Here is a 57,671-nt window from a genome sequence, read left to right as displayed (position 1 = left end):
GCGAAGTTCATGCGGGGTCTGTTCAAGCCGGCCCCGGCCAAGCGGTCCCTGGTCGGCGGCTCACCCGAGATCCACATCTCGACGGCCAACGGCGGCCCCGCGATCCTGGCGGTCGTCGACGGCCGGGTCGTCGGGATCATCTGCCTGGAGATCGGCGCGGACGGCATCGTCGCGTTCCGCAGCCAGGTCAACCCCGACAAGCTGGAACGCGCGACCGGGGTGTGGGCGACCGCCGAGCACGGGGAACCCCTGTTCCACGCCTTCTGACGAACGCCGTGGCGAGGGCCTTCCCACGCCCTCAACCGAAGCAGGTCACACCCTCCAGCGAGGGTGTGACCTGCTTCACATTCCCCTCCTGTCAGGAAAACGCGGGCTGCCCGGTTCAAGGGGCGTGACAGAGCAACGGCAAGCGTCCACCCCGCGCAGACAGGAGCAGGAAATGCAGCACCGCATCATCGTCCTCGGAGCCGGCTACACCGGAGCCACCGCCGCCGGGCGCCTCGCCAAGCAGCTGCACCGAGAAGACGTCGCCATCACCCTCGTCAACGCCGAGCCCGACTTCGTCGAACGCGTCCGGCTGCACCAGCTCGCGACGGGCCAGGAACTCAAGCCCCGCCCCTTCGACGACATGTTCGCGGGCACCGGCGTCGAGGTGAAGCTCGCCAAGGTCGCCGGTATCGACGCCGACCGCAGGACCGTCACCGTCACCGGCGTCGACACGCACGGCGCCGGGGAACAGGAACGTGGGCAGGAGGGGGAGCAGGAACTGGCGTACGACACCCTCGTCTACGCCCTCGGCAGCGGCTGGAACCCCCAGGGCGTCCCCGGCACCGCCGAGCACGCCCACGAGATCTCCGGCCGCCCCGGTGCGCTCCGGCTGCGCGAGCGGCTGGCCCGGCTGGACGCGGGAGCGCCCGTGGTGATCGTCGGCGGCGGACTCACCGGTCTGGAGGCCGCGACCGAGATCGCCGAGACCCGCCCGGACCTGGACGTCGCCCTCGTCGCCCGCGGTGGCTTCGGCGACTGGCTCTCCGACAAGGGCCGAGGACATCTGCGGAAGGTCTTCGCCGGGCTCGGCATCACCGTGCACGAGCACACCGCCGTCACCGCCGTCGAGGCCGACCGTGTCCTGACCGACGGCGCGCCCGTCCCGGCCGCGGTCACCGTGTGGGCCACGGGCTTCGCCGTCCACCCGATCGCCGAGGCCAGCACGCTGGAGGTCTCCGGCGCGGGTCAGATCGTCGTCGACGGAACCCTGCGCTCGGTCTCGCACCCCGAGGTGTACGCCATCGGCGACGCGGCCTTCGTGAGGGGCCCCGGCGACAAACCGCTGCGGATGTCGTGCGCCTCCGGCGTCCCCACCGCGTGGCAGGCCGCCGACGCCATCGCGGCCCGCCTGACCGGCCGGCAGCTCCCGAAGATTCCGATCCACTATGTCCAGCAGTGCATCTCGCTCGGCCGCAAGGAGGGCCTGATCCAGTTCGTCACGGCGGACGACCAGGCCGTGCCCAAGGCCCTCACCGGCCGCATCGCCGCGCTCTACAAGGAACTCATCTGCAAGGGCGCGGCCTGGGCCGTCGCCCACCCGACCGTGGGCAAGCCGACCCGCCGCCACCGGACGGTACGGCCGGTGGGACGGGCGGTGGGACGGGCGGACCAGGCGGGTCAGACGGACGCGGGTATCCCGGCGGGGCTGGCGGACCCGGCGGTCAAGGCCGCGACGACTTGAGCGGCAGTACGACACGGCGCTCGCTGCGCGGTCGGCCGGAGGCGGGGCGGGGCGGGGCCGACAGCATGGTCCCGCCCCGCCCCGGCACCGCGACCGAAGTCGGCCCACCGCACGGCGGTCGGCGACGGCATCACTCCCCCACGGCCTCCGTCCCGTCCGCAGGGGGCAGGGAGTCGAGGAAGCCGAGGACCGGTGTCAGCCACTCCTCCGGCCGGTCGACCATGACGACGTGGTCGCTGTCGATCTCCGTGTAGCGCGCGCCCGGGATCCCGGCCGCCAGGGCGCGGGAGTGCTCGGGCGGGACCATGCTGTCGGCGGTCGTCGCGACGACCAGCGTGGGGACGGCGACCTCGGCCAGGTCACCGGTGGTGTCGAGGGAGGGGATCAGGTCGATGTGCGGGTGGAGCGCGGCGGGCACCTCGGCCCGCCAGTCGGGGACGAGGCCGAGCAAGTGGTCGTCGGGGCGGGCGAATCCGGCGGTCAGTACGAGCGCGGTCACCCGCTCGGGATGGCGTACGGCGGCGCGCACCGCGACCAGCGTGCCGAGCGAGAAGCCGAGCACCGCGAACCGCCCGACACCGCGTCGTACGGCGGAGTCGACGACCGAGTCCGCGAGTTCGTCGAGGTCGAGCGGGGCGTCGGCGACCGGCGTCTCCCCCGAGCCGGGGTAGTCCGGGGCGACGACGGTGTGGGCGGCGGAGAGGGCGGGCAAGACCGGCGCGAAGTTGCCTTCGATGCTGCCGGTGGCGCCATGGGCGAGCAGCAGACCCGGGCCGGTTCCGGTGACGGTGGTGGCGAGGGCGGGGAATGAATCACGCATGCCTCGTACGTTGACCCATCACATCGGTGTGAAGGTCAAATCCAAGGCGTGGTGAGGAGAGTCGGTGCTGATAGGCGAACTGTCGCGGCGGACCGGGGTGGCGGCCAGGCTGCTGCGGTACTACGACGAGCAGGGGCTGTTGTGCCCCGACCGCGACCGCGGCGGATACCGCGTGTACGCGCCGGACGCCCCGTATGTCGTCGCGCGTATCCGGGGCATGCTGGCGGCCGGGCTGCCCACCGAGGCCATCCGCGAGATGCTGCCGTGTGCCGCGGACGCGGTGATTCGTCGCCCGTCGCCGATGTCACAGTGCGATGGGGCCGAGGTCGGCGGCGGTCTGGGCCAGTGCGCGGAGGGCGGGGCTGTCGGTGGCGGTGCGCCAGGTGAGCGCCCATTCCAGGGTGGGGGCGTCGTCGAGGGGCAGGAAGACGATGCCTGGGGGCTTGTTGTAGCGGGCGGCGACCTCGCCCAGCGGATGGACACAGCGGCCGGCGGCGACCAGGGAGAGGATCTCGTGGAAGGTCCGTGCGGCGGGCCCTCGGGGGATGCGCCGGCCGAGCGGGGTGCGGGTGGGGACCATGGCGGCGACCCAGTACTCGGGGGCATCGGGGCCGAGGTCGACGACATGGTTGTCGGCGAGGTCCTCCAGGGACGCGGTGCCGCGTCGGGCGAGCGGATGGTCCTCGGACACGGCCAGTACGCGGCCTCCGGTGAGCACGGTGGGACCGACGGTGAGGTCCGGTTCGGCGACGGGCAGCCACAGCACGTGCGCGTCGTGCTCTCCGGCGCGCAGGGCGGTGAACGCGTCGTTGCCGTTGATCTCGCCGAACTGGACGTCGCTGCCGGGGTGGCGGGCGCGGAACGCGTCCACGAGCGGGCGCAGTTCGTGTCCGGCGTGACCGAAGACGCCGAGCCGAAGGGTCCGGTCCGCACCCGGTCCGGCGGCCTGGGCACGGGCGAGTCCCGCGTGGAGGAGGTCGAGGGCCTGTTGGAGGTCCTCCCGCAGGCGCCGGCCGACCGGGGTCAGGGCCACGCGTCGGCTGGTGCGCTCGAACAGGGCCACGCCCAGGCGGCGTTCCTGTCTGCGGATGGCCTGGCTGACGCGGGCCTGCGACACGTGAAGCCGTTCGGCGGTGCGGCCGAAGTGCAGTTCCTCGGCCAGGGTCAGGAAGATCTCGATGTCTCGTAGCTCCATACATAACCCCCGTGTTATGGACAGCCCCACGGACTCTCCATTGATCCGCCGCTGACCTGCGCCGATGCTGAAGACATCACACATCCGGCCAGGCAGGGAGACCCGATGAGCGGTAAGTACGGCGTCGTCGACCGCTTCGAGATCGAGGAGTTGCGCGCCGAGGTGACCGACGCCGTGATGATGCGTGACTTCGACCGCGTGGCCTCGCTGTTCACGCCCGACGCAGTCATGCGATGGCCGCACGTCGACAAGGAGTTCGTCGGCCGCGATCAGATCCGCGCGGGGATCGAGTGGGGGCAGGGGCTGTGGGAGTTCTTCGTCCAGCACGTCCACGGCGGCGTCGTACGGCTCGACGGGGGCACGGCGGTCGGGCGCGCGTACATCCAGGAGTTCGGCCGGATGCGCGACGGCAGCTCGCACCTGAACCACGCCCTGTACCACGACCGCTATCAACGCACCTCCGACGGCTGGAAGTTCAGCGAACGCGTCTACGAGGTCAGGTACCTCGACTCCACCCCGCTCACGGGCTCACCGCCCGAACACTCGGCATCGACCGAAGGAGAACTGTCATGATCCTGATCACCGGAGCCAACGGCGTCGTGGGACGAAAGGTGATGAGTCAGCTGTTGCAGGAGAACACCGCCGTCGCCGCCGTCACGCGCGGCCCCGGCTCGGCCGCGCTCCCGGACGGCGTCCGGGCCGTCAGCGGCGATCTGTTCGGCCCCCGGTGGATCGAGGCGGCGCTGGAGGGAGTGGAGGCTCTGCAGATCAGCCCGCGCGCGACGGGTCCGGGACTCGGCGAACTCCTGCGGCTCGCCGTCAAGCAGGGCGTGCGGCGTGTGGTGCTGTTGTCGGCCACCACCGTGGAGCATCCGGCGGGGGAAGCCCGTTTCGCCGAGCGGTTCCGGCACGCCGAGGAGCTCGTCAGCGGTTCCGGTCTGGACTGGACGGTCCTGCGTCTGGCCGACTTCGCGGCCAACGCGCTGGCCTGGGCGCCCCAGATCCGCTCCGGTGACGTGGTGCGCGGCGCGTACGGCCGAGCCGCCACCTCGCCCCTGCACGAAGCCGACATCGCGGCGGTCTCCGTGCGCGCGCTCCTCGGCGATGTTCCCCCCGGGGGCGATCCACATGCTGACCGGGCCGCAGTCGCTGGACCAGGTCGAGAAGGTGCGTCTCATCGGCGTCGCCCTCGGCCGGGCGCTGTCCTTCCAGGAGCTCCCGCCGGAGCGCGTACGCCAGGGCATGCTCGCGCAAGGGCTGCCCGAGGAGGTCCCCGACCGTCTGCTCGGCTCGCTGGCCGACTACGCCCGACGCGCGGGCCCCACCACCGGCACCGTGGAAGACCTGCTCGGCCGCCCCGCCCGCACCTTCGCCGACTGGGCACACGACAACGCGCCCGCGTTCAGCGGCTGACACAACGTCAGTTTCCGCTCCACCGAACTCATTTCACACAGGACGGGCAGGCCCGGTCATGAACCTCACCCTTTGGATCGCCACCGGACTGCTGACGGCGGTCGCCCTGGCCGGCGGGATCAGCAAGACTTTCGTCCCCAGGGCGAGACTGGCCGCGCAGCACGGCGGGGAATGGACGCGGGACGCGAGCCCCGGTTTCGTCAAGACCCTCGGGGTCCTCGAACTCCTCGCCGCGGTCGGCCTGATCCTGCCGGCCGTGCTCGACATCGCACCGGTCGTGGTGCCGGTGACGGCCGTCTGCTGGATCGCCCTGATGGTCGGCGCCATGATCACTCACGGCCGCCTCGGGCAGTCCGGGCTGGTGCTTCTGAACACGGTCTATCTCGCGATCGCCGCCTTCATCGCGTGGGGACGCTTCGGCCCTTGGTCCTTCGGCGGCTGAGGCAGGCCGCCGGTCGCCCGCACCGGCCGTCGTACCGGATCACCGGCCGTCGTACCGCGTCAGCGGTCGGCGTCATCCATGGCCGCCCGCCGCGCGCGCGATCTCGTCGAATTTCGCGCCCATCGCCGCGGCCAGCGCGTTCGCGCCCGAGAGCGGGCGGACCATCACCATGAAGTCGTCGATCTTGCCGTCCTCGTCGAAGTGGAGGAAGTCGCAGCCCGTGAGCTGCTTTCCGTTCACGGTGGCGGTGAAGACGAGGGCGTGGTCGCGGCCGTCGGGGTTGGCGATCTCCCGGATGTAGGTGAAGTCCTCGAAGACCTCCGACACGGCGTTCAGGATCGCGGCGGTGATCGCCTTGCCCGCGTACGGCTTGAAGACGACGGGGCTGGTGAAGACGACGTTCTCGGCCAGCAGGGCGGCGACCGCTTCCATGTCGCCCGCTTCGACGGCCTTGCGGAAGGGATGCACGGGACCACCTCACATAGACAATTAATTGAGTAAGTGCGTCGAAGACTAGGGGTGGGGGCGCGAAGAGTCCATACTCTGGACGCATGGCGCTACGCAACGCGGTGATGGCCGCTCTCCTGGAGGGCGAGGCGTCCGGGTACGACCTCGCGAAGGGGTTCGACGCCTCGGTCGCCAACTTCTGGATGGCCACTCCCCAGCAGCTCTACCGGGAGCTGGAGCGCATGGAGGGGGACGGGCTCATCACGGCCCGTGTCGTGGAGCAGGAGCGCCGCCCCAACAAGCGGTTGTTCTCCCTCACCGAGGCCGGACTGGAGGCGGTGCGCGGCTACACCGCCGAGTCGCCGTCCAGGCCGACGGCGATCAGGGACGAGCTGATGGTCAAGGTCCAGTGCGTCGACGCCGGCGACGCCGAGGCCGTACGGGCCTCGATCACCGAACGCATGGAGTGGTCCACCGCCAAACTGGCCCGCTACGAGCGTCTGCGGAACCGCCTGTTGGACGGGCGCACCGAGGACGAGTTCTTCGCGACCGCCGAGCGGATCGGCCCTTTCCTCACCCTGCTGCGGGGGATGGCCCTGGAGCAGGAGAACCTCCGCTGGGGCGCACTGGCCCTGACCCGCCTGGAACAGCGCGCCTCGGCCTCCACCGGCGGATGAGGCGCCGGGAACGAGGCGTCAGGGATGTGACGTGGAGATGGCGGTCGGGGTAGTGGTCGAGGCCGGGGTCGCGGGAGGGGCCGTCGTGCCCCTTACCTCAAGTGTCGGCGGGGCGAGCACGGTCTCGCCCGGACGCGAGGGATCCGTCATCCGGTCGAGGAGGTACTGCGCGGCGCGGCGGCCGACGTCGTGGCTGGCGTTGTCGACCGTGGTGAGCCACAGGTGGCGCAGGCGCGAGAGGTAGGTGTTGTCGTACCCGACGAGGGAGAGGTCCCGTGGCACCTGGAGACCGGACGCCTCGGCGGCGGACAGGGCGCCCACGCACGCGATGTCGTTGAAGGCGAAGACGGCGCTCGGCCGCCGCTCGGCGCTCAGCAGCCGCACCATCGCGCGGTAGCCGCCCTCCTCCGTCAGGTCGCCCTGTTCCACGGTCGCGCCGTCGGTCAGCCCGTGTTCGCGCATGACGGTCTCGAAGCTGCGTCGGCGCAGTTCGCCGACGACACCCTGTCCGGCGATATGGGCGATGCGCCGGTGGCCGAGTCCGATGAGGTGCTCGGTGGCGAGTCGGGCACCGCGCTCGTCGTCGTTGGCGACGATGTCCACGCGGGGCAGCGCGGGTTCACGGGCGCCCGCGACGACGGTGGGGATCAGCGCCGCCGCCGCGCGCAGCGCCTCGGACGGCGGGAGCGTGCCCACCGCGATCAGACCGTCGACCCGCAGCTCCGTGAAGGTGCGGGTGAGGTCGTCGCCGAGGCGGCGGTTGAGGTGGCCGTCGGCCAGCAGCATGTGCAGACCGCTGTCGTGGAGGCGGGAGTTGAGACCGTCGAGGAGTTCCACGAACCAGGGGTTGCGCATGTCGTGGAGGAGCACTCCGACCGAGCGGGTGCGGCGCTCGCTGAGACTGCGGGCGGCGGCGTTCGGCCGGTAGCCGAGTTCCTCGACGGCGGTCAGCACGGCCTGTCTCTTCTCCGGGCGCACATGCTCGGCGCCGCGCAGCACCAGGGAGACCAGCGATTTCGACACGCCTGCCCGTTCGGCCACGTCACGGATGGTCGGGGGTCTCATGGCTGGACCGTTCCACAGGACGTAGTCGCTGTCAAAGGTCTTGACAGCAGGAAAAACGGGTTCCATGGTGGCTGGGACAGTTGTGGACCGGTCCAAAGAAGGGCAGTCATGGTGAGTACGCTCGGCGTCGCCGTCGTGGGTTTCGGCTGGATGGGACGGGTGCACACCCAGGCGTACGCCCGCGTCCCGCACCACTTCCCGCAGCTGGGCGTGCGGCCCCGGCTGGTCACCGTCGCCGAGGAGGTGCCGGGCCGGGCCGAGGAGGCCGCCGCGCAGTTCGGGTTCGCCTCGACGACCCGGGACTGGCGGGAGGTGGTGTCCGACCCCCGGATCCAGGCGGTCAGCATCACCGCGCCGAACTTCCTGCACCGGGAGATCGGCGTCGCGATGGCCGAGGCGGGCAAGCACATCTGGATCGAGAAGCCGGTCGGCCTGACGGCCGAGGACGCCGGCGCGGTGGCGGGCGCGGTGGCCAAGGCCGGCGTCCAGGGCGCGGTCGGCTTCAACTACCGCAACGCGCCCGCCGTCGAGACGGCCCGCGCGCTCATCGCCTCCGGCGAGCTGGGCACGGTCACGCATGTCCGCGTCCGGCTGTTCAGCGACTACGCCGCCCACCCGGACGGCGCCCTGACCTGGCGGTACGAGAAGGAGCGCGGCGGCAGCGGGGTGCTCGGCGACCTGGCCTCGCACGGCGCGGACCTCGCCCGGCATCTGCTGGGCGACATCACCTCCCTGACCGCCGACACCGCGACCTTCATCCCGGAGCGGGCCCGCCCCACCGGCGCCACCACCGGCCACACCCTGGCCACCGGCGGCGAACTCGGCCCGGTCGAGAACGAGGACTACGTCAACTGCCTGCTGCGCTTCGCCTCGGGCGCGCGCGGTGTGCTGGAGGCCTGCCGGGTCTCGGTCGGTGAGCAGAACAACTACGGCTTCGAGATCCACGGCACCAAGGGCGCGGTCTTCTGGGACTTCCGCCGTATGAACGAGCTCGGCGTCAGCCGTGGCACGAGCTACCAGGACCAGCCCGTCAGCACCGTCTACGTCGGCCCCGGCGCCGGCGAGTACGGCGCGTTCCAGCCGGGCGCGGCCACCAGCATGGGCTACGACGACCTCAAGGTCATCGAGGCGTACCGCTTCCTGCGCTCGGTCGCCGAGGGCAAGCCGTACGGGGCCACGCTGGACGACGCCGTGCACAGCGCGGCCGTACTGGACGCCATGACACGGTCCGTCGAGAGCGGAACATGGGTGACCCTGGAATGAGCGCGCTCCGGGTCGGGGTGATCGGGACGGGCAACATGGGCGCCGACCATGTTGCCACCTGGCACCGCAATGTCTCCGGTGCCTAGGTCACCCGGGTCGCGGACATCGACGGGGAGCGTGCGGCCCAGGTCACGGGCACCGTGCCCGGCGCCCGTGCCACCGACGACGCCTACGCGCTGATCACGGACCCGGCGGTGGACGCCGTCGTCGTCGCCTCGCACGACACCACCCACGCCGACCTGCCCGTGGCCGCCGTACGGGCCGGGAAGCCGGTGCTGTGCGAGACGCCGGTGCTGTGCGAGACGCCGCTGGCGCCGACCTTCTGGCCTGCGCCCGGCCGGCGTTGGAGGGCGGCAAGCACAGGCTCGTGGAGAAGCCGATCGGTCTCGACGCCGCCCAGGCGGCCGAGATCGTAGAGGTCACCGCCGGGGAAACGGTCTCGCACTCCGTGCGCCCAGTGCACCGCGAGCGCCGTCTTCCCGACGCCCGGCATCCCGGAGAGAGCCGAGACCATCATGGTCCCGCCGCCTTCGGCCGTGGCTTCCCCCAGCAGGGAGTCCAGGACCGCCAGTTGTTCTCGTCGGCCGGTGAAGTGGGTGACGTCCGGAGGTAGATGGCGTGGCGTGGCCGGCGGGGCGGAGCCATGGGTGTGCAGATGCACGCCGCCGTGGAAGTCGCGTCCCTGCACCACCGCGCGTGCCGTCCCCGACATCTGATTGCTGGTGCTGTCCTCGCGATGCACGCCGAGTCCTCTCCCCTGGATGAGGCGACCACGACCAGTTTCGACGCTTCGCGGGAGTCCGTCAGCCTGCTGACAGATTCTTCTTGATTGCATGCCTTTCCACCGGCTCACGGGGCCAACCGGCCCGCGACGGACGCGGTGTCTCAGCTGCCGGAGCGCCCCTCCCGGGAACGGGCCGGCCGGTCGGTGTGACGCCCGATCTGGCGGTGCTCGCGGCCCTGCGGGCTCGGTGGCCGCGGCGCCCTCGGGCAGCGGGGGGCCGCTCGCCCTGGCCTGCCGGATCCTCCCCAGGGCGATGGCGGCGGTCAAGTCGAGGAGCAGCGGCGCCCTTGACGCCGGTGTGGCCCATGTCGGGCATGCCCGGCGACGCCGGTGGACACCTCACGGCCGAGGAGCAGATGGGCTGAGGACCAGTTGGGCCGTGCCCCACCCGATCGGCTCGGTTCCGCTCCTCCCCGGAGGGATGCGTGAGGCCACCGATCGGGTGGGGGCGTCGGCCGTCAGGGCTTCGTCGGCCTCACCTTCTTGTCGGTGCCGTTGACCCGTACGGTGACCGGCTTCCGGTGGTGTGCCCGGTCGGCGACGATCTCGTACGACGTGACCTCGCCGTCGCGCCACTCACAGCTGACCCCGTAGCCGCCGCGGGCGCGCAGGCCGGTGAAGGATCCCTTGGGTTTCCAGGCGTCGGGGAGGGCGGGCAGGAGGTGGATGACGTCGTCGTGGCTCTGCAGGAGCATCTCCGCGACCGCGCCCGAGATGCCGAAGTTGCCGTCCATCTGGAAGGGCGGGTGGTCGCAGAAGAGGTTGGGCAGGGTGTTGTACGTCAGCAGGCCGCGCAGCATGATCCGGGCGCGGTGGCCGTCGCCGAGGCGGGCGAAGAGGGCGGCGCGCCAGGGCCAGGTCCAGGAGCGGCGGCTGTCGCCCGAGACCGTCGCGGCGGTGAACGGGACGCCCTCCTTCTCGCCGCACCGCGCCTTGAGGGAGACGAGGGCCGCCGCCGCGAACTCGGGTGTCCCCGGGGTGATCTGGCGGCCCGGGTAGACCGCGAAGAGGTGTGAGGTGTGGCGGTGGATGTCGGTGGGGCTGTCGATGTCCTCCTGCCACTCCTGCAGTTGGCCCCACCTGCCGATCTTGTTCGGTGCGAGGCGGGCCTGCATGTCCGCGACCCTGGCCCGGTGGGCGGGGTCCGTCTTGAGCACCGCCTCGCAGTCGAGGTAGTTCTGGAACAGGTCCCAGATGATCTGCTGGTCGTACATGACGCCGTCCTCACGCGGCCCGTGCTCGGGGGACCAGCCGTTCGGTGCGACGAGGAGGCCGTCCGCGCGTTCCTTGAGATGGTCCTCCCAGAACTCGCAGATCTCCTTGATCATCGGGTAGGCGAGGGTGCGGAGGTATTCCAGGTTCTGGGTGAACGCCCAGTGCTCGTACAGGTGTTGCGCGTACCAGGCGCTCGCGACGGTGTTCCACTCCCACGCGTTGCCGCCGAACACGCTCTGGCTGGTGCGGGCGGTCCAGCCTCGGGTGTCGGCGCCGAAGGCGTTGCGGGTCGCCACCCGGCTGGGCACCGCGACCTGTTCGACGAAGCCGACGAGCGCCTCGTGGCACTCCGGCAGGTTCGTCGTCTCGGCGCCCCAGTAGTTCATCTGGACATTGATGTTGGTGTGGTAGTCGGAGGCCCAGGCGGGCTGGTTGCTGTCGTTCCACAGGCCCTGGAGGTTGGCGGGCAGACCCTTCGGGCGGGAGGAACCGATCAGCAGGTAGCGGCCGTAGGCGAACATCGCCTGTTCGAGGGTGGGGTCCTCGCCGCCGGCCGCGTAGCGGGCCAGCCGGGCGTCGGTCGGCAGCGCGACGACGGCGGGGTCGGAGGTGCCCCAGTCGACGGAGACCCGGTTCATCAGGGCGCGGGTGTCGGCGGTGTGCCGGGCGCGCAGCTTCGCGTACGGGCTGCGGGCCGCCTTGGCGAGCGCCGCGGCGACGGCCGGTTCCGGGTCGGCTCCGCGCCATCCGGCGGCGGCGTCGAGTTTGTAGTCGGTGCGGGCGTCGAGGAGCAGGGTCAGGGTCGTGCAGTCGCGGAACCGCAGCACCGGAGCGCCACCACCTTCGCCACTACCGTCACCACCACCACCACCGTCGTCGTCGGAGTCGGCGCCGGAGTCGGCTACGGCGCTGAAGTCGCCGTCGGTGGCGACGACTTGGACGCTGCAGGCGTGCTTGAGGTCGTTGCCCATGACGCCCTTGAAGGCGATCTGCCGGGTGTCGGCGTGGACGGTCGTGGGGGCCTCGTCCTGTCCGGACGTCAGGGAGATCGTGCCGGAGAGGCCGTGGGCGTGCTCCGAGGTGTAGCGGAAGACCATCACGTCGGCGGACCTGCTCGCGAAGGCCTCGCGCACGACACGTCGTCCCGGCGCGCCGAAGCGGGTGACGTGGACGCCCTCCTCGAAGTCCAGGCTGCGCCGATAGTCGACGACCGTCCGCTGGGCGCGGGTGTCGAGGCCTTCGCCCGCCAGGGCTATCTCCGCGATCCGCAGACCCGTCGCGGACGCGCCGGGGGTGAGGGTGAGCCGGTAGACGCGGTAGGCCGTGCTGTTGGTGAACCGGAAGGTGCGGGTCTCGCCGCGGTCGGCGAAGGGCTTGTCGGGGTGCTGTGTGTCGAGGGTCGTCCAGGCCTGCCCGTCCTGCGACGCCTGGAGCCGCCAGCCCCGGGGGTCCTCCCTCGGTCGGTCGGGGGCCGAGGTCAGCGCGTACGAGGTGACGACCTTCGCGCGGGGCAGGTCGGCCTGCCAGACGACCGGGTCCGCCGTGCGGCCGACCCGCCAGACCGTGGCCGGGTCGCCGTCCACCGAGCGTGAGATGTCCGTGGCCCGGGGCCCGCTCCCGGCACCGGCCCCGGTCCCGGTCCCGGTCCCGGTGCGCGTGCCGGTGCCGGATCCCTCGGAGTGCCCGCTCGGCGACGACAGGTACACCGCGCCGCCGCCGGCGAGGTCGACACCGGTCAGGCCGATCTCGCTCACCTGGAAGTGGCTGACGCCCGCCCTGGGGACGAAGTCGAACCGGTAGAAGCGGTAGGCGCCGCTGTCGGCGCTGGTGAACTCCTTCGTCTGGAAGCGGCTCTCGAAGGGCGCGTCCAGGGTGCGGCTGTCCAGCGTGGTCCAGGTGGTGCCGTCGGTGGAACCCGCGAAGGTCCATTCCGCCGGGTCGCGCCGCGGTACGTCGTTGGCGCTCGTCAGACGGTACGAGGGGACCTCGACCGGGTCGGGCAGCTCGACCTGCCACCGCACCCGCGACCCGGGCCCGTCGACGCACCACTTGGTGCTCGACGTGCCGTCGTACGTCTTGTCGACACCCTCCGACGCGGAGCTGCTGTACGGCCCGCCCGGGGCCGTGACCTTCGGGCTCGACGGGGAGCCGAAGGTGAGGACGAGGTCGCCGAAGGTGCGGTAGGAGCCGAAGCCGGTCATACCGGTGTCGAAGTCGCTGTCCGGTCTGCCGGCGAGGGCGTTGTCGTAGTCGTTGAGTCCGCCCCACAGGCTCTGCTCGTTGAACTGGACGCGTTCCTCGTGGGGATCGGCGAAGAGCATGGCGCCGAGCCGGCCGTTGCCGATCGGCAGGGCCTGCGACTGCCAGTCCGCGGCCGGGACGCGGTACGTCAGCGCCTTCCGCGAAAGGGTCGGCCACCGGAGGCCCACCGCCGTGTCGGCGCCTGCGGCGACCGCCTGTCCCATGGGAGCACCACCGGTCTGTTGAGTGATCAGAGGTACGGAGGCGAGGGCACCGCCGAACTTGAAAATGCTCCGTCGCTGCGGTGCGGATTCATCGATCACGCTGAAGTCTCCCGACCCATTCATCGGCTCTTTCAAAGGCTCTTTCAAAGGCTCTTTCATCGGCTCTTTCGTCGGTCTTCCATGGGGTCGCCACTACGAATTCCCCATCTGGCGAGAGCGCGATCATCGTGGCCGCATGATTGATCCGATGTCTAGGGGTGGGCGGCAACTGCCGGGAGCGCGTCCGGGGTGGCGCCGGACTCGGACCCGTTCCCGCACGGCGCGTCGGGACAGCCCTCGTCGCCACCCGGCCGAAAGGGATCCACGTCCGACATGTCTCGGCAACACCCTTGTCATCCGGCTTCGGCGTGTGCATCACCGTCGTCATCATCAGGGTTCCTGATAACGGGTACGTCGCCTGGCCCTACCGGGACACGGCGGAACCCGCCATCGCTCTTCGCTGCCGGCCCCGGCGTCCCCCAGCGGCTTCGACCGCCCGCTTCCGGCCCGTTCCACCGCTCCATCACCCTCAGTTCCGCTCTTTCGACATGCCCGGAGGCATTCATGAGCGCACCCATGAGCAGACCCGCGAACGGCAAAATGTCCCGAAGATCCGTTCTTCGGGGGACGGCCGGAGCCGCCGGACGGCCGGAGCCGCCGGACTGCTGACGACCGGCGGGCTGCTGACGACCGGCGGGCTGCTGACCGCCTGTGGCGGAATCAAGGAGTCCTCGGCACAGACCGACGCGGTGCTCCGCATCGGCTGTGTCTCCCCCAGCACGGGCCCGGCCGCCGGCTTCGCCTCCGCCCCCTACAATCGTCCGGTGCGCGGCGCGAACACCCGGCCGCGCACCGCGTTGAGGGGAGCCGATGGCACCGGAGGCCGTGCGGTTCACGGTTCTCGGCGCGGTACGCGTCTGGCGGGACGGTGTCGAGGTCGACCCGGGGCCGCCGCTGCGCCGGACGCTGCTCGTCCTGCTGCTCTCCCGCGCCGACCCGCTGGTGTCCCTGCCGGACCTGGTCGACGGGCTGTGGGGTGACGCCCCGCCCGCCCGCGCCGTGAAACATGATCCACCGTCACATAGGCGAACCACGGCGGCTGTTGGAGCCCGGACTGGCCGCGAGGGCCGAGGGCGGGTGGCTCCTGCGCGGGGCGGGCGGCTATCGGCTCGCGGTGCCCGAGGAAGCGGTCGATCTGCTACGGTTCCGGCAACTCGCCGCGACCGCACGGGAGTTCCGGAACGGCGGGGACCCGGAGCGAGCCGTCCTCGCCTTCTCGGACGCGCTCGCGCTGTGCCGCGGCCATGACGCGGGGAGCGCCTCGGCGGTGGCGGGACATCCGGTGTTCACCGGCCTCGACAGGGAGTACTCCGCCGTCGTCGGGGAGGCCGTCGACGCGGCGCTCGACTGCGGGACCACGGCGCGGCTGCTGCCCGTCCTGCGGCCGACCGCGGCCCGGCAGGCTGGCCGAGTACGAGCAGGCCGTGGCCCACTACGAGCTCGCCCTCGACCGGTTCCTGGAGGCCGGCACCCGCTACTACGAGGCGCTCACGCACGAACAGCACGGTGACATCCACCGTGCCCGCGGCGACGAGGACAGGGACCGCCACGCCTCCGCCGACCGCGCGATGGCCCAGGCGTCCCACGGCTCCGCCCCCGACATCACCGGGCGGGGCATCGCCAACCCGGTGGCCATGATCCTGTCCGGTGCCATGCTCTTCACATGGCTCGGGGCCAAGCACGGTGACGAGGCGGCCGGACGCGTCGCGCGGACCGTCGAGAGGGCGGTGGCCGAGACGATCGCCTCCGGTGTCTCCACCCGTGACCTGGGCGGCTCCGCCTCCACCACCGAGTTCACCGGCGCCGTGGTCCGGGCGGTCGGCGCCGGTGCCGCACCGGGCGGCGCCTGACGCCGCGCCGGCTCACCCCGGCGCTCGGGCCGGCCCCGTACCCGGGCCGCTCAGTCGAGGCAGAACTCGTTGCCCTCGATGTCCCGCATCACGATGCAGGACTCGTTGTACTCATCGGCGAGCAGCACTCGCTCAAGTGTCGCGCCGAGCGGGACCAGTCGGTCGCACTCGGCCTGGAGCGCGGCCAAGCGCTCCTCGCCCTCCAGCCCGGTGCCGACCCGTACATCGAGGTGCACCCGGTTCTTGACGACCTTGCCTTCGGGAACCCGCTGGAAGTACATGCGCGGGCCCTCCCCCGACGGGTCACCGCACACGAACCCCGCTCCCTGCCGCTCCGGCGGCAGGGAGCGGTCGTACTCTCCCCACGTGGCGAACCCCTCCGGCGGAGGCGGTACGACATATCCCAGTACCTCGCACCAGAAGCGGGCCACACGCTCGGGTTCCGCACAGTCGAAGGTCACCTGGAATTTCTTGATCGTTGACATCGGCGCACCATAGCAGGGGACCGGTTTCGTGCTATGTGGATCCGGTGCCCGTACGAGCGGGCGACGGCGTCACAGGACCCCCGTCAGACGGGCCGGACGGGTCGGCCGGGTCGGCCTGTCCGGGCATTCCGTCGAGTCCGGGTTCCGGGGCCGGGTGTTCGAGGGCCGAGTCGGCGCTCTCGCCGAGGAAGCCTCCCGACTGGTGCTGCCACAGCTTGGCGTAGGCGCCTTTCGCGTCGAGGAGTTCCTCGTGGGAGCCCTGCTCGACGACGCTTCCGTGGTCGAGGACGACGAGCCTGTCCATTCCGGCGACGGTGCTGAGCCGGTGGGCGACCACGAGGGCCGTACGTCCGTCCATCAGCCGCCACAGGGCGTCCTGGACGAGGAGTTCGCTCTCCGAGTCCAGCGCGCTGGTCGCCTCGTCGAGCAGCAGGATCGGGGCGTCGCGCAGGATGGCCCTGGCGAGGGCGACGCGCTGGCGCTGGCCGCCGGAGAGCTTCACGCCCCGCTCCCCCACCAGGGTGCCGAAGCCGTCGGGGAGTTGATCGGCGAACTCCGTGACATGCGCGGCGGCGGCAGCGGCGCGGATCTCCGCGTCGGTGGCGCCCGGCCGGGCGAACGCGATGTTGTCCCGGAGGCTGCGGTGGAACATGGCGGGTTCCTGCGGGACGTAGGCGATCAGTGAGCGCAGATCGGTCTGGCGCAGTCGGCTGATGTCCTGACCGCCGATCAGGACGCGTCCGGCGTCGATGTCCGACATCCGCAACAGGAGCCGGGTGAGTGTGGTCTTGCCGCCGCCGGACCTGCCGACCAGACCGATCCGCGCGCCCGCGGGGACGTCAAGGTCGAGCCCCTGGAAGATCGGCTCGGCGCCCCCGTGCGCGAAGGTGACCACCTCGAAGCGGATACCGGTGTCCTTCGGCGCGAGCGGTTCCGGTTCCACCGGGTCGAGCACGGTGGGCGGATCCAGCAGCAGTTCGGTGAACTGCGCGGCCTCGGTCATCGAGCTTTCCAGACGCCGGTAGATCTGGTTGAACTCGAACATGATCTGGGTGGCGTTGGAGTAGTAGGTGAAGGCGACGACGATCTCCTCCACGCCCTGCCCCGAGCCGCCGAAGGCGATGGCGACCAGCAGCCCCAGCACATTGGTCAGTACGGACATGGGGGCGATGAGGGTGTCGACGCGGAGGTTGCCGTAGTCCCACGACCGGAGTGTCAGGCGGCGGGAGTCCGCGACGCGGCTGCGGTGTTCGTCGGCCTCCCGGGTCTCGGCCGCGAACGCCCGGATGGTCTCCATGTTGACGAGGCTGTCGGCGACATGGCCGGAGACCCGGGCGATCGCCGCCTCACGGTCGTTGACGAGCCTCTGCCGGCGGCGGATCAGCGGTGTCGCGGCCACCACGGTCAGCGCGATCATCACCAACAGGCCGACGACGAGCATCGGTTCGTAGCTCCACAGCACCACGGCCCCGAACAGCAGGGGGACGACACTGCCGACGATCCGGTACGTCACCGTGTCGACGAAGTCCTCGAAGCGCTTGCCGAAGCTCAGCACCCGCTTGGTGAGGGAGCCGGCGAAGTTGTCGTGGAAGAACGCCGCGTCCTTGGCGAGGAGTTCGTCCATACCGCTCACGTACAGGTGCTCCATGCCGAGGGCGTCCACGCGGTTCAGGCAGTGCTGCCCGACCCGCCACACGGCCTCGGCGAGCAGCAGCGTCACACCGAAGCCCAGCACGTACGGCAGCGCCGAGGCGAGGGTGAGACCGCCCTTCTCGGCCGTCTGGCCCGCCAGTTTGGCGATGAGCAAGGGGGCGACGTAGCGGATGCCGATGTTGCCCACGGCCGGCAGCAGCAGCGCGGGCAGGGCCAGCCGTCGTAGTCGGTGCAGTTCCCTGCCGTAGTGGCGCAGCGCAAGAACGACCGCGCTCCGGCCCGGCGTCGGTCCTCGCGTCTCTGATGTCCCCATCACACTCCCGGAAGTTCGGAAGTCGGAAGTGTCCCGTCGAGGGAGGCCCCCAGTCCACACATTTACGGCGGAACGGCGATAACCGGACACTTTCACCCGTTCGGCGTAAGCGGCGACCGGACCGCGGCGGCGCTCGGCCCACAAGGCTCGGCGGTCGGTCCACAGGACTCGGGGCGCTGTCAGTGGCGGCTGGCAGTATCGGGCACATGACGGACACCACGGCATTCGACTGGCGGTCGTTCCTGCTCGGGTGGAGCGGGGAGTGGGCGGATTCCCTGCCGGACGACGAGACACGCGACGAGCAGGACGAGGCCGCGCGCCGGGCGCGGTGGCTGGGCTTTCCGCCCGCTCCGGAGGAGCGGATCGCCGCCCTGGAGGAGCGTCTCGGGCGACGGATGCCCCCGTCGTACCGGGAGTTCCTGAAGGTCAGCGACGGCTGGCGGCACGCGGGCGGGTTCGTGTGGCTGCTGGCGGGGACCCAGGACGCGCGCTGGCACGCCGACGAGTCGGGTCTCGCGGAGATGTTCGAGGAGCAGCTCGACGAGGACGCCGGGCCCGAGGAGCGGCTGGAGGTGGACATCTGGCGGCGCGGTCTTCAGCTCGACGTCACGTCCGACATCACGCATGTCCTCATGGATCCCGAGGACATGGACGAGGACGGCGAGTGGGCCGTGTACACCTGGGCGAGCTGGCGCGCCGCGCCGCCCGAACGGCACGCGAACTTCCGGGAGTTCATGCGGGACATGCACCGGGAGTTCCACAACCTGCGTGTGGGCCGCAGCGACGGGGAACCGGAGTTCGTCAACGACACGACACGCAGGCTGGACGCGCTGCTGGAAGAGGGCCGGCTGGAGGCGCTGCGCGGCGAGTGGGAGCGGGCCGTGCGGACGCTGGACGAGGCCAAGGCGTACGGCAGACCGCGGGCCGCCGCGCTGGGCGACCAGATACGCCGTCTGCTCGGCGAGACCTACATGGTGCACTTCGACGGACTGGCGACGGACCCGACGTATGCTTCCGAGCTGCTGCCGGCGCTGGTCGCCGAGCGGGCGGCGCACTCGCACCGGGACGACTCCACGCTGAGGTTCCATCTGCGGGGCGCCGACGACGACTTGGTGTCGCGGGCCCATGCGACGCTGGACGAGGTGCGGAGCAGAACGTACCGGTATACGGCGGCCGGGCCGTTCGGGGCGGCGGTCGAGCGGGCGCGGGAGCTGGCGCGGTGGGGTGACTGCGACGGGGCGTGGCGGACGCTGATGGACGGCCTGCCCTTGTGGGAACCGCTGGGGCCGGACCATCTGGCGCCGCTGGGATGGGTGGCCGACCCCGTGCTCGGGCCGCTGCTGACGGCGGAGCGGGGCCGCGAGTTGCTGTCCACGCCGAGGGGCGGGCAGACGGGCGAGGCGCCCCGTCCGGCCGCCGACCACGACCCGGCCGGTCTGGCGTGGCTCGCGGAGCCGGACCCGGGTCACAACCGCAGGTCCTACCGGTTCGTCCTGGTGGAGGGGGTGCCGCCGGAGGAACTGCCCGCGCGTCTCACAGAGGGGAGCGGGAGCGGAGCCGGCGGCAGGGACGGGGACGGAGTCCACGGCGAGGATGGCGGGGACGGCGGCAGTGACGGCGCCTCGCTGAGCGGGCCCTTGACCGCCTGGGAGGCGCGCCGCAGGTCGCTGGAGAACAGGCGGGAGTTCTCGTCCTTCGACGACAGGGCACTGATGGCGGTCGGGAGGGCCGGCGCCGACTGGAGCTTCGCCTTCGACGGCGAACCGGCCCCGTTCCCTCGGGAGCGGCTCGTCTCCCCGGCCGTGGGCGCCGGCGCCGGCACCCGCTCGGTGGTGGTGTGGTGCGGTTTGAGGGCGGCCCACAGGGAGCCGTTCTTCCACCTTTCGGTGGCGCGGGACGGTGCCGAGCAGTACGCGTTCACCTACACGGACGGGGAGGTCCGGTCGAGCGGGGCGATACCGCCGGCGCTGGATCCGACCCGGTTCTTCGGCGCCGTGCCGGTCGGGGCCGACGTGGAGCGGTCGCTGCTGGAAGCGGTGAGCGGGGAGTTCGGCGTGTCCCTGCCGCGCCACGCGATCCTGCGCGGGCGGCTGCACACCTTCACCACCCGCTCCTGGACGCGTCCGCCGAGGGACGGCGAGACGTACATGGTGATCCGGGTGGGGTGAGTCAGACGTCCGGTGCCGTGGCCCGGAGGCCGGCGAGGACCACGGTGACGATGCGCTCCGCGTCCGCGCGCGTGAACGGACGCATGCCGCGATTGACGATGAGATGCACCGGGCCGGAGATCATCTCACCGAGGAAGGAGCTGTCGACCGGCGGGAGTCGGCTCGCCGCGTCTGCGTCAGGAGCCTCGGGATCTCGCAGCCCTCGCCGACGAACCGTTCGGCGACGACATGCCGTGGCTCACCACTGACCTCGGCGAGCGTACGCAGCCGGACGCCGGGGGCGACAGCACAGCCGCGCATCGCCAACAGCGGCCGTACTTCACCGATTCGTGCCCGGTTCCCCACCACACCGACCATGATCAACGTTCACGGCCCTCGACGTGTCAACGCCAACCATGCACAAGCTCGTCAGGAACGCGGAACACGGCAGGCACAGCCAGCACACACCGGCTGGCTGTGCCTCCTTCATGAACAGCGCAGGTAGAAAGACACCTACTCAGCTGACCAACAAGTTCGTCAGCAGTGGGCCCCATTTCAGCAGACCGGAATCGGGTTCGAGGATGGACTGGTGGTCTTCGTCTTCGGCGACGAAGAACGAAAAGTTGGTCAAGTGACCGTCCCAGCCCAGCGCGTCCTCGCGGCCCAGCTCCGCCACTCGGGGCGCGTGCGTCGCGGATGACGCGATCACGAGCGTCTCGATGTCGAGACTGCCCCGCGTCGGCACGGACGTCAGGACATCACAACGACGGCCGGCCGTCTCGACAGCCTTGAGTTGCTTCGCGTCGGCGAGCAACTCGTTGAACGCTTCCTCGCCGAAGGCTTTCAGCATTTCGTCACGCATCGACTCGGCGGATCCCGGTCGTACGAGGATCTCCGTCGAGTTTTCCGAACCGGCAGGCATGGCATCCACGATCACCAGGGGGCCGACGCGTTCCCCTCGGGAGAGAAGCTGGCGCGCCACCGCGAACATGATGTGCGCGCCGTACGACCAACCCAGCAGCTCGTACGGTCCGGCCGGCTGGAGCCCCTGGATGACGTCGGCATAGGTCGAGGCGAGGTCGTCGAGGTCATCGAACTCGACGTCCAGGCCGATGATCGCCGGATCATCGATCCCGACCAGCCCGACCCCGTCCGGAAGGTATCTCGACAGTTCCGAGTACATGGACGAGGCGCCGAACTTCGGGTGCGCGCAGAACAGAGTGCGGCCGTTCAGGGACTGAGCGAATCGGGTCGCGATCGCGGTGATGTCGACCTCGGGATCGGCGCCCGGCCGCAGCTTCTTGTCGACCACCGCACTCAGTTCGCCGATCGTCGAAGCGGTGATGACGTCCCGCATCGCAATGTTCACGGGGAACGCGCGATTCATCTGCGACGCGAGCCGCATTGCCGCGAGCGAATGCCCGCCCAGCCGGAAGAAGTCGTTCGCGGCGCCCAGGACCAGTCCCTCGTCGAGGTCGAGCACGGCACGGAAGATCGCGGCCACCGCAAGCTCCGTCTCCGACTCCAGTGCCCGGCCCGCGCTGACTCCGGACGCGGCCACGTCGGCCGCGGGCAACGCTCGGCGATCCAGCTTGCCGGTCGGGGTGAGGGGGAAGGACTCCACCGGGACAAGGGCTGCCGGGACCATGTAGTCAGGCAAGTACCTGGCCAGATGGTTGCGCAACGACTCACTGATGTCGCGGTCCGCGGTCGTGCGGTAGTAGGCGGCCAGTTGTAGCCCCGTGGCATGCTCGAAGGCGACCACTTCGGCGCGCGTCACCTCGGGGAACTCCTGCACCACGTCCCGGATCTCGTCCGGTTCGATGCGATAGCCGCGGATCTTGATCTGCTCGTCGGCGCGACCGAGGTAATCGATCATCCCGGCTTCGTTCCACCGGGCGAGATCTCCGGTGCGATACATGCGTTCCGCGGGTTCCCACGGGCAGGCGACAAAACGTTCGGCGGTCAGCGCGGACTGGCCCCAGTATCCGCGCGCGGTTCCTTCGCCGGCCAGGTAGAGCTCGCCGGCGACACCGGGAAGGGCGGGTTGCAGGTTCTCGTCGAGGATGTAGGCCCGGGTGTTGAAGATCGGCGTCCCGACACTCGAGTCGGTGCTGTCGGCCAGGTCGGCGCCGAGGGCGTTGATGGTGTACTCGGTGGGTCCGTAGAGGTTGTACGCCTCGACTCCGGGGGCGCCGCGCAGCTGCTGCCACAGCCGGTCGGGGACGGCCTCGCCGCCGAGGGAGACGAAGACGACACCGGGCGCGTCGGAGGACACGGACCGGCCGGCCGGCCGGTCCCGATCGAGCAGCCCTTCTTCGACGAGCAGTTGCCCGTAGGACGGGGTCACGTCGAACCCGTCCATGCAGACCTCGTCGTAGTGCGCCAGCAGCCGCTGATGGTCGCGTCGCATCTCCTCGTCGATGACGTGCACCTCGTGGCCGTTCAGCAGCCAGAACAGCTGCTCCCACGAGGCGTCGAAGGAGAAGGACGTCGTGTGCGCGATCTTCATCCGGCGCCCGCGCTGGTGGTCCACCACCCGGTCGAAGATCTTCTCCACGTGGTTGACGTACATGTTCGTCAGTCCGCGGTAGCCGACGGCGACTCCCTTGGGCCGTCCGGTGGTTCCCGAGGTGAAGATGATGTACGCGAGGTTGTCGAGCGAGACCTCCCCGCCTCGTTCCGCTGCCGTGATCGGAGCTGTTTCGGTCTGCGCGAGGCGATCCACCGTCGTCGTGGAATCCAGGTTGATCACCTTGCCGACTGCGCCGGTGAGCCGATCCACGTCGCGGTCGGTCACCAGAGTGACGGTCGGTTCAGCGACCTCGATCATGTAGCCGATCCGTTCGTCCGGCAGTTCACTGTCCACCGGGACGTAGGCGGCTCCGATGGCGAACACCGCGAACATCGCGATGACCGTGCGCTCGTCGCGCGGCAGCAGCAGCGCGACCCGATGCTCCGGGCGCACTCCCTCGTCGAGCAGAAGTCGGCCGTAGCGGTTCACCTCGGCGAAGAACTCCGCGAAGGTGAACCGGCGATCGCCGGCGACCAGCGCCGTCTCCGATCCGGACAGCCGCACCTGCCGGTGCAGCAACTCGGCGACCGTGACCGGTTCGATGTCGCGGACGAGATCAGCGGCGATACCCGTGTGCGGGGCGGTCTCGTCCGGCAAGAGGGCGGACAACGTACCAGCGGGCTCGTCAAGCCGGTGAGTAAGAGAGACGAGCACTTGGACGTAGCGCTTGAGCAACAGCTGCGCGGCCGGGGCATCGAAAACGTCCCGGCGGTAGGACAGGCGCACGTGCACGGTCGCCGCTCCGTCGCGTTCTTCCGGGTCGACCGCGAACGTCACTGGGTAGTGCGTCGCGTCATCGACCTTTGCGTCGACGACCTGCAACCCGGCTGTATCTGGGCCCGCAGCCGTGCCCAGCGGCACGTTCTGCACCACGAACAGCGTGTCGAACAGAACAGGAACGCCTGCATTGGTCTGGATCTGTGTCAGAGCGGCTTGCGGATGGTCGATGACGAGCAGTTGCTCGGACTGGACGCTGGCGAGCAACTGCCGATTCGTTTGGAACGGGGGCAGACTCACCCGCATCGGGACCGTGTTGAACAGCAGCCCGATGATGCGGTCGGCGTCGGGCAACGACGGCGGCCGACCGGAAACCGTGTTACCGAATACGACGTCGTTGCTGCCGGTGAGCCGGCTGAGCGCGATCCCCCAGGCGGTCTGCAGCAAGGTACCCACCGTGACCTTGGCGTCTCGTGCGGCGGCGAACACCATCGCGGCCTCTGCGGGGCTGAGATCGAGGTGAAGTTCACCGGTCTCGCTCTGTGCGTCACCGAGGTCGACGAAGTCAGGGCACAGCAACGTCGGACCGGCCAGTTCCGCGAGGTAGCCGTCCCAGGCGCGATAGGCGGTAGCGGGATCCTGGTCGTCGACCCAGTCCAGGTAGGAGCGGAAAGACGCCGGTCGCACGCGATCGACGTATCCGTCATCGGCGTAGATGCTGAGGATTTCGGCGAACAGCGCGTTGATGGACCAGCCATCCAGCAGGATGTGCTCGAAACTCATGACCACTGTCCACGCCTGGTGGCCGTGTTCGAGCAGCGTGAATCGGATCAGAGGCGGGACCTCGAAGTCGAACGGCTCACCTCGCTCGGCCGCCAGGAACTGCTCCACATCGACCCCGCGGCCACCCCACTCGTCCAATCGGATGGCCCGCACCGGGACTTCGACACCGGACGGGATCACCTGTACGTCCCCGGGAGGGACGAACGCCGCCTGGAGATTGGGGTACCTCTCCATCGCACTGGCGATGGAGGCCGTCATCCGCTCGGGGTCGAGATCTCCCGCGATCTGCCGGGTGATCTGCGAGACGTAGGTGTTGTGGTCGTCGGATTCCTGGGACCGCAGCAGGTGATAGAACAATCCGCGCTGCAACGGGGCAAGCGGAAGGATCTGGGCGTCGTGCCCGTAGCGGGCTCGGATGGATTCCTCTTCGCCGGGCGTCAATGTGACGCGGTCGGCTCGACGCAGAGTGAATGCCTCTCGACGCTCGCGGCCGGGGGCAGGGGCAGGGGCGCCGGCTCCGGCTCCGGCAATATCTTCAGCGATGGCGGCGGCCAGTGCCTCGGTGTCGACATCAACGGTGTCCGCCGACTCCACCCGGACGCGGACGACGCAATCGCCGGGCTCACGATCCGCGACGAGGACATGGATGTCGAGTCCGTCCTCCGGTACGCCGACACTCGCGGCAGGCTCGGTGATCCGCTCCGCGTGGCTGCGGAACACCCCTACCCGGATCCGTGGGATCGGAAGATCATCGAAGAAGCGGCTGAACCGGGGGTGTCCGGCGAGCGAGGCGTATTCGGCCGCTCGCTCCGGGCTCAGCGCGATGACATCACCATCATCAAGCAGCACGGGGAATCCACGCGTCATCAGGGGACCGTCGGACTCATGGAACTCCACGAGCAGATCACCTTCAGTGATCTCGGCCAAGGCCTTGTCCACGGCCGTCAGCACAACGGACCGCAGAGAGGTCTCGGAGGTCTCGGAGGTTTCGTCTGCGGCGGGAGCCGCTCGTCCAGCCGTGACGCTTGATGCTTCCGATGCTTCCGATGCTTCGGAAGACACCGAGTCGCCGCGCTGCGGCAGCACAGTGGCGGTCGCATCAGCGAGCTGATCTACCCAGTCCTCCCAGAACGGATCGTCAAGGACAGCCGCCAATTCGTCGTCCTTGTATCCGGACGCGGCCCGAGTGGGTGTGACGACGACCATCGGAATTCTTGCCTGATAGGCGGTGACCAGCTCGGTGAGCTTCTCCCTGACCGCATCCAGCAACTCGGGATTGCCGGTCTCGGCGACCAGTTCACCGGCGCCGTTGTCGCGGATCGCCAATCGCAGGGCGAGGCTTGCTCCCGAAAGGGCGTGACTGACGTGATCGATCGCCGCCCGCCAGAACGGAGCCGCACTGATGTCGAAATCTTCGAGCGGCAGCTGGAAGCGGCGAATGTCACCGACGTTGTCGACGGCTTCGGTCCGGCTCTCGTCGCCGGCACGCACGATCTGGGCGAGTTGCTTGACCGTCAGATCCGGGTGCCGCGATCCAAGTACAAGGAAGCGCGCTGTCTTCCGCAGCAATCGTGATGTGGTTTCCGCCGAGAACAACTCGCGGGCCGCGTTCAGATTCATTCCGAATGCGCCGCCGTCAAGTCTTTCGATACTCGACACGAGATCGAACAGGGCGGGCTGAGATGCCAGCGGGCCATCCGCAGTGGTCGAGGCGTAGTTGGTGAGCGGCGACGCCGCATCTGAATCTCCACCGCGATCCACGTAGGCGGCCATCACCTGGAAAAGCGGACTGATCCCGACCTGCCGCGGCGGGTTCACCGCCTCGACGACGCGCTCGAACGGAACGAGCTTGTGGTCAGCGGCTTCGAGCATGCGATTGCGGCAACGGAGCAGCGTCTGCGCGAACCCGGTCGCCGCGTCGATATCGGCGCGCACCACGACGGTGTTCACGAAGTACCCGATGAGGTCCTGCAACTCGGGCTGGTCGCGCAGACTGGCCGGGGTGCCGATAGGCACCGTATCGCCGGCACCTTCGTCCCAGAGCGCCAACGAGAATGCCGCAATCAACGCCTGCAGCGGTGTTGCCTTGTGCTCGACCAGGAATTCATCGACCGTGGCCGTCTCATCGCTCGTGAGGGACGTGGTGGCAGGTCGGATGGTTCGCTCTTCGGATCCTTCGCGTGGTTGGTCGAGGGGCAGGACGGTTTCCGTCGGGAGATCCGACAGCATGTCCTGCCAGTACCGCAGGTCCGATTGATAGCGAGACTCCGGATCTCTCCGGCTGCCCAGCACATGTCGCTGCCAGACCGCGAAGTCGGCATACTGGATCGGCAAGGGCGCGACCTCGGTGGAATTACCGGAAGCCGCTTCGAGATAGAACTTGTTCAACTCGTGAACAAGGATCCCGAAGGAATCCGCATCGGTAACTATGTGATGCCCGTAAGCAATCAGCACATCGCCATCGGAATGGCGCAACAAATGAAACTTCAGCCCGAACTCGGAGGTGAAGTCAATTGGCAGTGCGGCAACCTGAGCGATCTTGTCGCTGAGCAGCTCAGGACCGACGTGTTCGACCTCCAAAACCTTGGTGTCGTCGTCGGGTTCCGCACAGATGACCTGGCGGAGCGATGAGGTCTCCTCATCCGGCACGAGGATCGTACGCAAGATCTCGTGACGAGCGACTATCCGGCGTACCGCCGTTGCCAAAGCATCCACATCGAGCCGCACGCCTGCTTGCAGCACGATTTCAGTCCGATAGATCGGACGCCCTGCGATCTGCTCCGTGAACCAGAGCGCTTGCTGTCCGTACGAGACGGGCAGCGGGGTTGGGCGTGGCAGTTCGCCGATTCGCGTGCTGGACGTCTCGGTGGTAGCGGTGGCATCGGTGCTGGTGTCGGCGATTCGGGCGAGTTCGCTGATGCGGGGGTGGTCGAAGACATCGCGCAACGTGAGAGCCGCGCCGAGCAGTGCCTTGGCGCGCGCGACGACTCGTGCGGCCAACAGCGAGTGCCCACCCAGGCGGAAGAAGTCGCTGCCCACTCCGAGATCGGCATCGTCGGCGAGGTGCAGTACGTCGCGGAAGATGCCGGCGAGGGCGATCTCGGTGGCGGTTTGCGGTGGGCGTCCATCGGCTGCGCCTGCGGTCAGGTCTGGTTGCGGCAACGCGTGGCGATCGAGCTTCCCGTTGGCGGTGACGGGGAACCGGTCGAGGTGTGTGAACGTGGTGGGGACCATGTGGTCCGGCAGCGATCGTGCGAGGTGCTCGCGGAGTGCGTCGGTCGGCACCGCGTCCGTAATGCTGGTCGTGGTGCTGGTCGTGGTGCTGGTCGTGGTGATGTACGCGGCGAGGTACTTTCCGCCGGCGGGATGGTCCAGGGCGATGATCGCGGCACCCGACACTGCCGGGTGCCGTTCGAGGACGGCGCGGATTTCGGCGGGTTCGATCCGGTGTCCGCGAATCTTCACCTGGTCGTCGCTGCGGCCGAGGTACTCCAACTGCCCTTCGGAGTTCCATCGCACGACATCGCCGGTGCGATACAGCCGCGCGCCGTCGTCACTGAACGGATCAGCCACGAATCGGTCAGCCGTCAGACCCGGACGTGCGACGTATCCGTCCGCGAGTTGCACTCCACCCAGGTAGAGCTCACCTGCCACACCGACCGGCACCGGGCGCAGCCACGCGTCAAGAACACGTGCTGTCGTGTTCGCGACCGGTGCACCGATCGCGGTGTTCCCGGTGTCGGTGATGATGGCCGCCGTGCCGTCGCCGGTGACCTCGGTCGAGCCGTAGAAGTTGTGGAGTACCGCTTGCGGTGCGGTCGTTCGCATGGTGGTCGCGGTGCCCGGGGTGAGTGCCTCACCGGAGGAGATCCAGGACCGGATCGTGGCCAGTGCTGTGGGTGCGTCGTCATGGCGGACGAGGACGTCGGCCAGACTGGGCACGGTCAGCAGATGTGTGACACGGTGTCGGGCGATCGTGTCGAGCAGGCCGGCTGGATCTTGCGCGGCTTCCGCGGACACGACCACGATCCGGGCACCGGCGATCATCGGCCCGAACAACTCGGTCACGGCATCGACAAAACCCACACCGCTCTTCGACAGCGCCACACTGTCCGGCCTGTAATCCAGTACTCGCTGACCCCATGCGAGGCGGTTGGCGAGTGCACGGTGCGTGAGGGCCACGCCCTTCGGGTTGCCTGTCGTTCCTGAAGTGAAGATCACCACGGCAGCGTCGAGGTCGTTCAGCGGCCGGGCCGGAACGGGGACGGTTTCCTGACCGGCAGCCAGCCGTCGCTGTACTTCGTGGTCGTCGATCCGCAGTGCCGGTGCGCGATGTTCACCCAGTACGTGTTGATGCATTTCTGTGGTGAGTTGATCGGTGATGACCAGCGCAGGTGCGGCGTTGTCGAGGATGTGCTTGACGCGCTCTGCGGGATATCCCGGATCGATCGGCACGTAGGCCGCTCCCGCGCGCATTACTGCGGTAAGTGCCACGACCAGGTCCACTGAGCGCGTCATGGCAATCGCGACACGGTCCCCTACCCGCACGCCCTCATCGACCAGGAGCTGGGCAAAAGCGTTGACCCGCGCATCGAACTGACCGTAAGTGAGTTCGCTACCGTCGTCGGCGACGACCGCGACCGCGTCCGGATCAGCCGCGACCCGACGGCGCACCAGCGCATCCACTGTCGTCGGCGCGATATCAATCGTCTCGCCTTGCGCCCACGACAGATCCGGGCCGTCGGTATCGGGCGTGAATCCGGTACTCAATTCGTGCAGAGTCTGGGCCGGGGACCCGTCGAGAACGGCGTTGAGAAAACGGCTGAATTGCTCGGCGTGCAAGAACGGATCGCTCGTGGCGGAGCCCGTGGACAGCTCTAGCCGGATTCCGGATTCGGGGGTGCGATAGATCGCGAGGTCGAGCGATCCGACCGGGCCGGTGCTGATCGTTTCGGAGACCGCGTCGATGCCGCCCAGGCGCGGCGTTGATTCGAAGAGTCTGATGTTGATCGTCGGGAGCGTGAGGTACGAGGCTTGGCCGCTCGGCCACAGACGCGCGATCTGGTGATCTTCGACAGTCGTGTGACGCCGGGAAGTCTTCAGTTGGTTCGCGACGATCTCGAGGACATTTCCGAAGGTGTGGTACGGGCTGATCTCGGTGACGACCGGGATCGCCCTTGAGATCGCGCTCGGTGTTTTCAGCGATTCGCGGTCGTCGCGCAGCATCAAGGGAACCCGGACCGCTACACAGTCACGACCCTCGACCAGAGCGGCGTAGACGCCCCACAGCGCGATCAGGGAATCGGTCCAGGAGACCCGTGCCGTGCGGGCGGACTGCTGAACCTTCGAGTAGGTGTCGTCGGGTATCGGGACGACAACTGGTTGACTTGAGGATACGAAGACCTCGGACAAGTCCTCCACGTTCTCGTGGCCGGCGTGCTCGATTCCGAGGATGCCACTCCAATACGCGGCACCTTCTTCGGTCCTGGAATCGCCGGAATTCTTGGCGTCCATGACGTTCTTCATGCTGCCGAACCAGCGGTCCGGGACCGAATCACCGGCCTGCTGTGCGGAGTAGACCTCGGCGACGCGGCGGATGAACAGAGAAATGCTGTAGCCGTCGACGAGCAGGATGTTGGTGACCAGGATCCATGCCCAGGTGCCGTTCTCGCGACGGACAAGGGTCGAGGTCGTCGTCGGTTCCCCGGCGGCAGTGACTGGTACTGCGGTGAGTTGCCCGCGGGCCAGTACCCGGATCTGATCATCGCCGTGGCCGGCGTCGACGATCTCTGTCGTGAGTGTCGTGGAGTTGTCGACGTATTGAAAAGGGACACCGTCGTCGTCGCCGAAACGTACCCGCAACGCGTCGGTCTCCGCGAAGACAACACTGACCGAGGACGCGAACAGGGCCGGATCGACCGGGCCGTTCAGCCAGATCAACTGACCCGCGCAAAATACCGAGGACTCAGGGGCAAGCCTCCGAGCCACCCAGTTGCCTCGCTGGCTCGCGCTCAACTCCACACGATCAAAAGCCGTCAACGGAAGCCACACCCACTTCTCTTGAGACCAGATCGAGCCGAACCGAGGCAACGATCACTAGAACCTCAATGAAGGGTAGGCTAACCTTGCCCCGTGCCACCACCCATCCCGGCACCCGACCGAGGAGAAGGCTCCATCAGGTACGACAACCGCCCCGCGACAACGGCCTGTTGGAGTTCGATCCCGGACAGGTCGTTCCAGGAAGACGAAGTCTCCGGAGCACGGCAGCAGCGAGTGTGGGTGGCTGCGGTGCTCACTCAGCACACCGACATCCTGCTGCTGGGCACGGACCGGGGGCGGCCATGAGGAACGCCTCGCACTCCGACCCGTCGGGGCTGGGGCGGGGACCTCTGACCCGTCGTCTGCCTGTGCTTTGGCAGGCGCCCACCGATCCGCCCGAGGTCCAGCCGTTCGAGGCCGACTCGGGGACCACGGCCGGTCGATTCCTGTTGCGCGTGATCCTCTCGGTGCGGCGGGTCTCCGTTCCCGCGGCGCTGGCCGCGATCGTGTGGCAGGTGGGCGAGGCCGCGGTCCCCGTGGTGATGGGCCTTGCGATCGACCGGGCGTTGGCAACCGGGGACGCGGGGCAGTTGGTGCTGTGGCTCGGCGTACTGGTGGCCTTGTACATCGTGTTGACGGTGGCGGCGAAGTTCGCTGTCCAACTGACCGCGTATGCGATACAGCTGCTGCAGCACCGCCTCCGGAGTTCCCTCTCGACCGGCGTGCTGCATCCGGTCGGCGGCGGCGCCCACGCGCCGGACGGCGGTGTCGTCTCGGTGATGACCAATGACGTCGCCCGCCTCGCCAACGGGGTTCAGCTCGTGATCATGCCGATCGCGAGGATCATGACCATCGGATTCATCGCCGTGTCGCTGTTGCGGACGCACTGGCTGCTCGGGCTCGCGGTGCTGGTGGGGGCGCCGTTGGCGGTGTGGTTGATGGGCGTGCTCAGCGAGCGGCTGTCCCGGGACACCCGTGAGTACCAGGGGCTGCTGGCCACCACCGTCGGACTGGCCACGGATGTCGTGGCCGGCTATCGGGTGGTCAAGGGGATGCGCGCCGAGACCGAGGCGACCAGAAGGTACCGGCAGGCAAGCCAGGAGACGCTCGTCGGTGCCAAGCGCAACGCGGGACTGCTGGGGCGATTCCTGATGGGCTCCGGTGTGGTCACCGGCACGTTCGTCGCGGCGGTGATGGGGCTGGCCGGCTGGTTCGCCGTGGACGGGCAGCTGAGCGTCGGCGGGCTGATCGCCGCCGTCGGCCTCGCTCAGGCACTGCTGCCGCAGATCCAGTCGATCGCGAACGATTCCATCCCCAACCTCGCCGGATCCCGCGCCTCGTCCGCGCGCATCCTCGACGTACTGAAGACCGACGTGACGGCGGCGCCCGAGGCCGACGACGCGGCGCGGCCGGTGGTTCAGCAGCTGCCGGTGCTGGAGGTGTCCACGCCCACCGCGACGATCCGGGTGGAGCCCGGCGAACTCGTGGGAGTGCGCACCGACGACCTGACCGCTGCCCGCATCGCGGAGGCGCTGTTGGATCCCCGCGAGCCTGGCGGCGAGGTCGCGGTGCGGCTGGACGGGATCGCCGCGCGGGCGTTGACCGCGCAGGAGTACCGCTCCCGAGTCACGTTCACTCCGCACCGGGTCATGCTGTTCAGCGGAACGATCCGCGACAACCTCACCGCCACCGCGGCCACACCAGAGCTGGTGACAGCCGCGGTGCGAGCCGCGGCGTGCGGTGACTTCGCCGCCGATCTCGACCTCCCGGTCGGCGAGGACGGCAACCGCTTCTCCGGCGGCCAGCTCCAGCGACTCGCGCTTGCCCGCGCCCTGGCGAGCGACGCCCCGGTGCTCGTGCTGCACGACCCGACCACGGCGGTCGACTCGGTCACCGAGCACACGATCGCGAAGCGGCTGCGCGACGTCCGCGCGGGCCGCTCGACCCTGCTGATCACCTCCTCCCCCGCGTTGCTGGGCAGCTGCGACCACGTCGTCGACCTGCTTGAGGACGCACCGATACGCGCAAGGACAACGCTATGAGCGGGGCATCCGCGGCAACCGGGCAGGCGCTGCCGGTCGCGGGCAGCAGGGAGACAGCCAGGGAGGTGTGGCGGCTCAGCCGCGGGCACCGGCTCCGGCTCGCCACTGTCGGAGTGCTGGGGATCGTCAGCACCGGCGTCAACCTGATCCCGCCCGTGATCATCGGGTTCCTCGTCGACCGGGTGCAGGCCGGTACCGCTGACCTCGGCACCGTACTGACGGTCACGGCCGTCATGGTGCTCTCGGCGGTTCTCGGCGCGGTCGGCACCGCGGTGACGATCGTGCTCGCCACCCGCGTCTACCACACCATCCTCGCCGCGCTGCGCGAACAGCTCGTGGGCCGTGCCATGACACTCCCGCAGCACCTCGTCGAGCGCGCCGGGACCGGGGACCTGATCTCCCGGACCAGCGACGACGTCACCGCCGTAGCCGATGCCGCGCCCGCCGTGATCCCCGCGCTCACCGTCAGCGGGTTCACCATCGTCGTGTCGCTGGGCGGGCTCGCCGCGCTGGAATGGCCGTACGCCGCCGCGTTCGCCGTCGTACTGCCCGTCTACGTACTCGTCATGCGCTGGTATCTCCGCGTCGGCCCGCGGGTGTACGGCGCCGAACGCGCGGCGATGAGCGCGCGGGCGCAGCAGATCCTGGAGTCCCAGCGCGGCTACGCCACCGTGCTCGGGCTCGGGCTCGCCGGGCAGCGGCACCACACGGTGATGGCCGCGTCCTGGGGCGTCGCGGTGCACACACTCCGCGCGCGCACCGTGATGGCCATGCTCAGCCTCCGCCTGAACCTCGGCGAATGTCTGAGCCTGGCCACTGTCCTCGTCGTCGGCTTCGTCCTGATCGACGCGGACGCGTCCACCGTCGGCGGCGCCACCGCCGCGATGCTGATCGTCCTGCGCCTGCTCGGACCGATCAACGAGCTGCTGTACGTCGTCGACGACCTCCAGTCGGCCCTCGCATCGCTCAGCCGCATCATCGGGGTCGCCACCATCCCGGAGGAGACGGACGAGCCGACAGCGACGGCGGACACGGGCATCGCCGTGCGGCTCCACGAGGTCGCGTTCGGCTACGGCGACGGCCCCCGCGTGTTCGACAACCTCACCCTCGACGTCCCCACCGGTCAACGCATCGCCGTGGTCGGCGCCTCCGGGGCCGGCAAGACGACGCTTGCCGCCGTCATCGCCGGTATCCATCTACCCGACGCCGGGACGGTGGCCCAGCCCGGCCGAACCACGTTGATCACCCAAGAGACGCATGTGTTCGCCGGCACCCTGCGGGACAATCTCACGCTCGGCGCCCCCAGGGCCACCGACGACGACATCCACGCGGCGCTGGACGCCACCGGGGCAGCCGGTCTGCTCGACCTGCTGCCGGACGGTCTCAACACGATGATCGGCACCGGTGGGCATCCGCTCACCGATGCACAGGCTCAACAGCTCGCCCTCGCCCGGCTACTGCTCGCCGACCCGGAACTGGCGATCCTCGACGAGGCGACCGCCGAGGCCGGCTCCACCCATGCGGGGTTGTTGGACCGTGCCGCCGAGGCGGCTCTGCGTGGTCGCACCGGGTTGGTGATCGCGCATCGCCTCTCCCAAGCCGCGACCTGTGACCGGATAGTCGTCATGGAGCACGGCCGGATCATCGAGACCGGAACACATGACGAGCTGGTCGCCGCTGGTGGCGTGTACGGCGGGCTGTGGAGCGCGTGGGAGGCCGGACGGGGCATGAACAACAAGCCAGGAAGGACTGACTGATGACGGGAAATGTTGTCGGCACGCCGGACAACACAGCGGTACGGACCGCGTTGTGGCGCGCCTTGCACACACAGGTGGACGAGCCGCCGCACGTCCTGGCGGACGTGCTGGGTGCCCGGCTGGCGCAGGACGACGACGGATGGCGCGAGCGCGGAGACATGGTCCCCGGCGACTCGCGAGGAAAGCGCGCCACTGTCGTCGGACGGGCGCGGTTGACCGAGGACCTGGTGGCGCAGGCCGCGAGCGACGGCGTGGATCAGTACGTGATCCTCGGCGCGGGCCTGGACACCTACGCTCAGCGGCATCCCGATGCGGGCTCGACCATGACCGTCTTCGAGATCGACCAGCCGGAGACGCAGGGATGGAAGCGGAACCGGTTGATCGAACTCGGATATGGCATCCCGGACTGGCTGCGTCTGGTTCCGGTCGATTTCGAGGCGAACGACGACTGGTGGGATCGGCTGCAGGCGGCGGGATTCGATACCTCACGTCCCGCGGTGGTGTCCTGGCTGGGGGTCACCATGTATCTGACCGAAGAGGCCACGACGGCGACTCTCAAGCAGGTGGCGAGTCTGCCGTCCGGCTCCTCACTGATCCTCACGTTCTTCCGTCATCTCGAGGATCTCGCGCCCGAGGACGTGCAGATTCGGCGAGCCTCCAGGGAGGGTGCTCGGCGGGCCGGTACGCCGTTCATCGGCTTCTACACTCCCGGCCAGATCATCGAGCTGGCGCGGAAAGCAGGTTTCGCCGACGCCGAATACGTCTCGGCAGCCGCCCTGGCCGATCGCTACTTCGCGGGCCGGACCGACGGCCTGCGACCGTACAGCGGCGAAGAAGTGCTGATCGCCACCGTGTGACACAGCCGGCTGGCACCGTCAAAAGGGGTTGGGCAAGCAATGAACGAAATGAACGAGGAGTCCTGATGAGCCTGAGCACCGAGCAGTTGATCGCCGACGTCGCCGACGTGTTGTACCTCGAACCCGCGGAGATCGACTACGAGTTGAGCCTCCGCGACCAGGGGATGGACTCGGTGCGCCTGATGGATCTGGTGGAGCGGTGGCGCACCGCGGGGGTGGACCGGATCGACTTCATCACCCTGGCCGAGGACTCGCGCCTGGGTCACTGGATCGAGGTCATCGAGAAGCTCCAGGCTGGTGACGAAGTGGCTTCATGATCCTGCGGTAGGGCGGTCGCCGGGCTCGTCGTGGACGACCCGGCCGCACCGCTCGGCGGGCCCACAACCTCAGGTCATGGTGCCAGCACTCGCAACGTGTTACCCCACCCCACGAGCGACGTCGCGATCACCTTCAATCCGGCGCCGGCGATGACCGCTTCGAGTTCGTCCTCGGTGCAGTATCCGGACCCGTGGAGTGTCAACCGCAGAATGTCGAGTTCCGCGTCATGCTCGTCCAACTCGGCGGGATCGAACGTGTCCTCCACCAGCAGCACCCGGCCACCGGGGCTCAGGCTCGCGGCGGCCCGCTGAAGAATGAGCTTCGCCTCCGCGTCACGGTACTGCCCGAGCGTGTCGATGATCAGTACGGCGTCCGCGGGTTCGGTCTTCTCGAACACCGACTGCTCGACAATCCGTATCCGGTCGCGTCGCGTCGTATCCGCGATGCTGATCGGAATGTCCCTGCGGAACCAGTCCGCCGCGGTAGGGAGCGCCACGACGGTCACCGTCGCCTCCGGATGCCCCGCGGTGAGGTAGTCGGCGTGGACCACGGCACCAGCCGCGTGGACAACCACCTTGCCGACGCCCCCGAGCATGGGTGACTTCGCGAGCGGCTCGGCGAGTACCTGCGCGAACCGGGACTTGTTCTCCAGACGCTTGTGCTCAAAGGTCGCATCGCCGCGGAGGGCGTCCCAGTCCTTGCCGGTCACCGACTCCAACACCGCGTGATCGTGGCGGACCGCCGCTTCAAGACCGAAGAATGCCTGCGACATACGGAAGTCGACCCCGCCGGAAACCAGGTGATCGAGCACGGACTCGTTGGTCAGGAACTCGCCGGTCTCACTGAGCTTGTATTCATCACCTTCCTGCTCCAGGAGTTCGATCGCCTGCAGATACCGCAGGAACTTCGCCAGGGAGCGTTCGTTCGCGCCGGTGTGCCGTGCGAGCGCGGGTACGGTGCGCACTCCGCGGCTGATGCAGTCGGCGATACCGAGATTCGCGGCCGCCCGAATCGCCAACGGCGGAAGCAACTCGGACATCTCGTGGAACTTGTCGAAGGCCTCGCCGTTGCGCTCGGGGTCCGGCATGGCGGGGTCTTCGTCCAACGCCACAACCTCTGCGCGCCGCCAGTAGCCGGTGAAGTCGATGTCGGACTTGTCGACACCGCGCTCCTCGATGAGATACCGCCGCAGATCACGTACGACGGACTGTTCCCCGGCGAGCCAGGCGAACATCGAGCCTTCTCGCCGGCGGCCGGCCTCGCGTACTGCCCGCAGCAGCAACGGCTCGGATCCCGCTGCCAGTCCGTTCCGCACGACCCAGGTCACCTCGACACCGGGGCGTTCCGGGAAGTCGATCCGGTGCGACTCCTCGGCCACCTCGATGCAGACCTCGGCCTGTGCTTCGTCGGGCAGTTCCCCGAGCAACCGGTCGATCGCCGGGAGGGCCGTGTCGTCGCCGACGACGAGGTACCAGTCGTAACCTTCGGGCCGCCTGGTGGAGACCGAAGGTCCCCCGACGTGGAGGCGATCGCCGGGGTTCGCCCGGTACGCCCACGTCGTCGCGACGCCCACACCATGCTTCACGAAGTCGATGTCGAGCTCGCGAGCCTGCGCGTCGTAACGCCGTACCGTGTACACCCGCCACAGCGCCGGCGGGTCGGCCGGCCACCTGTACTTGCCGTCCTTGTGGACCGGGACCACCGGCTCGCTCTCGCCGGGGTACGGGAAGATCAACCGGACGTTGTCGTCGAATCCCTCGCTGGCGAACTCGGGGAAGGTCGTACCGTCGCTTCCGGTGAACGATCCCAGCTGATCACCGGTCAGGGTCACACGGCGCATCCCGGGAGTGACGTCGACAACCCGCGCCACCTCCAAATCCCGCAGGACAATGGTGTGTACGACGGTGGGGCGGGCACGACGCGGCACGGCGACTCCTCATCGAACAGGTGTCAGATGCCAAAAACCTTAGCATTGCCTAACCTAATAAAGATCGTCTGCCAGTGCTGCTCGGAGATCGGTGACCACCTTTTCAGCGAAGCCGAGGAAAGTGATCGTCGTCGTGTCCGGGGCGATGTGATACCGGACAACCGCGCGATACAACTGCTCGGTGCCTTCTGGGGTCGGTGACCCGCTGTCCGGCCCATAGACCCGCGTGAGGATCACCGCGGGAGAGGGGGCACGCCGCAACGCTCGGCGTCCGGCCTTGTTGTGGTAGCGCAGCAGTGCCAGCTCGGCGGTCCCGGTCGCCTCGGCCTCGTCGAGGGCGATGGTGGCGACCGCGGTGAACGGACCGACCGACATCGTGTTGTCGGCGGGAGTCAGCGGGACCTCCTCGTCGACCACGCCGCCGATCAGTGGTGCGATTCCCGTTGAGTGGAGCGCGTTGCGGATGGCCTTGCTGACGGCGCCTTCGGTGAGGGAGCTGTCCCAGCGGAAGGTGGAGACGGTGGCATGAGCAAAGGTGGGTACGTCGATCGTCCGGGCTCGGGCGAGAAGGCCCTTCCAACGATCGAGGCCGTCCGTGGCGACCGTGTCGCCGGCTGCTTCGATGGCTTCGAGCGCGGGGACGAGCGCTGGTGGGCGGGCCACTTCTCCTACGCCGGACACTGCCTGCTGAAGTGCCTCCGCCAGACGGTGCAGTGAGGCTCGGTCGACGGTGGCCGCGTGGACGGCGAGCACCGCGACCGTCTGTTCGGGGTGGTGTGTGAATGCGAGGGCGGCCGGGCGGCCGGTCGAGATGTCGATGAGATCAACGGCGGCCGACCTGATCGCGTCAACGTCGACGTTCGTGTCGGCGGTCAGCTCCACGGTCTGGGGCTGGACTGTTTCCGGAGGCAGGAGGTAGGTGAACCAGAGCCGCCGGCCGGTAGCGTCGACCGACAGGCGAAGCGCGTCCGTGTTGGCGACGAGTGAGCGGAAGGACGAGGCGACCGATTCGCTCGTCGACCGCGCGGGCAGGTTGATCAGCTCGGTGAAGACGTACTCATCGGGCGCGGCGTCCGCCTCGCGCAAGCGCTCAAGGGCGGCGGAAGTCGGCACAAGAACCGGCTCGGCCGGAATGGCGTCGTGCGTCGGCGGCGCAAGCAGCGCGGCGAGGGCGCCGATGGTCCGTCCCACGAACACCTCGGACAGTTTGAACGTCAGATCGTGCTCACGAGCGCAGGCGACGAGTCGTGCCGCGGAAATGCTGTCGCCGCCCAGGCGGAAGAAGTCGTTGTCCACGCCGAGGTCGACGTCGTCGCCGAGGTGCAGTACGTCGCGGAAGATGCCGGCGAGGGCGATCTCGGTGTCGGTCTCCGGTGGCCGGCCGTCGGCTGTGCCGGCGGCCAGGCTCGGTCGCGGCAACGCGCGGCGATCCAGTTTCCCGTTCGCCGTGACCGGGAATCGGTCCAGGCGCAGGAACGTCGCGGGCACCATGTAGTCCGGCAGCGACTGGGCGAGATGCTCGCGCAGCGCGTCGAACAGCACCGCGTCCTCGGCCGTCGTGGCACTGGCCGTCGTGGCACTGGCCGTCGTGGCACTGGCCGTCGTGGCACTGGCCGTCGTGGCACTGGCCGTCGTGGCACTGGCCGTCGTGGCACTGGCCGTGGTCACGTATGCCGCGAGGTACTTCCCGCCGGCCGGGTGATCCAAGGTGGCAATCGCCGCGCCCGACACTCCTGGATGCTGTTCGAGTACGGCGCTGATTTCGCCGGGTTCGATCCGGTACCCGCGTATCTTCACCTGGTCATCGCTGCGGCCGAGGTATTCCAACTGCCCCTGGGAGTTCCACCGCACCACATCGCCCGTGCGATACAACCGTGCGCCCTTGTCACTGAACGGATCAGCCACGAAGCGGTCAGCGGTCAGGCCCGCGCGAGCCACATATCCGTCCGCGAGTTGCACCCCGCCCAGGTAGAGCTCACCTGCCACACCGACCGGCACCGGACGCAACCACGCGTCCAGGACACGCACCGTCGTGTTCGCCACCGGAACACCGATCGGCACCCCCACCGCGTCGACGAGCCCGGCCTGAACCACCGGGTGAGCGGTCACGTCCACGGCCGCCTCCGTCGGCCCGTAGAGGTTGTGCAACTCCGCGTTCTCGAACAGCGCGACGGCTCCGGCCGCGGGCGACACGGGCAGTGCCTCGCCGGAGCAGAACACTCGTCGTACCGAACCCACCGACGTCCGGTCCGGGGCCGAGGTGAGAAAAGCCTGGAGCATCGACGGCACGAAATGAGTGACCGTCACCGCGCGACGATCGATCACTTCGAGCAGATACTGCGGATCCTTGTGTCCACCCTCCTGCGCCACGACCACCACCGCGCCGGTGACCAGCGGCAGGAAGAACTCCCACACCGACACGTCGAACGTGAACGGGGTCTTCAACAGCACCCGATCCTGCGCACCGATCCGGTAGAGATCACGCATCCACCACAGTCGGTTGACTATCGCCTCGTGGTTGATCTGAACGCCCTTGGGGCGTCCGGTGGTGCCGGAGGTGAAGATCACGTACGCGGCATCCGACGGGAGCAGCGGACGCGAAAGCTGCGGTGGGTCGATCACGCCGGCATCGAGGTGTTGCCGCACAGGTTCGTCGTCGATGACCACGATGCGCACAGGATGATCGGTGAGCACGTGGTGCTGAGCACCGGCGGTGTGCCGGTCGGTGATCACCGCCCGTGGTTCGGCGTCCGCGAGGATGTGCTTGACGCGTTCGGCGGGGTAGTCGGGGTCGATGGGCACGTACGCCGCCCCGGCGCGGATCACCCCGGCCAACGCGACCACCAACTCGGCCGAGCGCGGTAGGGCGACCGCGACCCGATCCCCGACCCGTACGCCCTCCTCGACGAGGAGGTGAGCGAGAGCGTTGACCCGCGCATCGAGGTCGCCATAGGTGAGTTCAGTGCCGTCGTCGGCGATGACCGCGACCACGTCCGGGCTCGCCGCGACCTGTCGGCGCACCAACTCGTCAAGAGTCGCCCCGGGAACATCGAGCGTCTCACCGCACGACCACGCGTCGAGTTGTCGCGACTCCGGTGCGGGCAACAGGTCCAGGTCACCGACCCGCACCTCTGGACCGGCAGCGATCGTCTCCAGCACCGACGTGAAGACGGCGACAAACCGCTCAGCGGTAGCACCGTCGAACAGATCGGTCGCGTAAGAGAGCTTCCCCGACAGACCGTTGAGCGAATCGAAGATGTCGAGGTCGAGATCGGTCTTGACCGCGCCCACCGCCGCGGGACTCGGTGTCGTCGTGACGTTCCCGATGCGCAGGCCGCCCGCTCGGCGGCTGTCGGCGACGCGGTGGGTGAGCATGATCTGGAAGAGGGGGTTGCGGCCGACGGATCGCTCGGTGCCCAGCACACGGGTGATTTCCTCGAAGGGTGCGGCCTGGTGCTCGAACCCGCCGAGCACCGTTCGCCTGGTGTTCCGCAGAACGTCGGTGATCGAGTCACCGGCATGGAACCGATGGCGGATCGGCAGCGTGTTCACGAAGTATCCGACCAGGTCTTCCAGGCCGTCCTCGGTGCGTCCACCGACCGGTGAACCGATCACCACATCCGCACCGGCGCCCAGCGCCGAAACGGTCAACGCGGTCGCGGACTGGAGCGTCATGAACATGCTCACGCCCTGCTCATCCGCGACCTGACGCAGGCCGGTCACGACCTGTGGATCGATGGTGAACCGCAGATCCGCACCGCGGTGGGTCGGTGTCGCCGGTCGGGCCCGGTCCAGCGTGATCGCGGACTCTTCGGGCGCACCCGCGAGGACGTCCTGCCAATAGGCGAGATGCTCGGAAAGCAGCGAACCCGAATCCGACGCCTCCCCCAGGACCTCACGTTGCCAGATCGCGTAGTCCGCGTACTGGACCCGCAACGGCGTCCATCCCGGCTCCTGCCCCGCGGCCCGCGCCTGATAAGCGGTCGACAGGTCGCTCAGCAGCGACGGGAACGACCATTCATCCACTGCGTGGTGATGTACCGCGACAACGAACACCCAGTCGTCAGCGTCGGCGCGTAGCAGCGCGACACGGATCGGGATGTCGACCGCGAGATCGAACCCGGCCTGCACCACCGCGCCCACCCGCGCATCCACGCCGGCAGCATCCACACCCGTGACGTCCTCAACGAGCAGAGAGAGCCTGTCGGCCGTCTCGTTCGCTGGAACGACGACCTGACGTAGCGTGCCGTCCTTCTCCACCAAGAGCGTGCGCAGCGCCTCGTGACGAGACACCACATCCCGTACCGCCATGATCAGAGCATCAGGATCCAGATCACCGCCCAAGCGCAGCACCACCGGCACCACATACCGCCCACCCGGCCCACCCAACTGATCAATCAGCCAGAGTGCTTGTTGTCCGTACGAGACGGGTAGTGGGGTTGGGCGTGGTAGTTCGCCGATTCGCGTGCTGGACGTCTCGGTGGTAGCGGTGGTAGCGGTGGTGGTGTCGGCGATACGGGCGAGTTCGCTGATGCGGGGGTGGTCGAAGACATCGCGCAACGTGAGTGCCGCGCCGAGCAGTGCGTTGGCGCGTGCGGCGACTCGTGTGGCGAGCAGCGAGTGTCCGCCCATGCGGAAGAAGTCGTTGTCCACGCCGAGGTCGAGGTCGTCGGCGAGGTGCAGTACGTCGCGGAAGATGCCGGCGAGGGCGATCTCGGTGACGGTTTGCGGTGCGCGGCCGTCGGCTGCGCCTGCGGTCAGGTCTGGTTGCGGCAACGCGTGGCGATCGAGCTTCCCGTTGGCGGTGACGGGGAACCGGTCCAGGCGTGTGAACGTGGTGGGGACCATGTGGTCCGGCAGCGATCGTGCGAGGTGCTCGCGGAGTGCGTCGGTCGGCACCGCGTCCGTGGTGCTGGTCGTGGTGCTGGTCGTGGTGATGTACGCGGCGAGGTACTTTCCGCCGGCGGGATGGTCCAGGGCGATGATCGCGGCACCCGACACTGCCGGGTGCCGTTCGAGGACGGCGCGGATTTCGGCGGGTTCGATCCGGTGTCCGCGAATCTTCACCTGGTCGTCGCTGCGGCCGAGGTACTCCAACTGCCCTTCGGAGTTCCATCGCACGACATCGCCGGTGCGATACAGCCGCGCGCCGTCGTCGCTGAACGGATCAGCCACGAATCGGTCAGCCGTCAGACCCGGACGTGCGACGTATCCATCGGCGAGTTGCACTCCACCCAGGTAGAGCTCACCTGCCACACCGACCGGTACCGGGCGCAGCCAGGCGTCAAGAACACGTGCTGTCGTGTTCGCGACCGGTGCACCGATCGGAGTGTTCTGGGTGTCGGTGATGATGGCCGCCGTGCCGTCGCCGGTGACCTCGGTCGAGCCGTAGAAGTTGTGGAGTACCGCTTGCGGTGTGGTCGTTCGCATGGTGGTCGCGGTGCCCGGGGTGAGTGCCTCACCGGAGGAGATCCAGGACCGGATCGTGGCCAGCGCTGTGGGTGCGTCGTCATGGCGGACGAGGACGTCGGCCAGACTGGGCACGGTCAGCAGATGTGTGACACGGTGTCGGGCGATCGTGTCGAGCAGGCCGGCTGGATCTTGCGCGGCTTCCGCGGCCACGACCACGATCCGGGCACCGGCGATCATCGGCCCGAACAACTCGGTCACGGCATCGACAAAACCCACACCGCTCTTCGACAGCGCCACATCCTCTGGCCTGTAATCCAGAGCCCGCTGACCCCAGGCGAGGCGGTTGGCGAGTGCACGGTGCGTGAGGGCCACGCCCTTCGGGTTGCCTGTCGTTCCTGAAGTGAAGATCACGACAGCCGCGTCGAGGTCGTTCAACGGCCGCGTCAGAGCAGGGGCGGTTTCCTGACCGGTGGCCAGGTGCTGCTGTATGTCGCGGTCATCGATGCGGAGTAGTGGTGCGGGATGTTCGCCCAGTGCGTCTTTGTGTGTCTCGGCGGTGTGTCGGTCGGTGATCACGACGCTGGGTGCGGCGTTGTCGAGGATGTGCTTGACGCGTTCTGCGGGATATCCCGGATCGATCGGCACGTAGGCCGCTCCCGCGCGGATCACTCCGGCAAGCGCCACGACCAGGTCGACCGAACGCGTCATGGCGATCGCGACGCGGTCCCCGACCCGCACGCCCTCATCGACCAGGAGATGGGCGAGAGCGTTGACCCGTGCATCGAACTGACTGTAGGTGAGTTCGCTGCCGTCGTCGGCGACGACCGCGACCGCGTCCGGATCAGCCGCGACCCGGCGACGCACCAGCGCGTCCATCGTCACCGACACGTCCACTGTCGTCGGCGCAACATCGAGCGTCTCGCCTCGTACCCACGTCGAGTCCGGACCATCAACATCGGGTGTGAATCCGGTACTCAGTTCGTGCAGGGTCTGGGCCGGGGAACCGTGAAGGGCGGTGTTGAGGAAGTGGCTGAATTGTTCGGCGTGCCGGAGTGGGTTGCCGGTGGCGGAGCCCGTGGACAGTTCTAGCCGGATTCCGGAGTCGGGGTGGCGGTAGATCGCGAGGTCGAGCGATCCGACCGGACCGGTGCTGATCGTTTCAGGGATCGCGTCGATGTCGCCCAGGCGCGGCATTGATTCGAAGAGTCTGATGTTGATCGTCGGGAGCGCGAGATACGACGCTTGCCCATTCGGCCACAAACGGGCGATCTGGTGATCTTCGACAGTCGTGTGACGCCGGGAAGTCTTCAACTGGTCCGCGACGGCCTTGAGGACATCGGCAAAGACGTGGTACGGGCTGATCGTGGTGACAACCGGGATTGCTCTCGAGATCGCGCTTGGTGTTCTCAGTGATTCGCGATCGTCGCGCAGCATCAAGGGAACCCGGACCGCTACACAGTCACGCCCCTCGACCAGAGCGGTGTAGACACCCCACAGCGCGATCAGGGAATCGGTCCAGGAGACCCGCGCGGTGCGGGCGAACTGCTGAACCTTCGAGTAGGTGTCGTCGGGTATCGGGACGACAACTGGCTGGCTTGAGGATACGAAGACTCCCGACAAGTCCTCCACCTGGCTGGTGTTCTCGACCCCGAGGACACTGCTCCAGTACGTGACGTCTGCTTCGGCGCTGGAATCGTTGCGCTTGTGGGTGTTTGTGATGTTTTCCAGGGTGCCGAACCAGCGGTCCGGGACCGAATCGCCGGCCTGCTGTGCGGAGTAGACCTCGGCGACGCGGCGGATGAACAGAGAAATGCTGTAGCCGTCGACGAGCAGGATGTTGGTGACCAGGACCCATGCCCAGGTGCCGTTCTCGCGGCGGATCAGGGTCGAGGTCGTCGTCGGTTCCCCGGCGGCGGTGGCTGGTGCTGCGGTGAGTTGTTCGCGGGCCAGTACCCGGATCTGATCATCGCCGTGGCCGGCGTCGACGATCTCTGTCGTGAGTGTCGTGGCGGTGTCGATGTACTGAAAAGGGACACCGTCGTCGTCGCCGAAACGTACCCGCAACGCGTCGGTCTCCGCGAAGACAACACTGACCGAGGACGCGAACAGGGCCGGATCGACCGGGCCGTTCAGCCAGATCAACTGACCCGCGCAAAATACCGAGGACTCGGGAGCAAGCTTCCGTGCCACCCAATTGCCGCGCTGGCTCGCAGTCAACTCCACACGATCGAAAGTCGTCAACGGAAGCCACACCCACTTCTCTTGAGACCAGGTCGAGCCGACCGAGGCAAGGATCACCGTAACCTTAATGAAGGTTAGGCTAACCTTGCAACGTGGTGCCGCCCACCCCAGTACTCATGCTCGTGTGCTGCGCGACCGCCATGGCCAACTACACCCGCTGGCGCTGACCACCCGACAACTCGTCCAGCACTCGGCCGGAGCGCCTGGCCCGGTCGTCGCCCTCGGCCGTCAGCGGCTCGGCGAGGAATCCGCGGTAGGTCATCTGCTCGCGTTCGGCGGTCGAGGCGACGTCGGGGAACTCCGCGCGGATCGTCGGCAGCCGAAGTGCCCGGCAGTCGGTGTCGATCGCGACGTCGGCGGCTTGCTCGGTGATGCCCCGATGGCGGTTGCTGGTCATCCCGTCTCACCTCTGTGGCCTGCGGTGAAGCCGCAGCAACTCGTCGTAGGCCGCAACCGACGGAAGCAGTCGGGTATCGGCCGGCAGTCGGGCCGGCAGTCGGGCCGGCCGCCAGAACGTCAGCGATGTGGCCTGCGGCTGTTTCGGCAGTGAGGACGGCGAGTCGGCGAACACGTCCAACCCATCGAAGACCAGTCCGGACTGGGAATCGGCGGCCTTGCGGGCCTCCGGGGCGACCGCGTCCGCAGTCAGAACACCCGCACGAAGTGCGGCAGCGATCCCGTCAACGACGTCGCCGTGGTCCAGGTGCCCGTGCAGCAGCAGGCCCAGTGGTCCAGCTCCAGGCGGCTGCCGTGGCTGTAGCGGTCCACTCGCGGGGTGAACACGCGGCCGGTTTCGAAGACCTCGTCCGGCACCGAGGGCCGGTAACGGCCGTTCCAGCGCGAAGCGTTCAGTGATGGCCTGCGGGCGCGACCGGACCCCGGTGGACGTCATCGGCCTCGTCCCAGTCGTCGACCAGTGCGTTGAGCTCGGCCGACGTGGCGACCTTGGGCACCAGGACGAGATGGTTGCGGCAGCAGAACCCACTGATAAATCCAGCCTGACGAAGTCCACGTCCAGCTCACCTGCCTCGGGGTCCCAGCGACGCACCCTGTAGACCTTCGACAGGGGCCGCGGGTTCCTCGGCAGGTCCACGCCCCTCTCCTGCTGCACCGGCAGCACCGGCTAGGCACGGCCGGGGCAACGGAACACCAGACGGATGTCGTCATCGAATGCAGGGGAGTCGAAGGCCGACTGCGGGAAGCCGCTCGCCGAGGTGCACTCGCAGAGCTGCTCGCCGCTCAGCGTGGCCCGTCGCATCCCGGCGTCAGGTCCACCACTCGCACGGCTTCGACCTCCCGCAAAGTCAGGAGGTGCACCGTGAGACGGCGTGAGGTCTTCGCGGCTATGAACACCGGCGGCCCGCCGCCGACTCCGGGAGCACGGTCGGATTCGACAGGTCATCCCCGCCGTCCGTTGCTGATCTGGGTCCACACCGGCACAGCACACGTACGCGCGTCGACGGCGCTGAGGCGTTCCGCCTCAAGGCCGGAGCAGGCGACTTCCGTGCCGAGGGCGATCATCAGGTGCGATTCACCAGTGCTGGAGTCGCCGACCAGGCACAGCGGCAGGCCCTACTTCACCCCTTCATGGTTGGCCAGTGAGTGCACGACGGCGGGGTCGATGTCGGGGTTGGCGGCCCTCGAAGAAGACCTCCTGGCCGGAGGAGGCGAACACTCGTTGCATGGGCCTTGGAACCTGCCACCAAACCCAGTCGTGTCGGGACTCGTCTGCGAAACCACAGCGGTCGAGTCGGGTGCCGGTGGCCGGCTCAAGTTCAGTGGGCCACTGCAGTTGCCGGTGGAGAACCATGCCGCCCACAAGCACCCGTTCGCGATATCACCGGCTTGGTGACGAAGGCTCACCTCACGCGAGAAGAAACCTGATCGTCCGCCCCTGGGACCGGCTCGGCGAGGTCATTGCCCAAGGCGATGATGCGGTTGTTGGCGTCGACGTGCACGACCTTGGGCTGGTAGTCGGCCAGTTCGGACTCCTCGGCCAGCACGAAAGACATGATGATCACCAGGTCGCCGGGGTGGATGAGATGTGCCGCCGCGCCGTTGATGCAGATTTCGCCACTTCCGGCGGCCCCGATGATGATGTAGGTCTCGAGACGGGCCCCGTTGGTGATGTCGACGACTTGAACTTTCTCACCTTCGGTCAGGCCCGCGGCACGCGCGAGGTCTTCATCGAGTGTCAGCGAACCCACGTAGTGCAAGTCGGCCTGGGTGACAGTGGCGCGGTGGATTTTTCCGCCCAGGACTTCGCGAAGCATGTCCGGGTCCTCTTCCTCTATGAGTTGTGCGGGGTGCGTTCTGCGGATCAGACGATGATGTTCGGGCTGCCTTGCTACGCAAGGGCGGCATCGGAGGTGCCGGCGGCCTTGTCGGTGTTGTGTGTCTCGTACCGGGAAATGTGATCGCGCAACGACTTCGGGCGGATGTCGGTCCAGTGCTCGTCGATCCAGTCGAGTACTTCCTGGCGCGGTCTGCCGCCGGGTTCGCCGTACGCGATGCTCCAACCGGCCGGCACCGGCTTGAACGTCGGCCACAACGAGTGTTGCTCCTCGCGGTTGATCAACGCGTAGAAGGAACCGTTGTCGTCGTCGAACGGGTTCTGGGCCATGAGTGCTGCTCCTCGTTGTTCCTATCGGGGGTCGGTCCGGTTCGCAGCAGGCAATCGTTGCCGGGTGGCGGGGTGATCGGGCTGCTCGCCGGTGATCGCACGCAGAATGTCGGCGGCGCGGATCGCGACGTTGGACAGCAGGGACGAGGTCAACCCGTGACTGTGCAGGACCCCGCCGTTGAAGAAGATCCGTTCGGGAACGCTGCGCAGACGCAGCCGGTAGTCACGCTCGACGATCGGGCGATCCCCCTCGAACGAGGACGACCCGTCAATGCTCGGCCCGAGCATGCCGCGGGTGTCCGCGGGACGGAACCCGGTGGCGAAGATGGCGGCGTCGACCTCGAGCGTGGTGCTGCCCCGGTTTCCCAGGTCACGGATCGTCACTGTGACCCCGTCGGAGCCCTCGCTCAGCCGCTCGATCCCGGTGACCCGGTGCACGATCAGCCGACGCACACCACGCGTGCCTTCGTCGTACTCACGCCGGTAGAGATCCTCGATGAGGTCGGCATCGACGGCGGAGTAGTTGGTCTGCCAGTGATAGTCCAGCAGTTGCTGCTTGAGCTCCGGCGGTGCCGTGTAGAACTCGTCAACCGCCTCCGGATCGAAGATGCGGTTGGCGTAGGGCGTGTCGTCGGACGGGGTATAGCCGTACCGGCGGAAGGACGCGTGTACTTCGGCATCGGGATACGAATCGTGCAGGTACGCAGCGACCTCCGCCGCACTCTGCCCGGACCCTACGACCAGGAAGCGGCCGTTCGTCCGCGAGGGCAACTCGGCGAGCCTGTTCAGCAACTGATGGTTGTGGAACACCCTGGGTCCCGGCTCGATCCCCTCCGGCAGCACCGGCCGGCTTCCGGAGCCGATCACCACATGACGTGCCGCGACCTTCGTCACCTCCGAGCCGTCGACCACGGACTCGAGCGTGACCTCGAACCTCCCGCCACTCCAGTCGATACGGGTCGCCCTCGTACCGTAGGAGACCGGAAGGTCGATCCGGCTCGCGGCCCAGCTCAAGTACCCGTGGAACTCACGTCTCGTCGGGAAGAACGTCTTGAGATTGATGAAGTCGGACACCCGCCCCTGCTCATGCAGGTAGTTCAGGAACGTGAACGAACTGGTCGGGGTTCGCGGCGAGACCAGGTCCTTCAGGAAACTGATCTGCATGGTCGCGCCCGGCAACAACATCCCGTCATGCCACCCGAATTGCCGCCGGGCATCGACGAACCTCGCCGTCAGCCGTCGGCCCGCAGGTCGACGCTCATTGAGTTCCTCGATCGCGATCGCCAGGCTCAGATTCGACGGCCCGAAACCGATACCAAGAATGTCGACCTCGCCGTCGGCGCACTCTCCCGATCCGAGATGACGGTCACCGCCATTGACCAACTCATCCTTCGTCATCCGGCGATGGCCCCTTTTGCCGCAGGTCGCGAACGAACGGCGCGATGACCGGCCATCCCTCATCGAGGGCCAACCATAGCACCAATAACTTAGGTAAGCCTAACTTCGGTCGTTGTGTGCCGCAAGCCACCGCGACGCACCTCCGAGGAGATCGCCGGTCCGATCGGCGGCCGACGCTCGTCCCGAGGCATGCGGGCCGCACGGCGGCTTCCGACCGCACGTGTGCACGCGTCCTGAGCAGCGGCTCAGGCGAGCGAGCCGGCACGTCGCCCGATCACCATTCCGGCGGTCAGGCCGGCGCCCGTCGGGTAGTTCGCGCTGAAGAGCCCGCCGAGCGTTTCACCGCACGCGAAGAGTCCGGGGATGGGCTCACCCGACCGATCGAGCACCCGGCCGTCAACGTCACCGCGCAGGCCACCGAAGGTGAAACTGATTCCACAAGTCACCGGATACGCGTAGTACGGCGGCGCCTCGACCGCCGATGCCCAATTGCTCTTGACGGGCTCCACCGCTGCGCTGCGGCCGTCCTTGATCGTCGGATCGAGCGGACGGCTGGTGTCGATCGACGAGTTGAACTCCCGAACCGTCTGCACGAATCCGTCGACATCGACATCCATGGCCGCGGCAAGCTCTTCGACGCTGTCGGCGACGACCGGGACGATCCCGGGCATCTCGTACTCGTACGCCGCCAGCATCGGGCGCGACTTCGCATCGAATACCTGAAACGCCACCGAACCCGGCTGTTCGAGGATCACCTTGCCGTACTTCGCGTACGTATAGTTGCGAAAGTCCGCGCCTTCGTCGAAGAACCGTTGGCCCCGGCGGTTGACGACGATGCCGAGCGGATAGCCGTACCGGCTGAGCCTGTTCGTCAAGGCACGATTGCTCTCGTTCTCGGGAAATGACGCGTCCCACGGAACACTGTGGCAAGTCGACCAGTCACCTCCACGATCTGCGCCTATCTCCAGCGCCGCGCCGATCAGATCACCGGTGTTGTACGGCGTGCCCCGCACCTTCGCGTGCTGCCAGCCGTCTCCCAGGTAACGCTGACGCCATTGCGCATTCGCCTCGAAACCGCCGCTGGCGATCACCACCGACTCCGCCGGCAGCTCCTGATCGCCTATCCGAACGCCGACGACCGAACCACCGTCAGTCATCAGCCCCGTGACCGAACAGTTGTAGCGCACCTCGACTCCGAGTCGTGAGGCGATGCGCTCATGGGCCGATATCAGCCCAGGTCCGCCGTCGATGTTGGACACGTGCGATCCACCCCAGAACACGAAGGTCCCGTCGGGACTCTCGTGAGCTTGCCGCTCATACATCAGTTGGAATCGCAGCCCCAATGCGTGCAGCCAGCGGACAGCGTCACGCGAGCCTTCGACGACAGCCTCGGCAAGTTCCTTGTCGCCCCGCCCTCCGGTGACCCGCTCCAGATCGGCCAGGAACTCCGCCGCCGGATACGGCGGGACCTCGGTACGCGCGTGACGCTCATCAGGCTCAAGGACCTGGAGCAGGTCGCCGAGCCCGTCGTGCACCATCCGGGTCGAACCCAGGGTGTAGTAGCTGTTCCCGCCGGCGTGCGCCCGCGGCGCCTTCTCCAGCAGCACTACGCGTCGCCCGCGCTCGGCCGCCGCGTGAGCCGCGCAGTAACCGGCGTTTCCTCCGCCCACCACAACAACTTCCGGATCGCGCATGTCCACCTCCCCACCGACAGCCACTTCCTTCGGAAACCAAGCTGCCTCGTCAACCCGGGCGAATCGCCACAGACAACCCGACCGGCCGGCATCGACCGTGGCCGGGCTGAGCGGCGGCACTGTCCGTGCGAGCCGCAGCCGGCCCTTGGCCCGCCGCTCGGCCTGCAGTAATGCAGCTTAGCCTTACCTAAGTTAAATGTTGGTGTGTTCTGGACCACTGCCACTGAGGTGACGAGTCGGGCGAGGGAGCGTGCGCGGTGGCTTGACGGCCGGGGCGAAGGTGATCAACCGGGCGGCGATACCTCACCAACGCCCGCTTCTCCGGGTCGCGGCTCTGCCCCCCGGCGATCGAACCCCGCGCAACCGGGCCCCTCCCGGGGCTGCTGGAAAGGGGGCTGACGCGGCCCGGTGCGAGGCCGTTCGATGGTGCCGAAGCCGACCACCAGGCGATGTCAGTTCTCAGGTTCTGGCTCAGGTTTTGTGGTGGGTGACGCTCTGTCATTGCTCGATATCGAACAGTGGGATGGACGGTGACGGCGGAGCAAGGACCGCGCGAAGGCGGTTGACGATGCCGCGAGCGAGGGCCTCGTCCGCGAGCGCCTGGAGATCGTCAGGGAAGGCGGGCATGGGTTCTTCAGGGCCGCAAGGTGTGTCGATCGGGTCGCCGTCACGGCATTGCGCCGCAATCAGCCACCGTCGACGCCACCACCTATTCTCCTTCGGTGAGCCGGCCGGTGGCGTCGACGGTGCGCGTGAGGATGCCACGGACCGGTGCCTCGCGCTCCTCGGGTTCGGCGTCGTCGAGGGAGTTGGCGAAGTCCGCTGCCGTGTCGATGCCGAAGGGGCCAGTGTCCCAGCCGCCCATGTCGTTCGCGGCCCCGTACGTTCACCCCGCGAACAGCAAGTCCCCCTCTTTTCGGGCAACTTCCCGTTCGATTCCGCGAGCCCTCACCATCACGGAGAGCAACTACCCCACGCAAGTTGAGCCAGAGCCAGAGTCAGGGCTCACATCCGCAGCCAACCAGTGCACGTCAACGCGTTCGGCCCTCCGGCTTGATAACGCTTGCGCCGCTGAAGCAGCTTCTGGCGTCCGGATCCGCCCCGTTCGCAGATCCCATCCGTGAGACTCAGACACTGGAGCCGGGCGGTCAACATAGGTTAGGCTAACCATATGACTCGAGTTGCTGTGTTGGGGGCCCGCGGGCGGATGGGCGTGGCGTCGGTCCGCGCGATTGAGGCAAGCTCCGACTTGACCGTGGTTGCCGAGATCGACATTGATGACGACGTGCAGGACATCGTCGACCACAACGCTGATGTCGTGCTCGTGTTCTCGCCGCCGGACGTTGCCCACGAGCAAGTCCAGTGGTGCATCAAGCAAGGCATTCATGTGGTGGTGGGGACATCCGGCTTCGACGAGCAGGCTGTGGAGCAGATCCGTGCCGCGCTGGTCGACCATGGTGACGTCAGCGTGTTCGTCGTTCCGAACTTCTCGCTCGGTGCGGTGCTGATGACCAAGTTCGCCGCAAAGGCCGCCCCGTTCTTCGAGTCTGTCGAGATCATCGAGATGCATCACCCTGACAAGGTGGACGCGCCATCGGGAACGGCGCAGCACACGGCCGAACTGATCGGTCGCGCTCGCGCCGAAGCGGGCTGCGCCCCGTCACCCGATGCCACCTACCTCGACCCACATGGCGTGCGGGGCGGGCGGATCGACGGAGTCTCCGTACACTCGGTCCGAGTCCGTGGGTTCATGTCCTCGCAAGAGGTGCTGTTCGGCGTCGACGGCGAGATTCTGAGGCTGCGATACGACTCCGTAACACGCGAGTCCCTCATGCCCGGAGTGCTCACCGCGCTACGCGCCGTCCCCAGTCTCACCGGAGTGACGGTCGGACTCGACGCCGTACTGGGCCTGGGCTGAAACAAAGCAACGGCAGGGCAACGTATGGCCCTTGCACCAGGTCCTTGCACCAGGTCCTGGCGCCGGTCGGCGCCGGATACCGGGTGGCGACCTTCGATGCCCGTGGGATCAGCCCGATGCCTCGGCAGGCAGGTTCCGGCTTTCTCCGCATGACGGTGCAGGAGCTGGTGGTGAACGGGCGCCTGACCGTCGGCGAGTGACAGCCTGGGCCGCTACGCGACCACCGCGAGCCAGCTCGCCACGGTAGGCGTGTCGGGGGTGGTCAGCGAGTACGCCTTGTCGAGGTTGTCCTTCCGCTGAGCGTGCGTGAACTCCCCGTCGGGTCGGGCGAAGACCGGACTCGACAGCCACGCCTTCTTCTCGGCCATTGTGCTGTGCTGAGCGACGATCTCGGTGTCGAGCACGGGCAGTCACGGGCCGCGGTCTGACGGATCAAGGTGTTCAGCGACGGTCCGGTGCGCGCGCTGGTCTCGTCGGGGTGGTGGACGGCGGCGAACACCTGTGGCACGTCGGTCTTCCAGATCGCCGAGTCGCACACCACGGCGTCTGCCGCGCCGGGAACGTGATGTGCCAGATCTTCGGCTGGGGCGGTGGCCCAGGTCAGGCGAGGGTCGGCCTGGGTACGTCGGCTTCCAGGCCCACCGCGGAGATCTGGATGGTCCGGGTACCACGCCGACAGCTCCGCGCCGAGCCAAATCCGTTGCCCAGACACAGTACGCCTCCGGTGTCGGCACCCAGAGGGAAACCATCGAGGAAAGGTGGGCCTGGGCTGCTTCGTCGGCCTGCCGTTCGGCATCCAGCCGACGCAGCTCCCGCTGCGCAGCGCCCCCGGCGTCGTACACATACGAGCAGTACACGGCGCCCGGCTGAGCATCAGGCCTCAGCCGGTCACCACAGGCCGGGCACATCCGCCCGAGCCGCCGTCCACCGACGACTGGCACCCCACGGGGCTACGGACTACAAAACCCCCTCGGTAGGGATCAAGAACACCTCCTGAGTGGATTTCACCGTCTGGTGCAGTACGGCGCGTTGTGCCGCACCAGACTCGGCGAACCCGGGATCGTGTTCCTCAGGTGATGGCGGCAGCGTCTTGCAGGCTGTCGAACAGGGCCGCGCGGCGCATGTAGGCCCGGGCGGTGTCGAACTTCCCGGCGGTGCGGCGCAGTTCGTCGAAGTTGTGTCGACGCACCTCGGGGTCGCGTTCTTCCAACAGCCGTTTGTTGGCGATCGTCTGGGCCTGTACGTAGTTCACCGCGGCATGGCGGCGCTGGCGGCTGTAAAGGTCGAGCAGGTCGTCGCCGGCCGCACCGGCGATCACCTTCGCGAGCTTCTCCGTCAGGTTGACGGCGTCATGGATGCCGCCGTTCATGCCCATGCCGCCGATCGGGTTGTTGACGTGCGCGCTGTCGCCGGCGAGCAGGATGCGCCCCTGACGGAAGGTCGCGGCCACGCGCTGATTGACCGGGTAGACGTTGCGGTACTCGACGTCGTACGAGCCGGTCTTCGGGAGGAACTTCTGCAGCCGCTGCTCGACGCGCGCCGGTGACAACGCGGTGGCGTCGTCCTCGTCGTGGCCGATCGGCAGGATCACTCGCCAGAGCCCCTCGGGCGTCTCTCCCCTCACCTTGAACACGTTGGCCCACTCATGGGGGTCGGAGAAGTAGTTGCGGAACGCCAGATCCGGCTTGACGGTCTTGAGGTCGAAGCTGGTCGCGATCTTGATGAACCGCTCCGGATAGGTGAATCCTTCGAATTCGATACCGGCGAGCTTGCGTACCGTCGATCGGCCACCGTCACAGCCGACGACGTAGGCCGCCGCCATGCGTTCTGGGCCGGCGGGTGAGGTGTACTCCACCTCGATGCCGCTCGCGGTTTGGGTCAGACCGGTCAGCGTGTGGGAGAACCGGACGTCGAAGTCGGATTCGTTCGCGTATTCCTCGGCGATGGCAGCGGTCAGCTTGTACTGCTCGTACTGCAGTACGTACGGGAACCGGACCTCGTCCTTGAGCCGGCCGAGATCGAACTCCGCCACGACCTCTCCGGTCGGCCGGTCGTGGAAGCGATAGGTGCTCGAGAGCAGACTGTGCGCCCGGATCTTCTCGGTGACGCCCAGGGCGTCGAGCATCTCCAGTGTGCTCGGATGGATGGTCGCCGCGCGCTGATCCCGCACCGGCGCCGGCTCGGACTCGAGAACGGTCACCGGGATACCGCGCCGATTCAGCGCCAGCGCGCAGACCATTCCGACGGGGCCCGCGCCCACGACGAGGACGCGTGTTGTTGTCTGGTTCGACATGCGCCTAGCTCAGCTCGCGCTGCAGGCGCTTGCTGACCTTGCCGACCGCAGTGTACGGGAACTCGTCGACGACCTCCACGACATCGGGAAGCTTGAACGTGGCGAGGCCCTTGTCGCGCAGGAACTGGCGCAGCTTGCCCAAGGTCAGCTCGGCCGCGCTCTCCGGCGTCCGGGGAATCAGGTACGCCTTGACACGTTCGCCGAGAACCTCGTCATCGACGCCGACGACGGAGGCGTTGTGGACGCCGGCATGAGTGAGCAGCGCGTTCTCCAGCTCCTCGGGCGCGATCTTCTCGCCGCCCCGGTTGATCTGGTCCTTCGACCGTCCCACGACCCTGATGAATCCGCGCTCGTCCCGCTCGACGATGTCACCGGTGCGGTAGAAGCCGTCGCTGGTGAACGCCAGCGCGTTCTGCTCGGGGTTGCGGTAGTACCCGCGAATCACCGACGGTCCCCGGGTCAGCAGGTGACCGGGTGCACCGGGTGGCACTTCGTTGCCCTCGTCATCGATGACCTGGATCTCATCGGCCGCCGATGCCGGCCGGCCCTGGTATCGCACGCTGGTGGCCCGATCGACGTCGGCGGGATTGCTGACGACCAGGCCCTCGCCCATCCCGAAGCTCTGCGACAGCTGCACGCCGAACTCCGGCTCGACCCGCCCCGCCACTGATTCGGTCAGCTTCGCGCCGCCGCACATGAGCACCTGCAAGCTGGAGATGTCATAGGACTTGCGGAGCGAGGAGTTCAGCCAGGCCAGCAGGATCGGGGGTACCAGCGAAACGCGGGTCACCCCGTGCTTCTCGATCAGCGGGAACGCCGCATCGGGGCTGCCGTTCGGTGCGATCACGATGGTGGCGCCCACGCTGAACGCACCGAGAAATCCGGGCGAACGCGTCGACATGCTGTGACAGATCGGTATGACCAGCAGATGCACGGTCTGCTCGGTGATGCCGCGTTCCCCAACGCTTCGGCGCAGTGCGTAGCCGTACGTCTGGTGAGTGTGCGGCATCAGCTTCGGAACGCCCGTCGTGCCGCCCGACATCTGCAACAGAGCGACGTCCTGCGGGCTGCACCGTCGCGCGTGCTCGAGCGATCCCTTCGACTGCAACGCCTTGTACTCGGCGCCGCCGCCATCACGTTCGAGCACTACGGTGTGCTCCAGATGGGGCCAACGCTGCTTCAGGTCGGCGGCCATCGCGGCGAGATCGGTACCGCTGTCCGAGGCGACCGTGATGTAGGCACGCGCCTCGGTGATCTCGACGAAGTGCTCGATCTCGGCACGACGGTGCGCGATGGGAGCGACGACGGGAACCGCCCCCAGCTCCCACAAGGCGAAGACGAAGGCGATGTACTCATAGATGTTGGGCAGGTGTACCACCACCCGGTCGCCACGGCTCAGCCCCAGATCCCGCAGGCCGGCAGCGAGGCGCAGGACCTCGTCCGTGAGCTGTGCGTAGCTCAACTCGGCCTTGCGGTCGATGACAGCGAGTTTGTCGGGGCAGCGCTCCGCGGTGGCGAACAGCAGCTCCGGCAGCGTCTGATCGCGCCAGTACCCCTCGGCGACGTACTTGGCTGCCGTCTCCGACGGAAACGGAACGACCCCGTCAAGGGCCAACGGTTCGATGCTCACTTGGTTTCCCTTCGAGGAGCTGCCTCCCAGCCCAGAGAGGGTAGGCTACCCTAACTTCACGATCAACGGTGCTGGATCCTGTCCGCCGGGGAACGCTCGCCTCGTACGGCTTCCGGGAGGGCCCTGTCCTCGGCAGCGAGGTGGCCGGGCGCGTGACCTCGGTGGGCGAGGGAGTGGACACCTCGTGGTCACCACGTCGTCGCAGGAACGCGGCGCCCGTCTGCGGGAGTTGGGGGCGACCCATGTCCTGAACCGCTCCGGCGCGGGCGGCCCGGACGCGCCGGCCGGCTTCGACGCGGTGATCGATGTCGTGGCGGGTCCCCGACTTCCCGGTTTCCTGGCCAAGTTGAACGCCGACGGCCGCCATGTGGCCGTCGGAGTGCTCGGCTGACCGCCGCCCGCGGACTTCGGTGTGCGGCTGCTGGACGCCTTCCGCGCCTCGCTGTCGTTCGCCACCTTCAACGCCGACACCGTGCCCGCCCCCGACAGACAGGCCGTACGGGCCGCCCAGTTCGCGGAGGCCGCGCACGGTCGTCCACGAAGTGCTGCCCCTGGACGCGGGCACGGTGTTCGGCAGGGTCGTGCTGACGCCCTGAACGGGCGGCGGGCACCTGGTCGGGGCAGGTGCCCGCCGGATCACCGCTCGTCGCGGAGCTGGGCCGCCAACGCGACCAGGGGCTCGGTCTCCTCGGTGGCGTGGCCCAGCGCGGTCAGGTGGGTGACCGCCCTGTCGAGGCGGGTGAGGGCGGGGGCGGTGCGTTCCAGGTAGATGCCCTCGACGGCGCCCGCGAGGCGGACGCACTCGGCCCACTCGCCGGCGTGGTCGTCGTCGCGTCCCGGTTCGCCGAGCAGGGTGAGGGCCTTCTCCAGGGCGGTCAGGGCGTCCTGGTACTCACCGGCGTAGGCGTTGACCCGGCCGTGTTCGTAGGCCAGGGCGCTGTCCAGGGAACGGCCGTGGGCCTGGTACGCGGCGGCGCGGGCCTCGTCGGCGATCCGGCCCGCGTCGGCGAGGAGGGCGAGGGCGTCGGCCAGTCCGTCGGGGCCCTGCCGCTGGGCCTGGAGCCGGGCCAGCTCGCGCAGAGAGTTGCTGAGCTGCTCGTAGCGCGGGGCCAGGGCGTGCGCGGCGAGTGCCTGGTCCGCGACCTCTCGGGCCCGGCCGAACTCGCCGGACTCGGCGAGGAGTACGGCCGTCTCCCCGGCGATCATGGCGTGGCTCCCGGGGTCGTCGTCCCAGCCGGCCGACTCGGCGGCGAGGGCGACGAACTCCGCCGTGGCGGCCTTGAGGTCCTCGCCCTCCTGCAGCGCGCGGGCGCGGGTCAGCCTCAGTTGCGCGACGAGCCGGTCGTCCACCTCCCCGGCCACGACGTCCCGTTCGGCCAGCAGGG

General features: G+C 68.3%; 43 protein-coding genes and 3 pseudogenes (2 of these 46 only partly in view). 21 read left to right on the top strand and 25 right to left on the bottom strand.

What is annotated here, in order from left to right; genetic code table 11:
- Positions 1 to 267, top strand: partial view of an RNA polymerase sigma factor SigJ gene (gene sigJ / locus F9278_RS45360; protein WP_152173510.1) — the end only. Its footprint begins 678 nt before the window's first position; the window shows 267 of its 945 coding nt (coding positions 679-945); its start codon lies beyond the left edge, outside the window; the stop codon is at positions 265 to 267.
- A gap of 172 nt (positions 268 to 439) precedes the next feature.
- Positions 440 to 1,729 (top strand): NAD(P)/FAD-dependent oxidoreductase, encoded by a 1,290-nt coding sequence (locus tag F9278_RS45355; RefSeq protein WP_152173509.1) that lies wholly within the window; start codon positions 440 to 442, stop codon positions 1,727 to 1,729.
- Between the two features lie 130 nt (positions 1,730 to 1,859).
- Here F9278_RS45355 and F9278_RS45350 read toward each other — a convergent pair whose 3' ends face one another.
- Entirely contained in the window at positions 1,860 to 2,549 is a 690-nt protein-coding gene (locus F9278_RS45350; RefSeq protein ID WP_152173508.1) for an alpha/beta fold hydrolase, read from the bottom strand.
- Positions 2,550 to 2,613: 64 nt separating this feature from the next.
- Here F9278_RS45350 and F9278_RS45345 point away from each other — a divergent pair.
- Positions 2,614 to 2,799: pseudogene (locus F9278_RS45345) on the top strand (MerR family transcriptional regulator); the annotation flags it as partial.
- Between the two features lie 54 nt (positions 2,800 to 2,853).
- Here F9278_RS45345 and F9278_RS45340 read toward each other — a convergent pair.
- Positions 2,854 to 3,744: a LysR family transcriptional regulator gene (locus F9278_RS45340; RefSeq protein WP_152173507.1), complete on the bottom strand. Its 891-nt coding sequence runs from the start codon at positions 3,742 to 3,744 to the stop codon at positions 2,854 to 2,856.
- Positions 3,745 to 3,849: 105 nt separating this feature from the next.
- Here F9278_RS45340 and F9278_RS45335 point away from each other — a divergent pair, with 105 nt between their 5' ends.
- The 4 genes and pseudogenes from F9278_RS45335 (at position 3,850) to F9278_RS45325 (ending at position 5,599) form a co-directional block, all read left to right on the top strand.
- The gene (locus F9278_RS45335; protein ID WP_152173506.1) at positions 3,850 to 4,317 is read left to right on the top strand and encodes a nuclear transport factor 2 family protein; all 468 of its coding nucleotides are present in this window, start codon (positions 3,850 to 3,852) and stop codon (positions 4,315 to 4,317) included.
- Positions 4,314 to 4,778: pseudogene (locus tag F9278_RS47995) on the top strand (SDR family oxidoreductase); the annotation flags it as partial. The gene F9278_RS45335 and the pseudogene F9278_RS47995, both read left to right, overlap by 4 nt.
- Before the next feature lie 94 nt (positions 4,779 to 4,872).
- A complete protein-coding gene (locus F9278_RS47990; protein WP_226967410.1) occupies positions 4,873 to 5,157 on the top strand; it encodes a Rossmann-fold NAD(P)-binding domain-containing protein in 285 nt (94 codons plus the stop codon).
- 58 nt (positions 5,158 to 5,215) lie between these two features.
- The gene (locus F9278_RS45325; RefSeq protein ID WP_152173505.1) at positions 5,216 to 5,599 is read left to right on the top strand and encodes a DoxX family protein; all 384 of its coding nucleotides are present in this window, start codon (positions 5,216 to 5,218) and stop codon (positions 5,597 to 5,599) included.
- A 72-nt stretch (positions 5,600 to 5,671) separates the two neighbouring features.
- Here the strand turns inward: F9278_RS45325 and F9278_RS45320 are convergent, their stop codons facing one another.
- A complete protein-coding gene (locus F9278_RS45320) occupies positions 5,672 to 6,067 on the bottom strand; it encodes a nuclear transport factor 2 family protein (RefSeq protein ID WP_152173504.1) in 396 nt (131 codons plus the stop codon).
- Between the two features lie 83 nt (positions 6,068 to 6,150).
- Between F9278_RS45320 and F9278_RS45315 the strand changes: the two genes are divergently transcribed.
- The gene (locus F9278_RS45315) at positions 6,151 to 6,723 is read left to right on the top strand and encodes a PadR family transcriptional regulator (protein WP_152173503.1); all 573 of its coding nucleotides are present in this window, start codon (positions 6,151 to 6,153) and stop codon (positions 6,721 to 6,723) included.
- Positions 6,724 to 6,741: 18 nt separating this feature from the next.
- Here F9278_RS45315 and F9278_RS45310 read toward each other — a convergent pair whose 3' ends face one another.
- Positions 6,742 to 7,788, bottom strand: coding sequence for a LacI family DNA-binding transcriptional regulator (locus tag F9278_RS45310; RefSeq protein WP_152173502.1), 1,047 nt, complete (start codon positions 7,786 to 7,788; stop codon positions 6,742 to 6,744).
- A gap of 108 nt (positions 7,789 to 7,896) precedes the next feature.
- Here F9278_RS45310 and F9278_RS45305 point away from each other — a divergent pair, with 108 nt between their 5' ends.
- Genes F9278_RS45305 through F9278_RS47980 form a run of 3 tightly spaced genes read left to right on the top strand, consistent with a single transcriptional unit; the run spans position 7,897 to position 9,467 of the window.
- A complete protein-coding gene (locus tag F9278_RS45305) occupies positions 7,897 to 9,051 on the top strand; it encodes a Gfo/Idh/MocA family protein (RefSeq protein WP_152173501.1) in 1,155 nt (384 codons plus the stop codon).
- Positions 9,048 to 9,137, top strand: a complete 90-nt coding sequence (locus tag F9278_RS47985; RefSeq protein ID WP_226967230.1) for a Gfo/Idh/MocA family oxidoreductase — start codon at positions 9,048 to 9,050, stop codon at positions 9,135 to 9,137. Before F9278_RS45305 ends, F9278_RS47985 begins: the two co-directional genes overlap by 4 nt.
- Before the next feature lie 54 nt (positions 9,138 to 9,191).
- Positions 9,192 to 9,467, top strand: coding sequence for a Gfo/Idh/MocA family oxidoreductase (locus F9278_RS47980; RefSeq protein WP_264300203.1), 276 nt, complete (start codon positions 9,192 to 9,194; stop codon positions 9,465 to 9,467).
- 826 nt (positions 9,468 to 10,293) lie between these two features.
- Here the strand turns inward: F9278_RS47980 and F9278_RS45290 are convergent.
- The gene (locus F9278_RS45290; RefSeq protein WP_404818997.1) at positions 10,294 to 13,515 is read right to left on the bottom strand and encodes a glycosyl hydrolase family 95 catalytic domain-containing protein; all 3,222 of its coding nucleotides are present in this window, start codon (positions 13,513 to 13,515) and stop codon (positions 10,294 to 10,296) included.
- Between the two features lie 1,105 nt (positions 13,516 to 14,620).
- Here F9278_RS45290 and F9278_RS48970 point away from each other — a divergent pair.
- Together F9278_RS48970 and F9278_RS45280 are read left to right on the top strand one after the other, a co-directional pair.
- Complete coding sequence (locus F9278_RS48970) at positions 14,621 to 15,124, top strand: AfsR/SARP family transcriptional regulator (protein ID WP_152173498.1); 504 nt, start codon at positions 14,621 to 14,623, stop codon at positions 15,122 to 15,124.
- Positions 15,039 to 15,464, top strand: coding sequence for an isocitrate/isopropylmalate family dehydrogenase (locus F9278_RS45280; RefSeq protein ID WP_226967229.1), 426 nt, complete (start codon positions 15,039 to 15,041; stop codon positions 15,462 to 15,464). The genes F9278_RS48970 and F9278_RS45280 overlap by 86 nt, the downstream gene beginning before the upstream one ends.
- 50 nt (positions 15,465 to 15,514) lie before the next feature.
- Here F9278_RS45280 and F9278_RS45275 read toward each other — a convergent pair whose 3' ends face one another.
- Both F9278_RS45275 and F9278_RS45270 read right to left on the bottom strand, forming a co-directional pair.
- A complete protein-coding gene (locus F9278_RS45275) occupies positions 15,515 to 15,949 on the bottom strand; it encodes a VOC family protein (RefSeq protein ID WP_152173497.1) in 435 nt (144 codons plus the stop codon).
- A 31-nt stretch (positions 15,950 to 15,980) separates the two neighbouring features.
- A complete protein-coding gene (locus F9278_RS45270; protein WP_152173496.1) occupies positions 15,981 to 17,915 on the bottom strand; it encodes an ABC transporter ATP-binding protein in 1,935 nt (644 codons plus the stop codon).
- Positions 17,916 to 18,121: 206 nt separating this feature from the next.
- On the opposite strand from F9278_RS45270, the gene F9278_RS45265 reads away from it, so the two are divergent.
- Positions 18,122 to 20,083, top strand: coding sequence for an SMI1/KNR4 family protein (locus tag F9278_RS45265; protein ID WP_152173495.1), 1,962 nt, complete (start codon positions 18,122 to 18,124; stop codon positions 20,081 to 20,083).
- 1 nt (position 20,084) lies between these two features.
- Here F9278_RS45265 and F9278_RS48385 read toward each other — a convergent pair whose 3' ends face one another.
- The 3 genes from F9278_RS48385 to F9278_RS45250 form a co-directional block, all read right to left on the bottom strand.
- The gene (locus tag F9278_RS48385; protein ID WP_264300202.1) at positions 20,085 to 20,207 is read right to left on the bottom strand and encodes a hypothetical protein; all 123 of its coding nucleotides are present in this window, start codon (positions 20,205 to 20,207) and stop codon (positions 20,085 to 20,087) included.
- The gene (locus F9278_RS45255; RefSeq protein ID WP_193242121.1) at positions 20,204 to 20,431 is read right to left on the bottom strand and encodes a hypothetical protein; all 228 of its coding nucleotides are present in this window, start codon (positions 20,429 to 20,431) and stop codon (positions 20,204 to 20,206) included. Before F9278_RS45255 ends, F9278_RS48385 begins: the two co-directional genes overlap by 4 nt.
- Before the next feature lie 148 nt (positions 20,432 to 20,579).
- The gene (locus F9278_RS45250; protein WP_193241930.1) at positions 20,580 to 30,152 is read right to left on the bottom strand and encodes a non-ribosomal peptide synthetase; all 9,573 of its coding nucleotides are present in this window, start codon (positions 30,150 to 30,152) and stop codon (positions 20,580 to 20,582) included.
- 392 nt (positions 30,153 to 30,544) lie between these two features.
- Between F9278_RS45250 and F9278_RS45245 the strand changes: the two genes are divergently transcribed.
- From F9278_RS45245 to F9278_RS45230, 4 genes are all read left to right on the top strand, one after another.
- A complete protein-coding gene (locus F9278_RS45245) occupies positions 30,545 to 32,218 on the top strand; it encodes an ABC transporter ATP-binding protein (protein WP_152173492.1) in 1,674 nt (557 codons plus the stop codon).
- Complete coding sequence (locus tag F9278_RS45240) at positions 32,215 to 33,975, top strand: ABC transporter ATP-binding protein (protein WP_152173491.1); 1,761 nt, start codon at positions 32,215 to 32,217, stop codon at positions 33,973 to 33,975. The genes F9278_RS45245 and F9278_RS45240 overlap by 4 nt, the downstream gene beginning before the upstream one ends.
- Complete coding sequence (locus tag F9278_RS45235; protein WP_152173490.1) at positions 33,975 to 34,832, top strand: class I SAM-dependent methyltransferase; 858 nt, start codon at positions 33,975 to 33,977, stop codon at positions 34,830 to 34,832. The genes F9278_RS45240 and F9278_RS45235 overlap by 1 nt, the downstream gene beginning before the upstream one ends.
- Positions 34,833 to 34,897: 65 nt before the next feature.
- Positions 34,898 to 35,149 carry a phosphopantetheine-binding protein gene (locus tag F9278_RS45230; RefSeq protein ID WP_152173489.1) on the top strand — a complete coding sequence of 84 codons (252 nt, stop codon included), beginning with the start codon at positions 34,898 to 34,900 and terminating at the stop codon, positions 35,147 to 35,149.
- Positions 35,150 to 35,223: 74 nt separating this feature from the next.
- Here F9278_RS45230 and F9278_RS48380 read toward each other — a convergent pair whose 3' ends face one another.
- The 11 genes and pseudogenes from F9278_RS48380 to F9278_RS47940 all read right to left on the bottom strand — a co-directional run bounded on the left by F9278_RS48380 (position 35,224) and on the right by F9278_RS47940 (position 51,310).
- On the bottom strand, positions 35,224 to 37,020 hold the full coding sequence (locus tag F9278_RS48380; RefSeq protein WP_264300227.1) for a siderophore-interacting protein: 1,797 nt from the start codon (positions 37,018 to 37,020) through the stop codon (positions 35,224 to 35,226).
- A gap of 111 nt (positions 37,021 to 37,131) precedes the next feature.
- Positions 37,132 to 44,712 (bottom strand): non-ribosomal peptide synthetase, encoded by a 7,581-nt coding sequence (locus F9278_RS48375; RefSeq protein WP_152173487.1) that lies wholly within the window; start codon positions 44,710 to 44,712, stop codon positions 37,132 to 37,134.
- 166 nt (positions 44,713 to 44,878) lie between these two features.
- Complete coding sequence (locus F9278_RS45215) at positions 44,879 to 45,127, bottom strand: hypothetical protein (RefSeq protein ID WP_193241929.1); 249 nt, start codon at positions 45,125 to 45,127, stop codon at positions 44,879 to 44,881.
- Between the two features lie 248 nt (positions 45,128 to 45,375).
- The gene (locus tag F9278_RS47955) at positions 45,376 to 45,543 is read right to left on the bottom strand and encodes a hypothetical protein (protein WP_226967409.1); all 168 of its coding nucleotides are present in this window, start codon (positions 45,541 to 45,543) and stop codon (positions 45,376 to 45,378) included.
- Between the two features lie 310 nt (positions 45,544 to 45,853).
- The gene (locus tag F9278_RS48370; protein WP_264300201.1) at positions 45,854 to 45,988 is read right to left on the bottom strand and encodes a hypothetical protein; all 135 of its coding nucleotides are present in this window, start codon (positions 45,986 to 45,988) and stop codon (positions 45,854 to 45,856) included.
- Between the two features lie 227 nt (positions 45,989 to 46,215).
- A pseudogene (locus F9278_RS49135) lies at positions 46,216 to 46,365 on the bottom strand (IS21-like element helper ATPase IstB); the annotation flags it as partial.
- A gap of 224 nt (positions 46,366 to 46,589) precedes the next feature.
- The gene (panD, locus tag F9278_RS45200; protein WP_152173486.1) at positions 46,590 to 47,003 is read right to left on the bottom strand and encodes an aspartate 1-decarboxylase; all 414 of its coding nucleotides are present in this window, start codon (positions 47,001 to 47,003) and stop codon (positions 46,590 to 46,592) included.
- A gap of 74 nt (positions 47,004 to 47,077) precedes the next feature.
- A complete protein-coding gene (locus tag F9278_RS45195) occupies positions 47,078 to 47,353 on the bottom strand; it encodes an MbtH family protein (protein WP_152173485.1) in 276 nt (91 codons plus the stop codon).
- 21 nt (positions 47,354 to 47,374) lie between these two features.
- Positions 47,375 to 48,751, bottom strand: a complete 1,377-nt coding sequence (locus F9278_RS45190; RefSeq protein ID WP_226967228.1) for a lysine N(6)-hydroxylase/L-ornithine N(5)-oxygenase family protein — start codon at positions 48,749 to 48,751, stop codon at positions 47,375 to 47,377.
- Positions 48,752 to 48,996: 245 nt separating this feature from the next.
- The gene (gene tcuA / locus F9278_RS45185; RefSeq protein WP_152173484.1) at positions 48,997 to 50,445 is read right to left on the bottom strand and encodes an FAD-dependent tricarballylate dehydrogenase TcuA; all 1,449 of its coding nucleotides are present in this window, start codon (positions 50,443 to 50,445) and stop codon (positions 48,997 to 48,999) included.
- A 709-nt stretch (positions 50,446 to 51,154) separates the two neighbouring features.
- Positions 51,155 to 51,310 carry a DUF4259 domain-containing protein gene (locus F9278_RS47940; RefSeq protein ID WP_226967227.1) on the bottom strand — a complete coding sequence of 52 codons (156 nt, stop codon included), beginning with the start codon at positions 51,308 to 51,310 and terminating at the stop codon, positions 51,155 to 51,157.
- Positions 51,311 to 51,616: 306 nt separating this feature from the next.
- On the opposite strand from F9278_RS47940, the gene dapB reads away from it, so the two are divergent.
- Both dapB and F9278_RS46650 read left to right on the top strand, forming a co-directional pair.
- Positions 51,617 to 52,363, top strand: a complete 747-nt coding sequence (gene dapB / locus F9278_RS45175) for a 4-hydroxy-tetrahydrodipicolinate reductase (RefSeq protein WP_152173483.1) — start codon at positions 51,617 to 51,619, stop codon at positions 52,361 to 52,363.
- A 44-nt stretch (positions 52,364 to 52,407) separates the two neighbouring features.
- Entirely contained in the window at positions 52,408 to 52,563 is a 156-nt protein-coding gene (locus F9278_RS46650; protein ID WP_193241928.1) for a hypothetical protein, read from the top strand.
- A 12-nt stretch (positions 52,564 to 52,575) separates the two neighbouring features.
- Here F9278_RS46650 and F9278_RS46645 read toward each other — a convergent pair whose 3' ends face one another.
- From F9278_RS46645 to F9278_RS45155, 3 genes are all read right to left on the bottom strand, one after another.
- Positions 52,576 to 52,767, bottom strand: coding sequence for a hypothetical protein (locus F9278_RS46645; RefSeq protein WP_193241927.1), 192 nt, complete (start codon positions 52,765 to 52,767; stop codon positions 52,576 to 52,578).
- A gap of 665 nt (positions 52,768 to 53,432) precedes the next feature.
- Positions 53,433 to 54,656 carry an FAD-dependent oxidoreductase gene (locus F9278_RS45160; protein ID WP_152173482.1) on the bottom strand — a complete coding sequence of 408 codons (1,224 nt, stop codon included), beginning with the start codon at positions 54,654 to 54,656 and terminating at the stop codon, positions 53,433 to 53,435.
- A 4-nt stretch (positions 54,657 to 54,660) separates the two neighbouring features.
- A complete protein-coding gene (locus tag F9278_RS45155; RefSeq protein ID WP_152173481.1) occupies positions 54,661 to 56,286 on the bottom strand; it encodes a (2,3-dihydroxybenzoyl)adenylate synthase in 1,626 nt (541 codons plus the stop codon).
- Positions 56,287 to 56,470: 184 nt separating this feature from the next.
- Between F9278_RS45155 and F9278_RS48575 the strand changes: the two genes are divergently transcribed.
- Complete coding sequence (locus tag F9278_RS48575; protein ID WP_319023137.1) at positions 56,471 to 56,677, top strand: hypothetical protein; 207 nt, start codon at positions 56,471 to 56,473, stop codon at positions 56,675 to 56,677.
- A gap of 245 nt (positions 56,678 to 56,922) precedes the next feature.
- On the opposite strand, the gene F9278_RS45145 is transcribed toward F9278_RS48575, so the two are convergent.
- On the bottom strand, positions 56,923 to 57,671 hold the 3' portion of the coding sequence (locus F9278_RS45145) for a hypothetical protein (protein WP_152173480.1). 2,230 nt of this gene lie beyond the right edge of the window; only the last 749 of its 2,979 coding nucleotides appear in the window; its start codon lies off the right edge, out of view; the stop codon is at positions 56,923 to 56,925.

Origin of the sequence: Streptomyces phaeolivaceus (assembly GCF_009184865.1) — a bacterium.
GTDB lineage: Bacteria > Actinomycetota > Actinomycetes > Streptomycetales > Streptomycetaceae > Streptomyces > Streptomyces phaeolivaceus.
The sequence above is the reverse complement of the archived record's forward strand: the minus strand, read 5'-3'. Positions and strand labels throughout refer to the sequence as shown.

Excerpts from the sequence above, each read along its gene's own strand:
- F9278_RS45355 (WP_152173509.1), top strand. The coding sequence starts at position 440 with ATGCAGCACCGCATCATCGTCCTCGGAGCCGGCTACACCGGAGCCACC.
- F9278_RS45350 (WP_152173508.1), bottom strand. The coding sequence starts at position 2,549 with ATGCGTGATTCATTCCCCGCCCTCGCCACCACCGTCACCGGAACCGGC.
- F9278_RS45340 (WP_152173507.1), bottom strand. The coding sequence starts at position 3,744 with ATGGAGCTACGAGACATCGAGATCTTCCTGACCCTGGCCGAGGAACTG.
- F9278_RS45335 (WP_152173506.1), top strand. The coding sequence starts at position 3,850 with ATGAGCGGTAAGTACGGCGTCGTCGACCGCTTCGAGATCGAGGAGTTG.
- F9278_RS47990 (WP_226967410.1), top strand. The coding sequence starts at position 4,873 with ATGCTGACCGGGCCGCAGTCGCTGGACCAGGTCGAGAAGGTGCGTCTC.
- F9278_RS45325 (WP_152173505.1), top strand. The coding sequence starts at position 5,216 with ATGAACCTCACCCTTTGGATCGCCACCGGACTGCTGACGGCGGTCGCC.
- F9278_RS45315 (WP_152173503.1), top strand. The coding sequence starts at position 6,151 with ATGGCGCTACGCAACGCGGTGATGGCCGCTCTCCTGGAGGGCGAGGCG.
- F9278_RS45310 (WP_152173502.1), bottom strand. The coding sequence starts at position 7,788 with ATGAGACCCCCGACCATCCGTGACGTGGCCGAACGGGCAGGCGTGTCG.
- F9278_RS45305 (WP_152173501.1), top strand. The coding sequence starts at position 7,897 with ATGGTGAGTACGCTCGGCGTCGCCGTCGTGGGTTTCGGCTGGATGGGA.
- F9278_RS47985 (WP_226967230.1), top strand. The coding sequence starts at position 9,048 with ATGAGCGCGCTCCGGGTCGGGGTGATCGGGACGGGCAACATGGGCGCC.
- F9278_RS45290 (WP_404818997.1), bottom strand. The coding sequence starts at position 13,515 with ATGGGACAGGCGGTCGCCGCAGGCGCCGACACGGCGGTGGGCCTCCGG.
- F9278_RS48970 (WP_152173498.1), top strand. The coding sequence starts at position 14,621 with ATGATCCACCGTCACATAGGCGAACCACGGCGGCTGTTGGAGCCCGGA.
- F9278_RS45275 (WP_152173497.1), bottom strand. The coding sequence starts at position 15,949 with ATGTCAACGATCAAGAAATTCCAGGTGACCTTCGACTGTGCGGAACCC.
- F9278_RS45270 (WP_152173496.1), bottom strand. The coding sequence starts at position 17,915 with ATGGGGACATCAGAGACGCGAGGACCGACGCCGGGCCGGAGCGCGGTC.
- F9278_RS45265 (WP_152173495.1), top strand. The coding sequence starts at position 18,122 with ATGACGGACACCACGGCATTCGACTGGCGGTCGTTCCTGCTCGGGTGG.
- F9278_RS48385 (WP_264300202.1), bottom strand. The coding sequence starts at position 20,207 with ATGATCTCCGGCCCGGTGCATCTCATCGTCAATCGCGGCATGCGTCCG.
- F9278_RS45240 (WP_152173491.1), top strand. The coding sequence starts at position 32,215 with ATGAGCGGGGCATCCGCGGCAACCGGGCAGGCGCTGCCGGTCGCGGGC.
- F9278_RS45235 (WP_152173490.1), top strand. The coding sequence starts at position 33,975 with ATGACGGGAAATGTTGTCGGCACGCCGGACAACACAGCGGTACGGACC.
- F9278_RS45230 (WP_152173489.1), top strand. The coding sequence starts at position 34,898 with ATGAGCCTGAGCACCGAGCAGTTGATCGCCGACGTCGCCGACGTGTTG.
- F9278_RS45215 (WP_193241929.1), bottom strand. The coding sequence starts at position 45,127 with ATGACCAGCAACCGCCATCGGGGCATCACCGAGCAAGCCGCCGACGTC.
- F9278_RS48370 (WP_264300201.1), bottom strand. The coding sequence starts at position 45,988 with ATGCGACGGGCCACGCTGAGCGGCGAGCAGCTCTGCGAGTGCACCTCG.
- panD (WP_152173486.1), bottom strand. The coding sequence starts at position 47,003 with ATGCTTCGCGAAGTCCTGGGCGGAAAAATCCACCGCGCCACTGTCACC.
- F9278_RS45195 (WP_152173485.1), bottom strand. The coding sequence starts at position 47,353 with ATGGCCCAGAACCCGTTCGACGACGACAACGGTTCCTTCTACGCGTTG.
- F9278_RS45190 (WP_226967228.1), bottom strand. The coding sequence starts at position 48,751 with ATGACGAAGGATGAGTTGGTCAATGGCGGTGACCGTCATCTCGGATCG.
- tcuA (WP_152173484.1), bottom strand. The coding sequence starts at position 50,445 with ATGCGCGATCCGGAAGTTGTTGTGGTGGGCGGAGGAAACGCCGGTTAC.
- F9278_RS47940 (WP_226967227.1), bottom strand. The coding sequence starts at position 51,310 with ATGGGCGGCTGGGACACTGGCCCCTTCGGCATCGACACGGCAGCGGAC.
- dapB (WP_152173483.1), top strand. The coding sequence starts at position 51,617 with ATGACTCGAGTTGCTGTGTTGGGGGCCCGCGGGCGGATGGGCGTGGCG.
- F9278_RS45160 (WP_152173482.1), bottom strand. The coding sequence starts at position 54,656 with ATGTCGAACCAGACAACAACACGCGTCCTCGTCGTGGGCGCGGGCCCC.